This window comes from Amycolatopsis sp. CB00013 (assembly GCF_001905755.1).
Taxonomy (GTDB): Bacteria; Actinomycetota; Actinomycetes; order Mycobacteriales; family Pseudonocardiaceae; genus Amycolatopsis; species Amycolatopsis japonica.
In genome coordinates, this window is record NZ_LIWC01000002.1 from 1,273,627 (window position 1) to 1,330,355 (window position 56,729).

Sequence of the window (56,729 nt, forward strand, 5' to 3'; positions counted from 1 at the left end):
AGTCCACGTTAAGAGGCTGTGGCTTCTCTCACAGGAAGCGGACATACTGTTCCTGACCGGGCGATGCTCGGGATGAGCCTATTTCTCGGCTCTCGGCCCCGGAGGTGATCCTTGACGGTGGATTCCGGTCAGGGAGTGGAACGTATGATCCCGCAAGCCCGCACGGAAAGTATGCAGCCCCGGCTCGAGCCCATGCTCGACCTCGAATGGTCACAGGCGATCGAACTGCCCCGCACGGTGGCGTCCGCGACCCGGCCGTCGGATATCCGCCGCGCCTGGGTGCATCGCGCTCCCGAAGATCTCGTCGTCGCGTTGTACCGCGCGTCGAGCGGAATGCACGGCGAAATTCCCGCGCCTTGGTGGCTTCGGGCCATCGTGGACGGACGGCTCGAATCGCGGGAGCTCGGTTTCCGCATCGAAGATCGCATCGCCGGCCTGCTCGGCAGGCGGCCCGGTTGGGAATTCGTGCCGTGGGCCGCGGACGGTGAATCCGGCTACTGGGAGTTCATGCCTTCCGAACGCGGCGCGTCCGGGCATTCGATCCCGACCACGGTGCTGAACACCAGCGGCCACGACGGCTGGATCGACGTCCTCCCCGCCCATTCCGGTACGACGCCCGCCCCGATCGCGGTCGGCGGATTCGCGGGACTGCGCTCGCGGCTGGGGGAGTTCGAAGCCGTCCGGTAACCGCCGCGTTTAATGGGCTGGTGGAAAACGAGGACCAGCCACGGATGCGCAGCGTGGTCAGCTATGTCAAACGCGGCGGCCGGATGACCGTCGGGCAGCAGCGAGCCTGGAACGAACTCTGGCCGTCGCTCGGCCGCACCGTCGGCGAACTGCCCGAAGGACCGGTGGACTTCGACGACTGGTTCGGCAGGCGGGCCCCGGTGATGGTGGAGATCGGTTCGGGCATGGGCGAGACCACGTCCCAGCTCGCCGCCGCCGCGCCGGAACTCAACTACGTCGCGGTCGAGGTGTACGACCCGGGGCTCGGCCAGCTGATGCTGCGCGCCGAGAAGCTCGGTGTGGAGAACCTGCGGCTGATGCACGGTGACGCCGTCGTGCTGCTGACCTCGCACGTGGAGCCGGGCGCGCTGTCCGGCGTCCGGCTGTTCTTCCCGGACCCGTGGCCGAAGAAGCGGCACCACAAGCGGCGGATCGTGCAGCCCGAGTTCGTCGCGCTGGTGGCCTCGCGGCTCGCGCCGGGCGGGACCTTCCACATGGCGACCGACTGGGAGAACTACGCCGAGCAGATGATGGAGGTCTGCTCGGCCGAGCCGCTCCTGCGCAACCGCCACGCCGGCGAGCCCGGCGGCTGGGCGCCGCGTCCGGACTGGCGGCCGATCACGAAGTTCGAGAACCGCGCCGACGTCGAGGGCCGGATCTCGCACGATCTGATCTTCGAGCGGGTTTAGAGCACACAGAAAGGGCCGGTCAGGACGTCCCCACGTCCCCTGACCGGCCCTTTCTTCACACCCCCGTGCCTTGGAACGCCCCCTGCGCGTCCCCGGTGCCCGTTCGTCCCTCCCCCGACAGAGAGACGACCGGGCACCCGGCCTCGTGGATGTGATCACCCGACTCCACCCACGAGACCTGCCCGCCCAGGCGCCATGACGCCATTCGGGCGAACCTTTTTTCTATTCGTCGGCCAAGGGCTCCGACTGCACCCGCTTGAGCGCCGGGGTCGAGACGGATGCCCCGAGCAACGCCACCCCGATTCCCAGCACCACGGGCGCCAGCAGCCACGGGCTCAGCACGACCGACTCCTTCTCGACCAGGCTGTAGAGCCCCATGCCGACTCCGATCCCGACCACACCCGCGCCGATGGTGGCCACCATCGCGGGCAGAGCCGCTTCCATCCGCAACGCCCTCGCCAGCACCCGGACCGGTGTCCCGGCCGCGATGAGCGCCCCGAAGGTGCGGCGGCGGTCCATCACCGAACCCGCGGTCGCCACGGCCGCGCTGCAGCCGGCGAGCACGCCGGCGGCGATGAGGCCGATGACGGTGACCCGGCGCAGGTCGCCGAGCTCCTGCTGCTGGCCGATCAGGTGCAGGCCGCGGCTGCCGACCTCCTGGCCGGGGGCCGCGCCGACCAGCGCGGTCCGCACGACCTCGGCGTTCTCCGGGGTCGTCGGCACGATCACGTCGAAGCGTTCCGGCGTGACCCCCGCGGGCACCAGGGCCGGGTCGATGACGATCGTGCTGGACGTGTCCTCGTCACCCTGCGGGAAGAGGTGGACGGGGGCCTTCGGATCCAGCTGCGGACCGGCTTTGTCGTACTCCGACAGCACGCGGTACTCCGCCGGGTTGATGGCGTACCTGCTGTAGATCGCCGGACCCGGCCGGCAGGAGCCGCCGATGTTCACCCGCAGGAGTTTCGAGGCGTCCTCACAGGTCATCACGAACGCCCGGCTCAGATTCTGCGAGCGGGTACCCGGTTCGCCGGTGGACAGGTAGACCTGCCCGACCGAGACGGCCTTCTCGGTGATCCCGTAGCGGGTGAGGGACGCGTTGGTCCGGTCGGCGACCTGCCGTGCCTGGGTCGCGTCGGATTGGGCGTAGAGGACGTTGTCCTTGAAGGTCCGGCCGCCACCCGCCATCGACTCGAACGAGGGCAGCAGGGTGAGCGCCATCGAGCCGGTGAAGACGGCGAGCACGACACCCGCGGTGGCGCGGTAGGCGCTCTTCGGGTCGTCGCGGAGCCTGCGCCCGGCCAGCAACGACGCCGGTTTGCGCCAGATCCGGACGAACGTGCCGCCGACCGCCGAGGTGACCCACGGTCCGATGATCGCGGCCGAGCCGACCAGCAGGAACAGTCCGAGCATCACCATCGGCAGGCTGGCGTTGTCCTGGGTGATCGCGAAGAGGAAGAAGGCACCGGCCACGGGGACCGCCAGCAGCCGCCACCAGTGCAGCGGCTTGCGAGCGTGAGCCGAGGCCGCGAACAGCGGCGTCTTCAGCACGCGGCGGATGCCGAGGACCCCGGCGAGGACGACCAGCAGCGGGATCGCGATGGCGACCGCGATGGTCGAGCCGACCGACAGGCTGAAGTCCGACGCGAGCCAGGTCCCGCCCGCCCAGGGGACGAACGTGGAGAGCCCCTGCAGCGCGGGCGCCACGAGGATGCCGAGCAACGCGCCGACGGTCGCGGACAACGCCGTTTCGGCGGCGACGATCTTCGTCACCTGGCCGGGAGTCGCCCCGGCGAGCCGGAGCGCGGCCATCCGCAGCTCACGCCGGGCGGCGGTGAGCCTGGCCGAAGACGCGACGAGCACCAGGCTCGGCACGAGCAGGACGATGACGCCGACCCAGGCGAGCAGTTCGAGCATCGGGTCGGGTTTCGCCTGCTTGTTGGGGAAGCCGTCCGCGGCGAGCGCCGTCTGCGGCATCGTCTCCGGGGTGTGGCCGACGACGGCGACCAGCTGCTCCGGATACATCAGCGATTCGGGGCCGAGGGCGTCGACGAGTTTGCCGAACCGGTCCCCGAGCTGCGCCTGCGGCGCGGACTGGATCAGTTTCCCGAGTTCGGGCGAAACGATCGACTCGCCGGGGCCGGGCAACCTCGGGATGCCCGGCGGCAGGCTGAGCATCGGCGCGGTACCGGTCAGGGCGATGTCGACGCGGATGATCTCGCGGTCGCCCGAGTAGTCCTTGTTCGACGCCATGAGCAGCGGCGCCGGGCGCTGGCTCTCCCCGGATTGGGAGTAGTAGCTGCCGATGTCCTGCCAGATCGCCCGCTGCGAACGGGCCTGCGTGGCACCGGGAAGAGAGGCGAGCAGGAGCACCAGACTGGTCGCGACGGCGACCCCGACCGCGGTGAGGATGGCCGACGTGCGGGTCCGGCGGTCGACCCGGAGCACCCGCATGGCCAGCTGGAAGCTGTTCATTACGCGGCCAACCTCGTCGCGATCAGGCCGTCCCGGATGGAGACGGTGCGCGGCATGGCTTCGGCGAGCTCGCGGTCGTGGGTCACCACGATCACCGCGGCGCCGCTGTCGGCGGCAGCGGCGAGCAGCGCGTCCATCGTGGCGCGGCCGGTGCGGGTGTCGAGCGCGCCGGTCGGCTCGTCGGCGAAGATCACCTTCGGCCGGTGCGTCAGCGCGCGGGCGATCGCGACGCGCTGCGCCTCACCGCCGGAAAGCTCGCCGGGGCGGCGCTTCTCCTTGCCCGCTAGGCCGAGCTTCGCCAGCCATTCGCGGCCGGCTTCGATGGATTCCTTGCGCCCCTTGCCACCCAGCAGCGACGGCAGCGCGACGTTCTCTTCGGCGCTCAGTTCGGCGACGAGCATCCCGGACTGGAACACGAAGCCGAACTCGGTGCGCCGAAGTTCGCTGCGCTTGCGCTCGTTGAGCTGGTCGACGCGCTGGCCCGCCAGGAAGATCTGCCCGGAGTCGGCGCGGAGGATCCCGGCGAGCACGTGCAGCAGGGAGGTCTTGCCCGAGCCGGAGGGCCCGACGATGGCGACCGCGTCACCCGCCTGGATGTCGATGTCGATCCCGGCCAGCGCGTGCTGTGTGCCGTACCGCTTCACCAGCCCGCGGCCCGAAAGCACCGCGCCGTCATCGCGCCTGCCGTGATCGTGCTGCCAGGGCGCTGCTTCGGAATTCACGTTACCTCCCACTCAAAGGCGCCCTGCCATCACGATCACGGGACCTGACGGTCAACAGGGGCGCGACTTCAAAAGATCAAAAGACCTCGGTCACTTCAGCCTCGATCAGCTTTGCGAAACCGCCGTCTGTCCACTTCGGGCAGACGGCCAGTGCTGATCACCCGCGCATCGGCCGATCGGCCGACCCGGCTCGGGCCGGTCGGCCAAGGTGCGGACGGCGGCCGATCCTCTACCGTCACGGTGTGACAGCAGGTCCGGCCCAGAACAAGTTCACCGCGCGGGTGAGTGCGCTCGCGCGACGGATCGGCATGCCCGCCGTCGTCCTGCTGGCCGCGCTCGCGTTCGACCTGGTCTTCGTGACCGACGCGGCCTTCGACGACACGGGCCCCCGCGGCATCGATCTCCTGCTGTTCCCCGGCATTTTCGCGATGGTGTTCTGCGCGCTCTGGGCGCAGAAGAGGGCCGCCGTCGCCGCCGTCGCCGCCTCGGTCGTGCTGGTGGCGTACACGCTGGTCGTCCGGTACTTCAACATCCCGACCTACTCGAGCGTGCTCGCGCATCTGTCCATCACCGAGGTGGTGGCGGGGGTCGAGATCCTGTTCTACGCCGCGCGCCGGACGCGACCGGGTGTCGCCTTCGCCGTGATCTCGGGTCTGGTGCTGGCCACGTTGACCGCGGTGTCCGGGCGGTACTTCTACGGCAGCGATTCGAACGGCACGATGGCGCAGGCGATGCTGTTCGGCGGCATCCTGCTGGGCGGCACGCTGATCTTCGCGATCCCCGGCCGCGACCGCACGGCGCATCCGAAACGCTACGAAAAGCTGCAGAAGCTCAACAAGCTGGTGATGGGGCAATGGCCGCTCATCGGTCTGCTGGGTGTCGCGCTGATCCTGGAGTTCGGCTTCACCTACGAGAGCGGGGCGCACGGTTTCCCGATCCTGGTCTGCTCGATCGTCGCGGCGATCATCGCGGTCGCGGCGCCGCGACGGCCCGCCGACGCGATGGTCGCGCTCACCGCGGTCATGCTGCTTTCCGCTCTGGTGACGCCGTTCCTGCGGCTCCGCTACGACTACGCCACGCCCGGTGGGGTGCCGGGGACGCAGATCGTCGCGGGGATGGGACTGGTCGTCACCCTGGTCCGGGCGGTCGGGCTGAGCAAGGCCGTGTCCCGGATCGCGGGGCTTTCGGCCGTGGTCGCCGTGGCCGCGATCCTCAACACCAAACGGCCGACCCCCAAGCTGATGACCGACCCGGACGAGATCGCCGGCCTCGCCGTCGCGGCGGTGCTGCTGCTCGGTATCTCGGTGGCGGTCGGCCTGGCGTTGCGTTCGCGGGATTCGGAGCGGACGCAGGTCATCCAGTCGGCGATCAGTGACGCGCAGACGTCGGAACGGATGGCGCTGGCGCGGGAACTGCACGATGTCGTCGCCCACCACGTCACCGGGATCGTCGTGCAGGCGCAGGCGGCGAAGATGATGGGCGAGAAGAATCCGCAGGTCGCGGTCGAGGCGATGGGCCGGATCGAGGACGCCGGGGTGGAGGCGCTGGCGGCGATGCGGCGGCTCGTGCGGAGTATGCGCGGCGACGCCCCGGCCGGGAGCAGCGAGTTCAGCGAACAGGCCACCACCGATCTCGCCGCCGACCTGCGGACGCTGATCGAACGGTCGAACCACGGCGTGAAGACGTCGATGAAGCTCGAACTGCCGTCGAACGTGCCGCACGAGGTGGGGCGGTCGGCGTTGCGGCTGGTGCAGGAGTCGCTGACGAACGTCGGCAAGCACGCGTCGGGGGCGAAAGAGGCGCTGGTCATCGCCGAGGTGTCCGGGAACGAACTGCACCTCCAGGTGACCGATGACGGACGCGAACCCCAGCGGCGTCCGGCGGGCGGGTCGGGCGGCTACGGTCTGATCGGCATGCGCGAACGGGTCGCCCTGCTGCACGGCCGGCTTTCCGCCGGGCGGGCGCCGGGCGGCGGATGGCGCGTCGAAGCGTGGCTACCACTTGAAGGAGAAGAGTGATCCGGGTATTGATCGCCGACGACCAGGACATGGTGCGGATCGGCTTCCGGATGATCCTGGACGCGCAGGACGACATCGAGGTGGTCGCCGACGTGGCGGACGGTGTCTCGGCGGTCGCGAAGGCGCGGGAACTGCGGCCGGACGTCTGCCTGCTGGACATCCGCATGCCCGGGATCGACGGGCTCGAGGTCACCAAGCAGCTGGCGGGCCCGGATGTCACCGATCCGCTGAAGGTCGTGGTGGTGACGACGTTCGACCTCGACGAATACGTGCACACCGCGCTGCGGAACGGTGCGAGCGGTTTTCTGTTGAAGGACGCCGGGCCGGCGCTGCTGATCGAAGCCGTGCGCGCGGCCGCGCGCGGGGACGCGCTGGTGTCGCCGCAGATCACCGTCCGGCTGCTGAAGCATTTCGACGGCGGGACGGTGAAACGCGACGTCAGCCCGCCCTCGGAGCCGCTGACCGCGCGGGAGCTGGACGTCGTGAAGGCGGCCGCGAAGGGGCTGACGAATACCGAGATCGGGGCCGAGCTGTTCCTGTCGCTGTCGACGGTGAAGACGCATCTGGCGTCTGTGCAGGGAAAGGTCGGTGCGCGGAACCGGGTGGAGATCGCGGCGTGGGCGTGGCGGAGCGGAGTTGTGGACTGACCGTAAGCTCGGGCCATGCAACGCCGTTTCCACGCTCCCGTCGTTCTCCCCGCCGACCCCGCCTGCTCGTTGCTGCGTGACGCCGTGGTCGACGTGGACGAGGCGGGGCGTATCACCCATGTCGGTCCCGCTTCCGAGGCGCCCGAAACGTCTGCTCCCGTGACCCGGTTGAGCGGCATCCTCCTGCCCGGTCTGGTCAACGCGCACGCGCACAGCCCGATGACGCTGCTGCGCGGGATGGGCGGCGACCTGCCGCTGCTGCCGTGGCTGACCGAGATCATCTGGCCGACCGAAGCGAAGCTGAAGCCGGCCGACATCCGCACCGGGATGCTGCTGGGCTCGGTCGAGATGCTGCGGCACGGTGTCACGACGAGTGCGGAGATGTATTTCGAAGGCGAGCAGCTCGCCGACGCGGTGCTCACCACCGGTGGCCGTGTGGTGCTGGCTCCGCCGATCATGGAACTGCCGGGGATGGATTGGCGCGCGATGCTGAAGAGCATCGAACGCTGGATCGACACCGACGGCCTGCGGTTCGGGCCGGGCGACCGGATCGAGGTCGGCTACGGGCCGCACTCGGCGTACATGCTGAACGAGGAGGCGCTGCGCGCGACCGCGGAATCGGCGGCCGAGCGTGGCGCTCTGGTGCAGATCCACGTGGCCGAGGCGGCGCTCGAAGACGTCAAGCAGCGTGAAGCGCACGGCTCGGTGCCCGCGCTGCTGGAGAAGGTCGGGATGCTGCGGGGCCGGACGCTGGCCGCGCACGCCATCCACCTGTCCGACGAGGACATCGCGCTGTTCGCCGCGCGCGGTGTCGGAATGGCGCACTGCCCGGGCTCGAACGCGAAGCTCGCTTCGGGCATCGCGCGCGTGACGGACCTGCGGAAGGCGGGCGTCGCCGTCGGGCTCGGCACGGACGGCCCGGCGTCGAACGACGACATCGACCTGTGGGAGGAACTGCAGCTCTCCGCGATGTTCGCGCGCCTCGCGACCGGCGACTCGACCGTTCTGACCGCGTCCGACGCGTTCCTGCTCGGCACCCGCGGCGGCGCGGACGCGCTGGGCCGGACCGACATCGGCGCGCTGGAAACCGGCCGGTGGGCGGACATGGTGCACGTCGACCTCGACGACCCGGCCTTCGCGGCCGGCATCGACGTGCCGGACGTGCAGCTGCTCTCGAACCTGGTGTGGGCAGCGGGCTCACGCCGCGTGCGCGACGTCTGGGTCGCCGGTGAGCAGGTCGTCGGCGACGGCGAATCCCTGCGAGTGGACCGCGCCCAGGTACAAGCCGAAGTCGCCGACACCGCCGCACGCCTTCGCTCTTAACTCAGCTACCCAGCCCCCACCCGTCCCAGGGGGCGGCCCCGAAGCCAGTCTATCGGGGGTGGGGGCTGGGGCCTGGGGAAAAGTGCTGTTCAGGGGCTGGTTGTCCACAATGGGGCGGGGCTGTGGATAACTGGGCTGAGGCGCCCGATGTGGCATTGGGGACGTTGAGTGGCCCTGATGCCAAATTGGGGCATTAGGGCGGCTGTGCTGGGGTTCCCAATGTCGCATTTGGGACGCTGAGCGTCTCAAACGGGACATTGGGAACACCTGAGCGAGCGAAGCTGCGTCAGACCAGGCCCCGCGGCCGCAGGGTCACCTCGGTCGGGTGCGCGTCACCAGTCGCGGAGACCGCGGCGACGACGGCGGCCGCGACGGATTCGGGGCGCAGGAAGCGTTCCGGCTCGTACTCGCGGCCCTCGTCGGCGATGATCGCCTGCTGCATTTCGGTGTCCGTGCGGCCGGGGTAGATCGACGTCACCCGAAGCGTGGACTCCTCCTCCCGCAGCGAGTCGGCGAAGGCACGGACGGCGAATTTGCTCGCGGCGTACGGGCCCCAGCCCGGGCGGGCGTTCTGCCCGGCACCCGAGTTGATCACGACGACATGCCCCTTCGAAGCACGCAGCGCGGGCAGCAGCCGCCTGGTCAGCGTGACGACCGCGAGCACGTTGACCTCGAAGTTCGCCCGCCAGTCGGCGTCGGTCGCGGTTTCGACCGTGCCGAGCCGCGCCACGCCCGCCGAGTGCACCAGTACGTCCAGCGCGCCGAATTCGGCCGTCGCGGTTTCCAGTGCCTCGTCGTCGGTCAGGTCGATCGGCCACGGCCGCGCGTCGGGCAGCGTCTCCGCGAGTTCGCCGAGCGCGTCGGCGTCGCGACCGCCGAGCAGCAACCGGTGGGTCGGAGCGAGCGCGCGGGCGGTCGCGGCACCGATGCCGCGGGTGGCACCGGTGACGAGAGCCAGGGGGAGATCAGCCATACCCGCCACGCTAGTACGGCGGTCTCATGTGCTCGAAAGCGGAACTCGCGTGATTAGAAGGCGAACTCGCGTGATTAGAAGGCGAACTCGCGTGATTAGAAGGCGAACTCGCGTGATTAGAAGGCGAACTCGCGTGATTGGAGGGCGAACTCGCGTGATCAGGGGGCGCACACGACGGGAGGGGTCGCGACCCGCGGGAATCGTACGGAGCCGCGCGTGAAGGAACCGGCGAAGTTGTCCGCGAAGCGGGCGGCGGTGAGCGGGTCGCGCACCGAAGCGTCGATCGCGCGAAGGGCAGGGCAGTCGAGTGCGGCTCGGGCGGCGGCGACGTCCTCGGCGCGGGCCGGGCCGCCTTCGGCGATCGGGAGGCGGGCGGAGTTCGCCAGTTCCCAGACCGGCGGCAGCCATTTCTGGTGACCGGGGCGGCCGTTGGGGAGCGACGTCGAATGCGCGGCGAACGGGTTGGCGAGGCCGTAGCCGTCGCGCAGCCGCACATCGAGCGGGATCAGGAGGCCGAGGGCGCCCATGCTGTCCGCCGCGACGGTGACGTACGGCCGGTCCGTCGGGTACGCGTACCAGCGCCTGGTCGCGTAGTCCTGGACCAGCACCGCAGGGCCGACCACACCGTGGACGGCCTCCAGCGCCGACGGCATCAACGGGTGGTCGGCGTAGTCGCCGGCCAGGACCGGGTGTTCGTGCCCGATCGATCGCGACCAGAACGACCGCTCGTCCGTGACGCCGACGGCGCGCGGAGAAGCCGAGGACGCCGGGCGGAGCGACGCGGCGGCCACGAACGCCCAGATCCCGACGACGACCAGGAATGCCACGGTCAGCCTCGTCACCGGCAAGGCCAGCACGGGCAACAGCAGGCAGAACAGCGCCGGGAGCAGCATGCGCCCGTGCATGAAATCCCCGCCGACGCGGATCACGTACCCCGCGAGCAGCACCGCGCCGACGAGCGGGACCGCGGTGAGCACCACGAACGTCTTGTCCACAGTGGACGAAACCGTGGCGGCCGCGACCGCGAGCACCAGCAGCGGGAGCCACAGCCAGTACGGCTGGACGAGATCCACCAGATAAGCCCAGCCGCGGGCCCAGTTCGCCTCCGACGCTTCCTTGACCAGGGCGGTGTTCGGCGTCAGCAGACCGTAGTAGCCCATGCGGAACACCTGATACGCCAACGGGAGCGCGCCCGCCACGGCCAGCAGGCCCAGCGCACGACGACGTCCCGGCCGCAGCAGCACGAGCAGCGCCACCAAGGCGACGACGCTGAACAGCGCGAGATCCGGCCGCACCAGCGGCCCGAGACCGGCGACCAGCGCGACCGGCCAGATGCGCAGATCGTCCACTGTGGACGCACGGCGGACGAGCAGCCACCAGGTGCCACCCAGCCACAGAGTGATCAGGCCGGTCTCCAGCCCGGACGTCGCGAAGTCTCGGAACGGCGGCAGCGCGCAGACCACCAGCGCCCCGGCGGGTGCGAGGCCATGGAACGCCAGCGGCTGGTAGAGCCGCCGGGCGCCGTCCAGGCCGAAAAACAGCCCGACGACGGAGAAGACCAGTCCGGTGACCACGGAGATCCACTCCAGCGGCACGCCCGGAATCAGCCCGAGCACGCTCAGCACCGCCGTCCACAAAGGACTGGTGTTCGTCTCGACGCGTTCGCCGATGTTGAACACCGGCCCGTTGCCCGCGAGGATCTGGCGGACCGTGCGCAGCACGATCAGCCCGTCGTCGCTCATCCAGCGACGGCGCCAGGCCAGGTCGGCGTAGACCATCAGCACCAGGCCGAACCCGAACCACGTCCAGGTCGACGGCCGGCGGAACCAGGCGCGCGAAGGCCAGTCGGGCGTGTTCTCACCCGTGGTCGTGTTCGTCTGCGTCATGGCCCCGCCCGGCTCGGTTGCGTGCGCAGGAGATCAGGTCCGCGGCCCGCGCGTCAAACCGCCCGGGCGGACAGACAGGCCTGTGGCCATTTCCTCCCTTCCATGATCAGCCGCGCGGCGACCTCGAAACCGGCCAGACGCAGCAGGTCGGCGATCCGGCCGGGATCCAGCAGGTAGGCGTCGTAGCTGACGGGGTGGCCGTACGCCGTCTCCGGGCTCAGCCGCTCGTCGCCGACGTGGAATCCCACCAGCAGACGGCCTCCGGGCGCGAGCGTGCGGCGGAACTCCGCGAACGCCTCGGGAAGCACCTCCGGCGGCAGATGGAAGATCGACCACCAGGCGACGAGACCGTCCAACGAGCCGTCGCGGAACTCCAGGGCCGTCATCGAGCCGACGGAAAACCGCTGGTCAGGGAACTGCCGACGAGCCACTTCGATCATTTTCGGCGACAAGTCGACACCCGTGACGTCGAGGCCGAGCGACGCCAGATGGGCGGTGACGTGCCCGGGACCGCAACCGACGTCGGCGACCGGGCCGCGTACCTGTTCGGCGAACGCGGCCAGCATCGCGCGGCTGATCGGCTCCTGGTCGAAGCGCGGGCCGATCAGCGCGGCGTAATCCTCGGCGACGGTGTCGTAGGACTCGCGGGTGGCGTCGAGATGAGTGGTCACGGTGGGCGACGCTAGCGGCACCCACCGACAATTCACGGTTCGAGCAGCCCGGCGTCCCTGGTCAGATCCTCCGGCGCCCCCACCGCGGCCACCGGCGTGCACCCGGTCGCGGGATCCGCCGCCGAATCCGTGCCGTCGTGGTGCGCGGCGCCGGATCGGGTCAGCTGACGCGAGCCGACGTCGAAGCACACCTGGTACGAGCCCGGAGCCAGGCGCTCGAAAGCGTACCGCCCGTCCGGCCCGGTGAAGGCCGAGCCGACCTCCTTGCCCGACGCGTCCTTCAAAGTCACCTTCACGTCCGGGACGCCGAGTTCGTCGCGGCTCTGGAGGCCGTCCTTGTCCTTGTCCAGCCACACGAAGTCGCCCAGCCTGCTCGTCGGCGCGTTCAGTCCCGCCGCGAGCGTCAGGTCGACGCGTTTACGCGGGCCGACGGTGGTGGTCGCGGTGCAGCCGGTCGCCGGGTCGGCGTCCGAATCCTTCGTGTCGTCGCCCGCGTCCTTGGCCGTATACGTGAACGGAAGCCCGCCGATGTCGAAGCAGACCTGGTAGATGCCGTCCTTCAGCTTGGTGAAGCGGTACTTGCCGCCGGCGTCCGTGGTGATCGTCCCGAGGGCCTTGCCCGACGCGTCCTTCAGCGTCACCTTCACGCCCTGGACGCCCGGCTCCCCGGCGTCCTGCAGGCCGTTCCGGTCGACGTCGTCCCAGACGAACTCGCCGATCTCGTCGATCGCGGGCGGCGGGGTGACCTTGATTGTGGTGGTCGCGGTCTTCTTCGGCAGGGTGCCGCTGGAGACGGTCACGGTGCTGACGTGGCCGTTGTCCGCTTCGGTGACGTTCTTGTGGTCGCAGGTGACGGTCGCGGACTTGCCGCTTTCGAGACTCGCGATCGGCGCGGGTTTCACGTCGCAGTACGGGTCGTCGACCTTGATGTCGGTCAGCGTCGTGGTGCCGTCGTTGGTGACCGTGAACCGGTAGTTCGCGGTGGTGCCCGCCTCGATGGTGGCAGTGGCGCCCCAGGCGCCGCTCGCCGGATCCCGCACCTCCGCTTTCGCCGAGAACGAGGCGACCTGCAGGTGGACGCAGTCCCACATGACCCAGTTGCGGTCGGTGGCGGCGAAGAACTTCACGGAGCCGGCCGACGGCGGGGCGGTGGACGGCGGGAAGTCCTGCCGCGCCAGCGCGCCGTCGGTTTCGACGGCGTGCGTGACCTTGAGTTTGTTCTCCAGGACGACCTTGCCGGAACCGTCGTAGAACCGCAGTCCTGTTTCCTGGACGGCGTCCGTGCGCTGGACGTTCGTGCCGGTCCAGTCGGTCAGCGTGTAGACGGCGCCGGGCACGAACTTCAGCGCCGCGTAGGCGGTGCTGACCATCTTGTCCGGGGTCGCGATCAGGGCGTATCTGCCGCCATCGGGCTGGTAGCCGCTCGCCGTCGACAGCCGGGGCTGCTTGCTCCTCGGCGTGCCCGGTGGCACCGGGGCGGCCGGGCTGAACGTGTATCCGGCGGGCGGGCTGCCCTGCTCGACGCTCGGGTTCGGCGCGGCGCCGCCGGTGCAGCCGGACGGGACGGTCGTCGCCTGCGCGTACGAAGGGACGAAGCCGGAGACGAGCGCGCTTGCCGCGATGAACACCAGTGCCCTTTTCACAGGGCTGAAGCTAATGAGCGCGACCGGCTTCCGTCATCACCGAACGGTGTCGTCCGGCGCCCCGATCAGGGAGAACAAGTCTCGCCGAGAGTGATCGGGGCGCCGGAAGGCACTACTTGACGCCGATGCGGCCGACCTGGCCCCAGCGGCCCTTCTTCCACACCGACACGATCGCCGGCCGCGGCTGCGAAGTGCCGCCGTCCGGCCAGTGCGACGTCGGGTTCGCGGAGCTGTCCGCGTCCTCACCCGGGTGCTGCACGGCGACGAGCACCAGGTGGTCGGTCACCACCGGGCCGCAGCATTCCGCGCCGACCGGGACCGACAGGAACTGCTTGACGTGCCCGCGTTCCGGACCGTCGACCGGCACCGAGAACAGCCCGTCGTGGGAGCCGAGCGCGTTGCCGTCGGTGGAGATCCACAGGTTGCCGTGCCGGTCGAACGCGACGTTGTCCGGGCAGGAGATCGGGCTGACCTGCTCCTTCGGGAAACCGCCGAAGTAGGTGTCCGCCGTCTTCGGGTCACCGCAGACCAGCAGGAGCCGCCAGGAGAACTTCGTCGACGCGGCGTCGCCTCGGTCCTCTTCCCATTCGAGGACATGGCCGTTGCGGTTGTTCGGCCGCGGGTTCGGCTCGTCGACGTTCGCCTTGCCGGCGGGGCCACGCTGGCTGTTGTTGGTCAGCGCGGCGTAGATCCGGCCGTTGACCGGGTTCGGCTCGATGTCCTCGGGCCGGTCCATCTTGGTCGGCTGGACCTTGTCCGCAGCCTGCCGGGTGAACACGTAGACCTCTTCGGCGGTGAAACCGTCCACAAAGGACTGGTTCCCCGCGGCCAGCGGGATCCATTCGCCGACGCCGTCGAATTCGCCGTCCGACGGCAGTTTGCCGGTGCCGTCGATCTCGGCGGCCGGGCTGTCGCCGGTGAAGCGGGCGACGTACAGGGTGCCTTCGTCGAGCAGCGCCGAGTTGTGGCGGCGCGCGTGCGCGCTCTTGCCCGGCTTGTACTTGCCCTTGGAGACGAACTTGTAGATGTACTCGAAGCGCTCGTCGTCACCGGAGTAGACGGCGACGCGGCCGTCCTTGGTGATCTTGACGTTCGCGGCCTCGTGCTTGAACCGGCCGAGCGCGGTGTGCTTGATCGGCGTCGAGTTCGGGTCGTTCGGGTCGATCTCGACGACCCAGCCGAAGCGGTTGGCCTCGTTGGGCTCCTGCGCGAGGTCCCAGCGCTTGTCGAACCGCTCCCACTTACGGGTGCTGGCGGCACCGGAGAAGCCGTACCGCTTCAGGCGCGCGGCCGCGACCGGGTCGGTGACGCTCGCCGCGTTGGCGAAGTACTGGTTGACGTTCTCCTCACCGGAAAGCACGGTGCCCCAAGGGGTCACGCCGCCGGCGCAGTTGTTCTGCGTGCCGAAGACCTTGCGGCCGGTCGGGTCCGCGGAGGTCTTGAGGAACTTCGAGCCCGCCGCCGGGCCGCGCACCTCGAAGGCTGTGTTCAGCGTGATGCGGCGGTTGAACGGGCTCGGCACGGTGCGCAGCGCGCCGCCGATCGGGTCGCGGAAGGCCTGGACGACCGAAAGGCCGTGCGCGGCCCACGCGATCTTGACCTGCTCCTCGGTCGGGTTCGCCGGGTCGTACTGGTCGGCCGGGAACATGTGGACCTCGGTGGTGTACTCGTGGTTCACCACCAGCAGGTTGCGGATGCCCAGCGGATCCTGCGGGATCAGGCCGACGAAGTCGTTGTTGTAGCCGAACTGCTTCGCCTGCGCGGCCGCGGTCTGCTTGCGGAAGTCGAACTTCGGGGCGCCGAATTCGACCGCGTCGCCCCAGCGGATGACGACGCGCTGGTCGTAACCCTCGGGGATGGTGATGGCGTCGAGCGTGTTCGGCGGCACCGCTTCGAAGTCGGTGCCGGGCACCGGACGCCCGGGGCGGCCCGGCTTGCCGTGGCCGGCGGCGGAGACGTCAGCCGGGGTCTCGGCGGCGGCCGTACCGGACAGCGCGGCGAAACCACCGGCGGTCGCGGCCAGCACGGCGCTCGCCTTCAGCGCGCCACGACGGGAAAGCATGTTCTTGACGACGTCGCCGAAGTACTCGTTGTCCGACGTGTTCGGCTCGGGGTGGGCGCACGCGTTGCCGCAGCGGTACTCGCAGGTGACCGCGGAGCGGCCACCGGGGTGGGAGGTGATCAACGGCAGGAGCCGCTGAGGCTCGAAGGACACAGGGCCTCCATGGTCGCGGTGGGTACACGTAGTCCAGTCGGGGGAACGCCGTGACGGTAAGCGACCAAAACGATCCGGCCCTGGCCAGAAGATGAACAGCGCGCGAACGAGCGATGGCGCGCTGCCGGACCCGGCAGCGCGCCATCGACCAAAAGTACTGCTAGATCGTTGCTTTTCGACTAGGAGCCGATGTCGGACAGCCCGTGCCTGCCCGGTTTCCAGACCGCCACCACCGAGGGACGGGGCTGGTTTTCGCCGCCGTCCGGCCAATGGGAGGCCGGTTTGTCGGCGTTCGCGCCGTCGACTTCACCCGGATGCTGGACACAGACCGTGACGATCTTCCGCTCGACGATCGGGCCGCAGGTCTCCGCGCCGCGGGGCACGGTGAGGAACAGTTTCAGCTCGCCGCGGTTGCGGCCCTCCAGCGGCACCGAGTAGAGGCCGTCGTTGATGCCGAGGGCACCCGCCGAGTCGGTGGAGATCCAGAGGTTGCCGTGCCGGTCGAAGGCCACGTTGTCCGGGCTGGAGATCGGCGAGACCTGATCCTTGGGGAAGCCGGCGAAATAGGTGTCCGGCGAGGCCGGGTCGCCGCACACCAGGAAAAGCCGCCAGCTGAACGTCAGCGCGAGCGCGTCCCCGCGCCGTTCTTCGAGCTCCAGCACCTGGCCGTGCTTGTTGTTCAGCCGCGGGTTGGGCTCGGTGGCGCCCTCCTTGCCGGGGTTGCCGCGCTCGACGTTGTTGCTGAGCGCGCAATAGATCCGGCCGGTGTACGGATGGGCCTGGATGTCCTCGGGACGGTCCATCTTCGTGGCGCCCACCCGGTCGGCCGCCTCGCGGGTGAAGACGTACACCTCTTCGGCGGTCATTCCGTCCACAAAGGACTTGTTCCCGGACGCCAGCGGGATCCACTCGCCACCGCCGTCGAATTCGCCGTCCGACGGCAGTTTCCCGGTGCCGTCGATCTCGGAGACCGGGCTGTCGCCGGTGAACCGGCCGACGTAGAGCGTGCCGTCGTCGAGCAGGGTCATGTTGTGGCGCCGGGCATGCGCGCTGTCGCCCGGCTTCATGCGCCCCTTGGAGATGAACTTGTAGATGTACTCGAAGCGTTCGTCGTCGCCGGAGTACGCGACCACGCGGCCGTCCTTGGCGACACGGATGTTCGCCGTCTCGTGCTTGAACCGCCCGAGATGCGTGTGCTTGACCGGGGTGCTGTCGGGATCGTTCGGATCCAGCTCGATCACCCAGCCGAAGCGGTGGGCCTCGTTAGGTTCCCTGGCGATGTCCCAGCGCGCGTCGAACCGCTCCCACTTGCGGGTGGTGGCGGTGCCCTTGATGCCGTACCGCGCGTAGCGCTTGCGCTTCACGGGATCGGTCACCGTTTCGGCGTTCCCGAAGTACTGGTTGATGTTCTCCTCGCCGGACAGGATCGTGCCCCACGGCGTGACGCCGCCCGCGCAGTTGTTCATCGTGCCCAGCACCACCGTGCCGGTGGGGTCGGCGGCGGTCTTGAGCAGATCGCTGCCCGCGGCGGGGCCCGTCACCTTGAACGGCGTGTGCAGCGTGATCCGCCGGTTGTAGCGGGACATCTTCGGCCGCAGGTGCCCGGTGTCGCGTCCGCGCGACACCTGGACGACGGTCAGCCCGTGGGCCGCCCACGCGATCTTGACCTGTTCCTCGGTCGGGTTGTCCTTGTCGTAACCGCGGAACATGAACTCTTCCGAGGTGTACTCGTGGTTCGTGACCAGGAGCGACGTGAGGCCCCAGTGGTCGAGCGGCAACAGCGCGGCGAAGTCGCAGTTGTAGCCGAACTGCTTCGCCTGCGCCTCGGCGGTCTGGTGGTCGAAGTCGAACTCCGGCGCGCCGGGCAGCACCGCGTCACCCCAGCGGATCACGATGCCCTGCTCGTAGCCCTCGGGCACCACGACGGCGTCGAGCGTGTTCGGCTGGACCCGCTTGTAGTCGGTGCCGGGTGGCGGTTTCGGACGCCCCTCGGGAGCGGCGGACGCCGGCGCCGCGAGCGCGAGCGGCGTCCCGGCGGCCAGTGCGACGACGGCCGTCGCCTTCAGCGCGCCACGGCGGCTCACCGCGCCGAGCACGTCGGCGAAGGTGGGGTTGTCCGACGTGTTCGGCGCGTCGTGGAAGCACGCGTCGCCACAGCGATAGGTACAAGTCACTGACGCCCGGCTTGGTGAGTGGCCGGCCAGTAACGGAAGGAACTTCACGCGGACCTCCGTATCTGCAGTTCGGGAGGTCGACGCTAGGGCACCGGACCAACGAGAGGAAACCCCTCGTTGGTCCGGTGTTCACCTTTTGTTCCGATTTACATCTCTTCGCCGACGAGGACCGCTTCGGCCGGGATCGTGTGCGGGTCGGCGGTCTTCTCGCGGATCGTCAACAGGGCTCCGGCGAGCACGCACAGGACCGCGGCGATCACGAACGGCGCCTGCTTCGCGCCGAACCACTCGGCCAGGTGACCGACGACGGTCGCGGCGACCGCGCCGCCGAGCCAGCGGCAGAAGTTGTACCCGGCACTCGCGACCGGACGCGGGGCACCGCTGATCGACATGGCCGTGCCGGTGAAGAGCGTGTTGAGCAGGCCGGACACCAGACCAGACAGGATGATGCCGACGACCAGCACCGGCTTGCTCGGGATCGCCATGATCAGCAGCAGCACGGCGTACCCGAAGACGGCGACCACGGTCGCGTGCCGTTCGCCCAGCTTCGCGGCGAGTTTCGGCGCCAGCACCACCCCCGCGACGGCGACCGACAGGCCCCAGCCGCAGAAGATCAGGCCGACGGCGACGGCGCTCCACTCCAGCACGAACGGCGACCAGGCCAGCACCACGAAGAACGCGGCCGTGTAGAGCGCGGAACCGATCGAGGTGCGCAGCAGCCCGCCGTGCTTGAGCGCGCGGAAGGGGTCGAGCAGGCGGATCTTCGGCCGCTTCTCCTTCGCGTCACCGGTCAGGAAGATCGAGCAGAGCACCAGACCGCACAGCATCAGCAGCGAAGTGCCGAGGAACGGGCCGCGCCAGGAGATGCTGCCGAGCAGGGCACCCAGCAGCGGGCCGACCGCGAGGCCGACCCCGAGCGCGGCTTCGTACAGCAGGATCGCGCCCGCCTGGCCGCCGGTCGCGGCGCCGACGATCACCGAAAGCGCGGTCGCGATGAAGAAGGCGTTGCCGAGCCCCCAGATCGCGCGCAGTCCGATGAGCTGTTCGATCGATCCAGACGCGGCGCACAGCGCGGTGGCGACGACGACCAGCGTCAGCCCGACGACCACGGTCCGCTTGGCCCCGAACCGGGCACTCATCGCGCCGGTCACCAGCATGGCGACCGCTTGGACGCCGAGGTAGCTGGAGAACAGCAGCGTCACTTCGGACGGCGTCGCCTTCAGGCCTTCCGCGATCGACAGCAGGATCGGGTCGACCAGCCCGATGCCCATGAACGCGATGACCGCGGCGAACGCGGTGATCCATACCTGTTTGGGTTGTCCTTTGACGGCGTCCAACAGGCTCGAGTGGGGCTCAGCGCTCATCGCGGATCAGTTCCTCCTTCTTGTCTTCGTGCAGCAACCTGGTGAGGGCGGGGAGCGCGGCTTCGATCGCGATGCGGTCGGTCTCGTCGAGTTCGAGGAGCCGCTCGCGGAGGAACTCCTCCCTCGCGACGATCAACCGCCGGTGAAAGCGCTGCCCGACCTCGGTGACCTCGACGAGCACGGCCCGGCCGTCGGCGGGATCGCGACGGCGGCTGACCAGGCCCAGCCGTTCGAGACGGCGGACGACGTCGGTCATCGTCGGCATCCGGACCCGCTCCAGGTCGGCGAGCGTGCTCATCCGGCGCGGCCCGCCGTTGAGCAGCTCCGACAGCACCGAACCCTGCGTGAGGGTGAGCTGCACCTGCGGCGTCTCCCGGCGGACGAGGTAGTACAGCCGGAACACCAGCGGGCGGAGCCGGTGGGCGAGATCGGCGACTTTCGTGGTCACTTAGCCATGCTAACTAAAATTACTGAGCATGGCTAAGTAATCTGCCGCACAGGTTTCCAGCGCCTAGGGTTGAGGGTGTGGAAGCGGTGATCTTCGATCTCGACGGTGTCCTGGTGGATTCGGAAAAGATGTGGGACGAGGTCCGCCGGGCGGTCGTCCACGAGTTCCACGGCACCTGGCGGGAGGAATCGACCAGGGCCATGCAGGGGATGAGCACCCCGGAATGGGCCGCCTACCTGGCGCACGACCTCGGCGTCCAGCTCCGGCCCTCGGACGTCGCGCAGCTGGTGATCGACCGGATGGCGCGGCGGTACGCGGAGAAGCCGCCGATCATCCCGGGCGCGCCGGGCGTCGTCCGCGAAGTCGCGAAGCACTGGCCGGTGGCGATCGCGAGCTCGTCGCCGCCGCTGCTGATCAAGGCATTCCTGGACATCACGCGGTTGCCGGTGCCGACGGCGGTCTCATCTGAGCAGGTCGGCGCGGGGAAGCCGGCGCCCGACGTGTATCTGAAGGCGGCCGAGCTGCTGGGCGCGGAGCCGAAGAACTGCGCGGCCGTGGAGGACACCACGAACGGGCTGCGCGCGGCACTGGCGGCGGGGATGACGGTGTACGCGGTGCCGAATCCGCATTTCCCGCCGGATCCGGCGGTGCTGGAGCAGACGACGGTGGTCCCGGTGATCACGGACCTGCCGTCGGCGCTTCAGGAGGACTGAAGGGGTTTAAGCGGCCCCTCGAATGCTAGGAACGGTCCTTTCCTTGCAAAATTTGCAAGGAAAGGACCGTTCCTAGCGCGACCGGGAGGGTCACGCCTCGCCGGCGATGAACTTCTCCACCTCGTCGCGGGCGGTCGCGTCGTCGTACTGCTCCGGCGGCGACTTCATGAAGTACGAGGAAGCCGAGAGGATCGGGCCGCCGATGCCGCGGTCCTTCGCGATCTTCGCGGCGCGCACGGCGTCGATGATGATGCCCGCCGAGTTCGGCGAGTCCCACACCTCGAGCTTGTACTCCAGGTTCAGCGGCACGTCGCCGAAGGCACGGCCTTCGAGGCGGACGTAGGCCCACTTGCGGTCGTCGAGCCACTGCACGTAGTCGGACGGCCCGATGTGGACGTTGCCCTTGCCGAGCTCGCGGTCGACCTGCGAGGTGACCGACTGGGTCTTCGAGATCTTCTTCGACTCGAGCCGCTCCAGCTCCTTCATGTTCAGGAAGTCCATGTTCCCGCCCACGTTGAGCTGCATCGTCCGGTCGAGCTGGACGCCGCGGTCTTCGAACAGCTTCGCCAGCACGCGGTGCGTGATGGTGGCGCCGACCTGGGACTTGATGTCGTCACCGACGATCGGGACGCCGGCCGCGCGGAACTTCTCCGCCCACTCCGGGTCGGAGGCGATGAACACCGGCAGCGCGTTGACGAACGCCACACCGGCGTCGATGCACGCCTGCGCGTAGAACTTGTCGGCCTCTTCGGAACCCACCGGCAGGTAGGAGACGAGCACGTCGACCTCGGCCTCGCGCAGCGCGGCGACGACGTCGACCGGAGTCTCGTCGGACTCCTCGATGGTCTCGCGGTAGAAGCGGCCGAGACCGTCGTAGGTGTGACCGCGCTGCACGGTGACGCCCAGCGGCGGCACGTCGGCGATCTTGATGGTGTTGTTCTCGCTGGCGAAGATCGCCTCGGACAGGTCACGGCTGACCTTCTTGGCGTCCACGTCGAACGCGGCGACGAACTCGATGTCGCGGACGTGGTACTCGCCGAACACGACGTGCATCAACCCGGGCACGCGGGTGCCGGCATCCGCGTCGCGGTAGTACTGAACGCCCTGGACCAGTGAGGCCGCACAGTTGCCGACGCCCACGATGGCCACCCGAACGCGGCGGTTCTCGCCCATGCCGGTTTCTCCTTCATTAGTCCAACAGTTGTAGGTAATGCGCAGCGAGGACCGCCGGAGCGCCTCAGGTCTCCGGTCCGCGCTGCTCGGCCTGTTCGTGCGCGATCAGCTCGTTGAGCCAGCGCACCTCCCGCTCACTGGACTCCAGCCCGAGCCGGTGCAGCTCACGGGTGTAGCGGTCGATCTTCTCCTCGGCCCGCGCCATTGCCGTCCGAAGTCCTTCTCGGCGTTCCTCGACCCGACGACGACGGCCTTCCAGGATTCGCATCCTGACGTCGGCCGGTGTCCTCGAAAAGAACGCCAGGTGGACGCCGAAGCCTTCGTCGTCCCACGTCTGCGGCCCGGCGTCGCCGAGCAGTTCGGCGAACCGTTCCTTGCCCTCGGCGGTGAGCTTGTACACCCGCTTGCCCCGGCGCGCCCACGCCCGGTCTTCCACCTCTTCGAGCTCCTCGACGAGGTAACCGGCGCGAAGCAACCGGCGCAAGGTCGGGTACAGCGAGCCGTACGAGAACGTCCGGAACATCCCGAGCGTCTCATGCAAACGTTTGCGCAGCACGTAACCGTGCATGGGGGTCTCGTGCAGCAGCCCCAAGATCGCGAGCTCGAGCACACCGCACCCCCTTCCGGGAACAAACCGCGACCGGTCGCGTTGGCCACCGTGACCGGCTCGGTCAACCTACCGGCCCACTATATCGCGCCGATACATCGAAGTGGCGTAGCTAACCCGATCGAGCACCGGCTGATCCGGACGAAATTCACCGGAGAGTTATCGAATCGTCGGCGTGTCCGACCGTGCGCGGACCGTCCCCCCGAGAACGGGGCGTGGACCACACAGGAAGAGCCCGTACTCTGTTGGCGTGCGAAACCAGCGGCAGGTCGTGGACTACGCCTTACAGCGGCGCGCGCTGCTCAAGGGCGTCCACTCCGGACGGGTCGGCACATACGACGTCTGCGACGCGGGCCCGTACCTCCTGCGGGCCGCGAAATTCCACGGCCGACCAGGCGAGCAGGACTGCCCGGTCTGCCACCGGGAGCAACTGACCCTGGTGTCCTGGGTGTACGGCGACGAGCTCAAGCACGCCGCCGGATCGGCCAAGACGCCGGAGGAACTGACGCGGATGGACGGGCTCTTCGCGGAGTTCACCGTCTACGAGGTCGAGGTCTGCCAGAGCTGTCACTGGAACCACTTGGTGCGGTCCTACGTCCTCGGAACAGGAGAACCGGGAACCACCCGGCCACGGACCCGGTCGCAGAGGACAGCGGGTCAGTGACAGGTATCGAAAACGCAGTTGACCACAGAGCGGCGTCCCCCGAAGCGCCGGTCTGGGAGGCCCATTCGTGAACGACGACCGCAATCGCTCCTGGCCTGGCCAGGAGCCTGATGCACCTCGCCGTGCCCAGTGGCCTGGCGAAGCCGACGAACCAGGCTGGCCGAGCGAAGAACCGCCGCGCCGCCCCCAGCGCCGGACACCCCCGAGCGGCACCCCCCGCTCGGCCCCGCCACGGTCCGCGAACGAGCCACAGTGGCCGGGCGGCGACTCCGGCGGCCCGGAGTGGCCCTCCGACAACGAGCCGCGCCGTCCCGCGGCCCCGCGTCGTGCCAACGGCATGCCCCCGCGCAGGCAGGGTCCCCCGCCGCCGGGAGCGCGAGGCCCCGCCGGTGACCAGCGGTCCCGTCAGGGTGCCGCCGGGCACCGCCCGCCGCCGCCCCCGCCCGGCAACCGCCGTCCTCCGGCCCCGGCCGACCAGGCGACCGCGATGGTCCGGCCGGTCGAGCCGGAACCGTACGAGCGCGAGCCCGAGCTCATCACGCATCACGCGCACAACGGCACCGAAGACCCGTACGGCTACGACCCGTACGACGATCGCTATGACGATCGTCACGAAAGCACCGCGCTCGGCGCCGAGGGCGAAGACGCCTATGACGACGAGCCCTCCGAAGACGGAGAAGACGGCAAGAAGAAGGTCCTCACGCCGAAGCAGCGCAAGAAGCGTCGCTGGCGGATCATCCGCCGGGTCCTCTACGCGATGTTCGGCCTCTTCGTCGTGGTGCCCGCGATCGCGTTCGTCATCACCTACTTCCTGGTGGACGTCCCGTCGCAGGAAAGCGTCGCGAGCCTGCAGAGCCAGCCGATCACGCTGATGTACTCCGACGGCAGCCCGATGGGCAAGATCGCGCCCGCCAGCGGCGGAAGCCGGTACCTGCTGCAGCCGGGCGACGTCCCGGAGGTGGTCAAGAAGGCCGTGTACGCGGCCGAGGACTCGTCGTTCGAGACCAACTCCGGTTTCGACGTCGGCGGCATCCTGCGCGCGGTCTACAACAACGTCACCGGCGGCCAGGGCGGCGGTTCGACGATCTCCCAGCAGTACATCAAGAAGGCCACGGCCAACGAGGCGCCGACGCTCACGCGTAAATGGACCGAACTGGCCAAATCCTTCAAGATGAACAACCAGATGTCCAAAGAGGAGATCATCACCGCCTACCTCAACACCATCTACTTCGGTCGCGGCGCGAACGGCATCGAAGCGGCCGCGCAGGCCTACTTCAAGAAGCCGGCCAAGGAACTCGGCGCGTCCGAGGCCGCCCTGCTCGCCGGCCTGATCCAGGGCCCGAGCAAGTCCGAGAACGAGGCCTACGCCACCAGGCGGTGGACCTTCGTGATGGACCAGATGGTGGCGAACAAGTGGCTCGACCCGGGTGCGCGCGCCACCGCGACATTCCCGAAGCCGATCCCGAAGGCGCAGGCGAAGGCCGACGACGCCGGGACGCTGAGCCTGCACATCCGCAACCGCGTGATCGACGAGCTCGAAGCGCGCGGCTACGACCAGGACCGGCTGCACCAGGGCGGCTACAAGATCACCACGACGATCGACCCCAAGGCGCAGAAGATGGCCGAGGAGTCCGTCGCCGAGGGGATGAAGGGCCAGACGGACGAGAACATCCTGAACGCGCTGGTCGCGGTCGATCCCAAGACCGGCGGCGTGGTCGCGTACTGGGGCGGCCCGGACTGGACGAAGAACGCGCAGGGCCAGGACGTCCAGGCGATGGACTGGGCGAACGTGCCGCACAACCCCGGTTCGGCGTTCAAGGCCTTCGACCTGACCGCCTTCCTCAAGATGGGCAAGGGTCTCGGCGAGACCTTCGACGGTTCCAACAACCGGAAGTTCGACGGCCGCACGATCCGGAACGCGGGCGAGAGCTCCAACTGCGGGCCGCAGTGCACGGTCGCCGAGGCGATGAAGGTCTCCGCGAACACCGTGTTCTACGACATGGTCCGCAACGAGACGAAGATCGACCCGGTGGCGAAGGCCGCGAAGGAAGCCGGCGTGATGGTGGAGGCCGACGGCGGCAAGGCGAAGCTGAGCCCCGACATCAACATCGCGCTCGGCGGTGGTGGCACGGTCACCACCGCGGAGGACATGGCGGCCGGCTTCGCCACCTTCGCCGGTGAAGGTGTCCGGCAGAAGCAGCACTTCGTCGCGAAGCTGACCAACTCCCAGGACGAGGTCGAGTTCGACGAGACCGCTCCCAAGGGCGCTCCCGCCTTCAGCGACGACGCCGCCAAGAGCAAGCAGATCGCCGGCAACGTCACCGACGCGCTCGAAGAGGTCATCCCGTACTCGAAGCTCAAGTGCCCGAAGGGGCACGAGTGCGCGGGCAAGACCGGGACGCAGCAGTACGACTTCAAGGACAGCGACCCGGCGAGCTATCGCGATCGCAACGCGCAGACCTGGATGGTCGGCTACACGCCGAGCATCTCGACCGCGGTGTGGGTCGGCGGCGACGGCAACAAGCCGCTGCACGACAAGAACAACAAGCCGGTCTACGGCCGGACCATCGCCGGCCCGATCTGGGAAGACTTCATGTCCCGGTACATGACCGGCAAGCCGTCGGAGAAGTTCGAGAGCGTCAAGCCGATCGGCAAGGACGCGCGGTCCGTGCCGACGACGACGGCGCAGAAACCGCCGGAGACGTCGACGCCGACCGAGACGCCGACGACCACCCCGACGCCGACGACTCCCACCGAGCCGACGGAGACGGAGCCGACGAAACCGACCAAGCCCACGAAGCCGAGCTGGACGAGGCCGGGGCCGGGGACTTCGGATCCGTTGTTCCCGAACGGCGAAGATCCGTGACGATCGGGCTGAGCACGTGACGAAAGGTGTGCCGGGCACTCGCCCGGCACACCTTTTTTCGTGGCATCGGTGAACCTGAACCGATCCGATACGTCTTAAGTAGAAGGAGACCTGCGACCGCAGGACCGCGCTCACCCACGGAAGGTTCGGAGGACGTCCCAGTGAACGACGATCCCCACGGCGGATGGCCAGGTCAGGACCCTGACCCCGCCCGTCGTCCGCAACGCCCGGCCGGACCGCCCCGTCGTCCCGCCGGTCCGCCCCCGGGATACGGACAGCGCCCGGGTCCCGGCCCGCAGGGGCAAGCGCCGTGGCAGCGCCAGGGTCCGTCCCAGCAGCAGCCGCCGCCCCCGCGTCGTCCGCAGCGGCCGCCGGTCGCGCCGCAGCACGAACCGGACCTCATCACGCATCACGAGCACAACGGCACCGCCGACCGCGGCTACGACGAGCCGTACGACGATGAGCAGTACGGCCTGGAGACCGACGAGAACGGGAAGCCGATCCTCACCCCGGCCCAGCGCAAGAAGCGCCGGTGGAGACGCATCCGGCGGGTGCTGCTCGCGCTGTTCTGCCTCTTCGTCGTCATCCCGGCGATCGCGTTCGTGATCACCTACTTCGCCGTCGACGTGCCGTCGCCGCAGTCCGTCGCGGCCACGCAGGGCCAGGCGGTGACGTACTACTACGCCGACAACACCGAGATGGGCAAGGACGTCCCCAAGGGCGGCAACCGGCACATCCTGACGCCGGAGCAGATCCCGGACATCGTCAAGAAGGCCGTCATCGCCACCGAGGACGCCTCCTTCGAGACCAACTCCGGTTTCGACATCGGCGGCATCCTGCGCGCGGTCTACAACCAGGTGACGGCGGGCAAGGGCGGTGGTTCGACCATCTCCCAGCAGTACATCAAGGTCGCCAGCGGGGACGACGAATCGTCGCTCGCCCGTAAATGGACCGAGCTCGCCAAATCCTTCAAGATGAACCAGACGTACGAGAAGAAGGACATCATCTCGGCGTATCTGAACATCATCTACTTCGGGCGCGGCGCGTACGGCATCGAGTCGGCCGCGCAGTCGTTCTTCGGCAAGCCCGCGGGCGAACTCAACGCCTCCGAGGCGGCACTGCTCGCGGGCCTCATCCAGCAGCCGGGCCGCTCGGAGAACCCGAAGGTCGCGAACGAACGCTGGACCGTCGCGCTGAACCGCATGGTGCAGAACGGTTTCCTCTCCGCCGCCGACCGCGCGAACCTGCAGTTCCCGACGCCGATCCCGCAGACCGACAAGGAGCAGGCGGGCGTGGTCAACCCGTTCATCCGCGACAAGGTCAAGGATGAACTCGCCGCGAACGGCATCACCGCCGACGTCTATTACCGGGGTGGCTACAAGGTCTACACGACCATCGACCCGAAGGCGCAGGCCGCGGCCGAGCAGGCGGTGGCCGACGGGATGAAGGGCCAGACCGACGAGAACCTGCTCAACGCGCTCGTCGCGATCGATCCCAAGACCGGCGGCGTGAAGGCGTACTACGGCGGCCCGTCCATCGTGAAGGGCCCCAACGGCCAGGACCAGAAGGGGCGGGACTGGGCGAACACGCCACAGAACCCCGGATCGTCGATGAAGCCGTTCGACCTCACCGCGTACATGCAGCTCGGCAAGGGTGGTATCAACTCGACGTTCGACGGGTCCAACAACCGGCAGTTCGGGAAGCAGACGATCCGGAACGCCGGTCCCGGCAGCACCTGTTCGCAGCAGTGCACGGTGTCCGAGGCGATGCAACGGTCGGCCAACACGGTGTTCTACGACATGGTCGTGAACGTGACCAAACCCGGGCCGGTGGCACAGGCCGCCAAGGACGCCGGGGTGAAACCCGCCCCCGACGGCACCTCGGAACTGTTCGCCGACAACAACATCGCGCTCGGCGGCGGCAAGACGGTCATCACCCCGGAGGACATGGCCGCCGCGTACGCCACCTTCGCGGGCGACGGCCAGCGCCGGGACAAGCACTTCATCGTCAAGGTGACCAACTCGCAGGACGAGGCCGCGTACTCGGCTCCGGAAGAGGCGAAGCCTGCGTTCGCCGACGACTCCGACAAGAGCAAGCAGATCGCCGGCAACGTCACCGAGTCGCTCAAGGGTGTCATCCCGTTCTCGAAGCTCAAGTGCCCCAACAACCACGAGTGCGCCGGCAAGACCGGGACCCAGCAGCACACCTACCGGCAGGGCGAGCCCGCGTCGGCCAAGGACGCCAACTCGCAGACCTGGATGGTCGGCTACACGCCGTCGATCTCGGCCGCGGTGTGGGTCGGTGGCGACGGTGACAAGGCGCTGAAGGGCAAGAACGGCAAGTCGATCTTCGGTTCGACGATCGCCGGGCCGATCTGGCAGAAGTTCCTTTCCCTGTACCTGAACGGGAAACCGGGGGAGCGCTTCGACAAGGTCAAGATCATCGGCGGGGACGACAGCAACACCGTCCCGTCGACGCAGACCCCGCCGGACGACGACGAGGGTTCGACCGAGACCGGCACGCCGTCGACGGGTCCCTCGACCGGATCTTCGTCTTCGCGGAACGAAGAGGATCCGCCTTCGAGCTCGAAGAACCCGCCTTCGTCCAGTGAGAACAACGAAGAGGGCGGCAACGGAGGCCCTCCAGGCCGGGGCGGCAGAGGCGATACCGAATAGCTAGAGGGTGACGACGCGCCGTTCGGCACCCGCGAGGTGAGCGGCTTCGATGACCCGGAGCGTCTCGACGGCGGAGGCGGGATCGACCGGGAAGCCGCCCTTGCCGAGCAGCGCGTCGCGCACCTGCGCGTAGAAGTCCTCGTAGCGGCCGACCTCGGTGGGCACGGTCTCGACGTCGTCGTTCACGCCGAGCACGCCGGCGTCCGACTCCGGTTCGACGCCCCAGCCGGGGTCGCCGGGCCGCAGGCCGTCCTTGATCTGCGGCTCCTGGACGTCGAGGCCGTACTTGGTGAAGGTCGCCTTGTCGCCGAGCACGCGGAATCGCGGGTTCCGGGTGCCCGCGAGCGCGGACGCCCACAGATGCGAACGCACGCCATTGGTGTGCCGAAGCGCGACGAAGGCGTCGTCGTCGACCGACACCCCGGCGCGGCGCCTGTCGACCTCCGCGTAGACCTCGGAGACCGGGCCGAACAGCTGCAGCGCCTGGTCGACGATATGCGCGCCGAGGTCGTAGAGGAGCCCGCCCGCCTCGGCGGGGTCGCCGAACTCGCGCCAGTTGTCCCGCGGCTTCGGCACCCAGCGGTCGTAGCGTGACTCGAAGCGGAAGACGTCACCGAGACGGCCGGTTTCGAGGACCTTCCGGACGGTGAGGAAGTCCGAGTCGAACCGGCGGTTCTGGAACACCGTCAGCCCGACGCCCTTGGCCTTGGCGGCTTCGACGACCTTCGCCGCTTCGGCCGCCGTCGGCGCGAAGGGCTTGTCGACGACGACAGGCAAACCCGCCTCGATCGCCTGGAGCGCGAGTGGGACGTGCGTGCGGTTCGGCGTGCTGACGACGACCAAGTCCAGCTCGCGGGCCTTCGCGAACAACGCGTCCGCGTCCGGCAGCACGTCGGCGGCCGGGTGGTCGGCGCGTGCCTGCGCGACCCGGTCCGGGTTCGAGGTGACGATGGCGGCCGGGGTCAGCCCCGGCGTCGCGTCGACCAGCGGCGCGTGGAAGACGCGTCCGCCGGTGCCGTATCCGAAGATCCCCACTCGCAAATCAGCCATGACCCCATTAAACAACAGTGTTGCGTAATCAGCCAGTCATGGCAGGATGCGCGCTATGCCGGAGACCGGGGTCAATCTGCGCGGCCTGCGCCAGCACAATCGGACACTGCTGCTCACGCACATCCTGCGCGCGGGCGGCCTCAGCCGCGTCGAACTCGCCGAGCGCACCCGGCTCACCCAGCAAGCCGTCTCGAAGATCGTCCCCGAACTGCTCGAAGCCGGCCTGCTGGACGAAGAACGCCAGCCCGCGGCGGGTGTCGGCAAGCCACGCACCCTGCTGCGCGTCCGCGCGAACGCCCGGCACGCGCTCGGCGCCCAGCTCGACCGGGACTCCTTCCGGGTGGTCATGACCGACCTGACCGGGAAGATCATCGCGTCGCGCGGCGGGCCGCTGGCCCCCGGATTCACCCCCGATCAGGCCGTTGCCGCCCTCGGCGAAGCGACCGAAGCGCTAAGCGACGGCGTCGAGGGTGTCCTCGGCCTCGGCGTCGGCAGCGTCGGCCCGCTCGATCACCACGAAGGAGTGGTCCGGGACGCCACGAACATGCCCGGCTGGCACCACGTGCCCCTGCGCGACCTGCTCGCGAAACACACCGGGCTGCCCGTGCGGCTCGACAAGAACACCAACGCCGCCGCCTTCGCACAACACTGGCCGGAGGGCGACCAGGCCGCGACCGCCGTCGTGCTCGTCGGCACCGGGATCGGCGTCGGCCTGCTGATCGACGGCAGGCTGTACCGCGGGCCGCGGACCAACGCCGGCGAGTTCGGGCATACGACGCTCGCCTTCGACGGACCGCGCTGCGCGTGCGGCCGCCGTGGCTGCGTGGAGGTGCTGCACAACGCGGCGGCGACCACGGAAGAGGCGGCAGGCCTGCTGGCGATCGGGCTCGCCGACCTCGTCCAGGTGCTCGACCTCGAACGTGTCGTGCTGACCGGACGTTCGGTCCGCGCGGCGCCCGAGGTGTACCGCGACACCGTCGCGGCGCGACTGCGGGAGCTCCTGCCTTTGCCGCACTGGCAACGGATCCAGGTCGACCTCGACGAGATGGGCGACGACGTCGTGGCGTTCGGCGCGGCGGCGGAGGTGCTGGCCGGGTTCTACGAGAGCGGCGACATCACCTAGGAACCGGCTTGTAACGGACGAAGCTCCCGTGACGACCTTGCATCGACATTCGGAGCAAAGGGAGTCAGTTGCGCGCCAGGGCGATCATCGCGACCATCACCGTGACCTGCGGGGTTCTGCTGTCCGGATGCGGCACCGCCGTGTCCCCGCCCGATCCCAAGGCCGAATGGACGGGCGCGATGAAGGGCGCGGGTTTCGTACCGAACTCGCCGCACACTTACGACGAGATGTTCGAGGCGGCGAAGAATTTCTGCAGCGCGGGATCCGCGCTCGCGATCAGCGGACTCGCCCGCACCGTTCTGACACCTGAAATGGCCGACCGGACAGCGATGCCGGCTCGTGGCAAGGACCCCGATACCGCGGCCAAGGCCTACGGGGACGCCACCTGGAAGTGGGCCTGCGGACACCAGTAGATCGCCGACCGGGTTCTCCGAGAGCGGCGACATCACCGGGTGGTCACCCGGATAGGCGCTAACATCCGCCACGTGTCCGACCAGACGACCCAGCCCGAGGCTCCGCTCTCCCTCACCCCCGGCGAGCGGGTCATCCCGAGCTGGAACGAACCGCTCGTGGCCGCGGCCACCCGCCCGATCGGCGGCCCGCTCGGCGAGCACGCGGCCGTGGGGCGGCACTGGTTCTGGTCGCCGCAGCGGGTCGGGCTGCTGCTGGCCTGCCTCGCGCTGGTGCTCTCGTGGTTCGGCAAGGCGTCGTGCATCCAGCAGTACACCGACGACTCCGGCGCCCATCAGCTCGACTGGCGGGCGGGCCGCCCGTTCGTCGCGATGTGCTACTCGGACATCATCCCGCTCTACAGCTCCGAGCGGCTGAACAACTCCGACACCTTCCCGTACGTGACTTCGTGGACCGAAAACGCGGGAACGGCGAAGGAGACCACGCGGTACATGGAGTACCCGGTGGCGACCGGGCTGTTCCAGTGGATCAACGCGAAGCTCACCGAAGCCTGGCTCTCGGTCGCGGAAGCGGGCTGGCTGCCCGGCGCGCTCCCGGTGGCCGTCTACTTCAACATCTCGGCTCTGTGGCTCGCGCTGGCCTGGCTGGTCACGGTGTGGGCGACCGGCCGATCGCTGAAACGCCGCCCGTGGGACGCCGCGCTGGTCGCGATCTCGCCGCTGGTGCTGGTGCACGTCTTCACCAACTTCGACGCCATCGCGACCGCGTTCACCGCGACCGCACTGCTCGCGTGGGCACGGCGACGGCCCGAGATCGCCGGATTCCTGCTCGGGCTCGGCGCGGCGGCGAAGCTGTATCCGCTGCTGCTGCTCATCCCGCTGCTCTTCCTGTGCCTGCGCGCGGGCAAGGTCAAACAGTGGGCGCTCGCCGCCGGGCTCGCCGTGGCGACGTTCGTCGTGGTCAACGTCCCGTTCGCGCTCGCCGCGCCGACCGGCTGGTGGGAGTTCTTCCGGCTCAACACGGCACGCCCGATGGACCCGGACTCGCTCTACAACGTGATCTCCCATCTTTCCGGCTGGGCCGGTTTCGACGGGAAACTCGCCACGGGCGAGACACCGGTCGTGCTCAACGCCGTCGTCGCGGTGCTGTTCCTCGCCGCCTGCGTCGGCATCGGCTACGTCACGCTGAAGGCGCCGCGCCGTCCGAGGCTCGGTCAGCTCGCGTTCCTCGTGGTGGCTGCGTTCCTGCTCACCAACAAGGTGTGGAGCCCGCAGTACTCGCTCTGGCTGGTCCCGCTGGCGGTGCTCGCGATCCCGCGCTGGCGGCTGCTGCTCGGCTGGATGATCCTCGACGCGCTGGTCTGGGCGCCGCGGATGATGTACTACCTCGGCGTCGACAACAAAGGCCTGCCCCAGGACTGGTTCCTGGGCGCCGTCGTGGTCCGCGACCTGGCGGTGGTCGGCCTTTGCGCGCTGGTGATCCGCGACATCCACCAGCCACGCAAAGACCCGGTCCGCGCCGCCGGGGACGACGATCCGATCGGCGGATTCCTCGACGGCGCCCCCGACCTACGCGCGGTCAAGCACGCTTCAGCACCTCAGGTCCAGGACGTTCGAGCCTGATGTGCTTGCCGAAATCCTCGGCGCCGAAGTCTTCGATCCGCACGACGACGGCTTCGGGCGAGGTTTCGACCAGCCTGCAGGTGAACCAGTCTTCGCCGTGCCTGACCGACCAGCGCTCGGCGAGAATGGCCAGGCCTTCCGCCTCCAGCAACGCGACGGAGTCGTCGAAGGCGGCGGGCCCGCCGAGCGGGTAGCCGAAAACGGTCAGTGCCTGCCAACGGGTTTCCGGCGCGGGGACGACGTAGCCGACGTGCTCGCCGTCCTCCGCCCGGTACACGGTCCGATTCTTCATGCGGCCAAGACTCGACCCTCCCGTGGCGAGAGGGTCAAGCCGATTCAGCGCACGAGGTAGCCGCCCGTGCTCGTTGCGAAGAACGGGATCGGGGCCGTGCAGCGCACGACGTCCTGATCGAAGCCGCCGACGGCCCAGCTCCAGCCGATCCGGTCGTGCCCGCCCGGCACGTCCCGTACCGAGAAACCGACCCGGCGCCCGACCAGGTTCACCGGGAGCGCGGGGATGTCGGCGCGTTCGATCACGCCGGTCAGGATCGCGAGGTCGCCGTCACGCGAGACGCAGTCGACCTTGCCTTCGAAATCGGCGAACGGCTTTCCGTCCTTGGTCAGATGATTCACGTGGAACCGGCCGGAGGACTTCCCAGGATCACCGAAGGCCGCGAAGTCGAACCGGACCGGATCGCCTTCGTAGCCCGGAAACGTCAGCGGACCGCCCGCCGACCCGAGGACGACCGAGCCGGACGGCGGGGCCTGCGCCGCCGTCGCCTGGGTCGCCCCCAGCGTTCCCGCGGCGACGGCGAGCACTGCGACGGCGGCGATCTTGGCCTTGAGCATCATGGCTTTCCCTCCAGTACCGGGTGTTTCCCGGCTGGATTCGAGCCTTCCTTCGCCCGCGCGGGCGGGCCTCCCGCTGGAGAGGGAACGATCTCCCGCGCGAGTAGCCCCTCGGTCCGGGTGGTCGTGAGTGGCGTTTCGGGTTCTAACCCGAAACGCCACTCACGACCAACGTGACGCTAGGCGGACGCGACGCGCTCCCGGACGAAGGCGATGTCCGCGGCCTGCCCGTCGGCCGGGGTCTCGACGACCACGGGCGCACCCGCTTCGGCCGCGACGGCGGCCAGAACCTCGGGATCGATCGTGCCGTCGCCGCCGACGACGTTGGCGTGCCGGTCCCGCGTGGAACCGAACTCGTCGCGCGAGTTGTTGAGGTGCACCAGGTCGATCCGGCCGGTGATGGCCTTGACCTTCTTGACCGCCTCGGTCAGATCCCAGCCCGCCGCGTACGCGTGGCAGGTGTCGAAACAGAAACCCGCGCCGAATTCGCCGACCTTGTCCCAGAGCCGGGCGATCGTGTCGAGGTCGCGGGTCATCGCGTTGTCGCCGCCCGCGGTGTTCTCGATCAGGATCGGCACGGCGAAACCGCCCTTTTCCTGTTCCCGCTCGAAAAGCTTGCGCCAGTTGACGAGGCCCTCTTCGACGTCCGCGCCCGCACCGACGTGGCCGCCGTGCACGACGAGCCCTTTCGCGCCGATTTCGGCGGCGCCGTTCGCGTGCTGGGTGACGTTCTTCCGCGACGGGATGCGGATGCGGTTGTTCAACGACGCCACGTTGATCAGATACGGCGAGTGGATGAACACCTCGACCGGCGATTCCTTGATCGCTTCGCCGTGCGGGTGGGGTTTGGGAGCCTTCCAGCCCTGCGGGTCGGAAAGGAAGAACTGAAGGACCTCGGCCTCGCGTTCGGCGACCGCGGAGAGGGGATCGTCGTCGCGGACATGGGCACCGATTTTCATGCCAGCACGCTATACCTGCCGAATTCTCCCCTGCGCGCCCCAGTCCGTCACGCTCGTGGGGTAGCGTGAGCGCGTTCCGTTAAACCGCGTGGGTCTTTGAGGGGCGGAGGACGAACTCGATGGGGAAGACTGCCGGGCGGATCACGGCTTGGGGATTCGCGCTTTCGGTCACGGCCGGACTCGCGTTCCCGATGACCGCGACGGCCGCCGAGGAACCGAGCCCGACCCTTTCCGGTGATTGCGGATCGACGCTGCAGAACGGAAAGTCCGGCAACGGCCTCACCGCCGACGTGGGCGCGCCGCTCGGGTCGTCCGAGGTGCTGACGGTCGGTCTCGATTCGAAGGCCAAGACCGCCGAGGGCCGGAAGCCCCTGCTCTCCTTGCCGGTCGGGGATCTCGTCAAGACGACCGGTCTCACCGACAACGCGGCAGGCGACCTCGTCGCGCAGGGTGTCTGCACCCCGGCGCAGGGCGCGGTGAACGCGGTCGGGAACCTGACCCAGGGTGTCGCCGACGAGCTGCCGGTTCCCGAAGTCCCCAAGCCGCCCAAGCCTGAGCCACCCAAGCCGGAGCCCCCGAAGCCGGGTCCGGGTCAGCCCGGCGGTCCGGGCAGCGAACTCCCGGTCGAGACCGCCCCGGGTTCCTCCACCGGTATCGGCGGCGACTCGATCGCCGGCCTGATCAGCAACGCGGCGCTGCTCCCCGGCAGCTTCGTCCAGGCGCCGGTGATCACCGAGATCATCCCCGGCGAGGTGCCGCCGCCCACCGTCGACGAGAAGGACACCGGCAACGCGCAGGCCGTCCAGGCGCCGGTCGCCCCGGCCAAGCTGCCGCTGCTGCTCGCGGTGCTGGCGCTGGCCGTCGTCGCCGCGGCGCTCGTCCGCGCCTGGCTGCGGGGTAAGCCCGCCTGATCTTTCACCGTCAGTGACGCCCGCTTCCACTCGAATGCCTGACCTCTTCGAGTGAGCGGGCGTTACTTGTCTCCATTAGCGTCGTTGTCACGGGTAGGTGACCCCGACGACGGAGGAGTCGAAGGCATGCGCGAACGGACACGGAGGGCGACCGCCCTGGGTGCGTCGGCCTTCATTCTCGCGGGCTCGGCCGCCCTCGCCATGCCCGGCCAGGCCGCCGCCGCGGAGACCAAGACCGCCACCTGCGGCGGCTCGGTGACCGCGAAGACCGGCGACACGATCCTCGGCAAGACCCCGTTGCTCGGCATCCCGCTCAACCTCGGCCAGGCCGGGTCGGTCTCCGGGGTGCTCACGGGCACGATCAACGCGCTGCTCGGCACGGTCTGCAAGGTGACGGTGACCGTGGTGAACACCGTCGTCGCGCCGGTCCCGGTCGTCGGCGCACCCGCCGCGGAAGCGCTGAACGGCGCGGTCGCCGGCACCACACAGGCCTTGACCGGCGGCGGCCAGCCCGCCCCCGGAACCCAGCCCCAGCCAGGAAAACCCGCTCCCGGCACGCCCGGCAGCGGCGGACCGCAGACCGGCGGGCCGGGTGCTCCCGCGCAGGGTGGCGCCCCGGCGGGCGGCATCCCGGCGGCGAACAGCCCGCTCCTGCCCGGCACCTTCACCCCGAATTTCGGCGGCCTGCCCTGGGGTATCAGCACGGGCTACGCCCCGATGCGCGACTACAGCTCCATCCCGATGGCGACGGCCGGTCTCTTCAGCCCATCGCCCGGCCTCCGGTACGGCGGCCAGATCCCGGGTTACGCGCCGCAGTTCGGCATCGCGACCGAGAACCAGGCCGGCAACCCGGACGTCCAGAATGCGGGACAGGCCGAAGCGCTACCGAGTGTGAGCGACGGATTCACTCAGGACGGGAAACTGCCGCTGCTGATCGCCGTTTTGGCACTCTCCGGAGTCAGTGCGGGCCTCGTGCGCACCTGGGTCCTCCGCCGAATGGCCGCTACAAGTTAGTCCTACCGCCTAGTATCTTTCTGGTCACTCCCTCGTTATCCCCGTTGCAGTGATTCCTCATGCACTGCTTCACGCCCCCACCGACCCGGAGGATCGCGCCCGTGCGGAAGACCACCATCTGGCAGACCACCCGCAAGGCGCTCACCGTCACCGCACTCGCGACCATGGTCACCGGTGGCGCGCTCCTGACGGCGGGTACCGCCTCGGCGGCGGGCACCACGCTGGCGAACGCGTGCAGCGGCACGGTGAACGGCGGGATGGGCGACACCGTCGCGATCACCGGCACCTCGGTCAAGGAACTGGTGCGGGCGGGCGCGCGGGAAGCGGGCACGCTGGCGCTGTACGACGTCGCCGCGAACGACATCGCGAAGGTCAACACCATCAGCGTCGGCGCTGTCCCGAACGCCGCGGGCGGTTCGGTCGACGGCAAGGCGATCGGCGCGGCCGTGCGGCAGGCGGTCAAGGACACCAAGTCCTGGGGCCTCGGGCTGAACCCCGAGAAGACGCTGAACTCCATCGAGCACAAGGTCGCCGGCAGCTGCGGCCTGACCACGGTCGCCACGAACTACGTCGCGCCCACCCTGCCGACGCCGGGCACCACCGGCCCGCAGCAGGGCGGCAACGGCGGCGGCACCAACGGCCTCCCGACGTCGCCGAGCCTGCTGCCCGGCGGCAGCAACGGCACCGGCTACGCCCCGCCGCGCGACTACGGCAACCTGCCGGTCGCGCAGCCGGGTGTCGCGGTGGCGCCGGGCGTGCGCTACCCGGCCAACAGCCCGCTCCCGGGCGAGGGTGCCCCGCAGTACGGCACCGACGGCCAGGCCGGTCCGGGTCCGGACGTCCGCAACGCGGGCAACGCCGAAGCGCTCGCGACCGACGGCATGCCGGGCGGCGACGTCCAGCTGCCGATGCTGCTCGCGGTGCTCGTGCTGGCCGGCGTGACCGCCGCGCTGGTCCGCACCTGGGTCCTGCGCCGCGTCTCCTGACCGCCAGGTACGCTTACCTGGACAAACCCTCCTGCCACGGACAGTCCGTGGCCGCGAGCCCATAGGAGGTGAGTGGTTGTGTCACGCCATTACGAGGTAATGGTCATCCTGGACCCCACGCTCGACGAGCGTACGGTGGCCCCGACCCTGGACAACTTCCTCAACGTGATCCGCACTTCGGGCGGAAGCGTCGAGAAGGTCGACGTCTGGGGCCGTCGCCGGCTGTCCTACGAGATCAAGAAGCACGCCGAGGGCATCTACGCGCTCCTCGACCTGAACTCGACTTCGGAAGCGGTCAAGGAGCTGGACCGTCAGCTCTCGCTGCAGGAGACCGTGCTCCGCACCAAGGTCATGCGCCGCGAGATCAAGCGCGCCGCGACCGCCGCCGCCAAGGCCTGAGCCGAAGGACTTTCCGATGGCTGGAGACACCGTCATCACGGTGATCGGCAACCTCACGTCCGACCCGGAGCTTCGCTTCACCCCTTCCGGTGCGGCGGTCGCGAACTTCACCGTCGCGTCCACCCCGCGCACGCTGGACCGTCAGTCCGGTGAGTGGAAGGACGGCGAGGCCCTGTTCCTGCGCTGCAACATCTGGCGTCAGGCGGCCGAGAACGTCGCCGAGTCGCTGACGCGTGGCGCGCGAGTCGTCGTGCAGGGGCGCCTCAAGCAGCGGTCTTTCGAGACCAAGGAAGGTGAGAAGCGCACCGTCGTCGAGCTCGAGGTCGATGAGATCGGCCCGTCGCTGCGCTACGCCACCGCCAAGGTGAACAAGGTCAGCCGTGGCACCGGTGGCGGTGGCGGCGGCTTCGGTGGTGGCGGTGGCGGCCAGTCCGGCCCGCCCGCCGACGACCCGTGGGGTTCCGCCCCGCCCGCCGGTGGCGGCGGTGGCGGCGGTTTCTCCGACGAGCCGCCCTTCTGATCAGGCGATCCACCGCGGGCGCGAGCTCCGCGAGACGCCTCGAGACAACCACTACGTAGAAATTCAGGAGTAATACCGTGGCCAAGCCACCCATCCGCAAGCCCAAGAAGAAGGTCTGCGTGTTCTGCAAGGCCGAGAAGAAGGGCCGCCCGGAGAACATCGACTACAAGGACACCAACCTGCTTCGGAAGTACATCTCCGACCGCGGGAAGATCCGTGCCCGTCGGGTGACCGGCAACTGCAGCCAGCACCAGCGTGACATCGCCATCGCGGTCAAGAACTCCCGCGAAATGGCGCTGCTGCCCTACACCTCGACCGCGCGCTAAGGAGGCACGTCAATGGCGAAGATCATTCTCACCACCGACGTCGCCAACCTCGGTGGGCCCGGCGACATCGTCGAGGTCAAGGACGGCTACGCACGCAACTACCTGCTCCCCCGCGGCTACGCCATCGTGGCCACCAAGGGCGCGGAGAAGAACGTGCGCACGATCAAGCGGGCGCAGGAGAGCCGTCGCATCCGCGACCTCGACCACGCCAAGGAGATCAAGGCGACCCTGGAGGGCCTCGGCGCCATCCAGCTGAGCGGCAAGGCGGCCGAGGGCTCGAAGAAGCTCTTCGGTTCGATCACCACCGCCGAGATCGTGGACGCGATCAAGGCCGCGGGTGGCCCGCTGCTCGACAAGCGCGTCATCGAGCTGAAGGACCACATCAAGACCGTGGGCAAGCACTCGGTCGGCGCCCGTCTGCACCCCGACGTCCGCGTCGACGTGCGGCTCGAGGTCAAGGCCAAGTAATACCGCTTCGGCACAGGGCGGGACGTCTCCATTCCGGAGGTGTCCCGCCCTTTGTTTTACGGGGAACCCCACCCCTTCGGGCCACGTCTTAAGCTTGACTGGGGATCAAGGCATTATCGAGACTCGACGTCGAGGCACGGGGAGATCTGGACGCATGGCTTACGACAGCAACGCCGAGCAGAACCGGCAAGAGAAGGTCACGGTGTCCGCGCCCGCCAATCCGGACACGACGAAGTCGGGCGGGGGTGGCGGCGGGTTCACCTTCGACAAGGACAAGATCGACGGCATCATCAAGAAGTGGACGGATCTGCAGGCCGAGCTCAAGCGGGACTACGCCGACGCGAACCTGATGGCGAACGTGAAGGCGCCCGGCAAGGAGTTCGCGAGCGGCGACTGGGAGAAGCTGGCCAACCCGTCGGGCAAGGCGTTCCTGGAGCAGAACCAGAAGATGCAGGACTACGTCAAGAACTACATCGACCAGCTGACCGCCGCCAAGCAGAAGATCGCCACGAACGAGGCCGAAACGCAGGCTTCGCTCAACAAGCACAAGGCCGTGTGATGCGACGTTCCCTCGTTCTCCTCCTGGCCGCGGGCGCGCTGGTCGCCGGCTGTTCGGGCACCAAGAACGGCACCGCCTCTTCGGAGCCGTCCTACACGACCGGGGCCGGTGCCTCCAGCGCGTCGAGCGGCTCGTCCGGCTCCGCGCCCAAGGTGTCGAACCCGTTGAAGACCTCGTCGATCGAGAGCGACGCCTGTTCGGCGCTTTCCGCGGCGAAGCGGACCGAGCTCGGTCTCGGCGAAGGCGAGCGGCGGACCACGAGCGTCGGGCCCGGCTGCTCGATCTTCGCCGCCGACGACAAGCTGAACCAGATCGAGATCAGCCCGGTGCTCGCGAACAAGAACGGCCTGAGCGACGTCTACGACACGAAGGCCAACAACGAGTACTTCGAGCCGACCGAGGTCGCGGGCTACCCGGCGGTGTACGCCGCGTCGCTCGACCACCGCAAGAACGGCAAATGCGGTCTGTTCGTCGGCGTGACCGACCAGCTGTCCGTGAACATCCTGGTGCAGTACGACAACGGGCCCGGCGCGAGTGATCCGTGCCCGGTCGCGCTCAAAGTGGGGGAAGCGATGATCGAGACGTTGAAGGAGGGCTGACGCGTGTTCCTGCTGCCGATCATCGCCGGGTATTCGGCCTACAATCTGGCGACCACGAAATCCGGCGACTTCGAAGCGTCCGGCGGCGATCGCAAGATCGACTGCTACAACATCTGGGAGAAGATCGTCACCGGTCCGGGTACCGGGTCGATCCAGGAGGGCCAGGCCGCCGCGACCCGGCTCAAGGCCGGCTACCAGGACAGGCTGACCACCATCGACAACCTGTCGAAGGAGATGGACGCCGCCTGGACCGGTAAGAGCGCCGAAGCCGCGCAGCAGTCGGGTGCGCATCCGCTGCGGACGTGGATGGAGGACTCCGGCAAGAAGCTGGTGGACTCCGACAAGTACCTCGGTGAGCAGAACACCGCCTTCACCACGGTGAAGGCGAAGGTGCAGCAGGTCCCGAAGGACCCGCCGAAGAACAACCTGCTCAACTCCATCACCCCGTGGACCACCGACACCGACCGCGCGATCCGGGACTACAACCAAAAGGGTCAAGCGAACGTCGACGCGTTCAACGAGTACTTCAAGGCCAGTTCCGAGAACGGCAAGAAGCTGCCCACCTACAACAAGATGGAGGGGCAGAACACCAACGTCGACGTCAACGGCGGCGGCAAGGACAAGAACGGCAAGGACAAGGACGGCAGCGGCCAGGGCGACCGCAACGGGAACAACGGCATGCCGGGCATCTCGACGCCGCCCGGTTCGATGCCGCCCGGCGGGATGCCGAGCGTCCCGAGCCCGAACATCCCCGGTTCGAACATGCCGGGCATCGGCACGCCGGGATCGAACCTTCCGGGCAGCAATCTGCCCGGGTCGAACCTGCCGGGTTCGAACCTGCCCGGCGGCCAGTACAACCCGAACATCCCCGGCAGCAACTACAAGCCGCCGTCCTGGGACGACGGGACGAACGCGTCCGGCTACACCCCGCCGAAGATCCCCGGCGCCGGTGGCTTCGGCCCGGGTGGTGGCGGCGGAGGCGCCGGTGGCGGCTTCGGCGGCACCGACATCCCCGGTGCGGGCGGCTTCGGCCCGGACGGTGGCTTCGGTCCTGGTGGCGGCTTCGGCCCCGGCGGCGGAAGTGGCGCGGCCTTGCCCGGCAACGCGGGTGCCATGGGTGGCGCCGGCATGGGCGGCGGCGCCGGTGGCTCCGGTTCCGGAGCGGGCCGCGGTGCCGGCGGCATGATGGGCGGCATGGGCGGTATGGGAGCCGGTGGCGCCAAGGGGAAGGGCGGCGAAGACGAGGAGCGCAGCTCCAAGTTCCTCGTCGGCGACGACCCCAACGAGATCTTCGGAACCGACGAACTCACCGCACCGCCGGTGATCGGCGAGTAGTCATCACGAGCGGGCCGGGCGCGTGCCAAGATTGGGGCCGCGCCCGGCTTGTCTTGTTCCGGGCTGGACGAACAGAACGACTAGGGGGCAGTTCCGGTGCTGGACAAACAGGTCACGATCACGACCGGCACCCTCATCACGCTGATCCACCGCCGAGGCGGCGAACCGCACACGATCCTGTCGGAAACCCCCACTTGGTACGACGAGGACGCGCAGCGGGCCGAGGACGAGCGGACCAACGAGGAACTGGCGAGCCAGGGTCTCTTCGGCGCGCGAGGACTGCACCCCGGTTTCAAGGCGACGCTCGAAGCGATCGCCAGGCCGACGCTGGAGTACTACGGCTGGGTCGACGGCGGGTTCGAGGGGAAGGCGCTGAGCTTCAGTCTGCTCGCGGGGAGCGCGGGCGGCGAGGGTTTCGTGCTCGCCCGGCACAGCGAGCACGACGGCGTCGCGCTGGCCTCCGTGCGGCCCGAAGAGCTGCTCACCGAGTTCCTCGACCAGATCCCGAAGCTCGCGCCGGGACGCGGCCGTCCGATCGCCGTCCCGAAGAGTCAGGTCGAGGCTCCGCGCTCGTCGTCGACGGCGCAGGACGAGGGCTTCGAGGTGCTTCGCAGCGGGCGGCAGAGCACCGGGAGCCAGGAGGCCGACGAGCTTCGCCGCATCCTCGCGTTACGCCGTTTGGGGAGTGGAAGCCTCTACGTCGCGGCCCGCGGCCGGAGTGGCGCGCGGCAGCGGATCGAACGCCCGGTGAACTACATCGATACGACCGAGGGCCGGTGGCTGACCGAAGAGGTACCGGGGAGTGGCGAGCCGAGGATCGCCTTCACACCCGCCGACCAGCAGGTTCTCGGAGAACGACTACGGAGCGCACAGGGCAGGTTGTTCGCGTCCTGAATTCCGGCCCGTTCAGCCCGGCGGGTCAGCCCTCTACCCTCCGTAGCATTCATCCACAGGGCACCCCTGTGCGCCCGCGTGCGACACGCCGAACGACGACTTTTGCCCGACACGCCGTCGCGAGGTGAATAAAGTTCTCCACAGACTCTCCACAGGGCCTGACCAGCACTTTTGTCAGACCATCCCGGCGTTGCCCACAAGTTGTACACAGGGTTTGGGCCACCTGTGAAGGGATGCCCGCAGTCATCCCCAGGTTATCCACAGGGCGGTCCCCAGGCGAAATTGCGCTCGTCCTTTCGGGGGGCTTAGCGTGCCCGCCGGGCCGGTACACACCGTGGTGGTCGTCCGGCCGAAAAGGGGAAGACAGGGGAGAGTCCGGAGCCGCGGGAGGGGCGGACGGGCGTGGGCGGACCGACCGGGGAAATTCTGGCATAATCGAACGCGTGTTCGATGTCTTGAGGAGGTGGCAGCAGCGGTGGCGCTGACCGACGACCGCAATCCGATGTACGCGGAGTCCGACCCGGGTCCCAGCGACCCCGGTCCGCGTGGCGGTGAATACGACCGCCAGCCTCCGCAGGACATCGCGGCCGAGCAATCCGTGCTCGGCGGCATGCTGCTGTCGAAGGACGCCGTCGCCGACGTCATCGAAGCCCTCGGCCCCGACGACTTCTACCGTCCCGCGCATCAAGCGATCTACGACGTCATCCTCGATCTCTACGGCCGAGGCGAACCCGCCGACCCGATCACCGTCTCCGCCGAGCTGGAACGCCGCGGCGAGCTGGGCCGGGTCGGTGGCGCCCCGTATCTGCACACCCTGATCGCGACGGTGCCGACGGCGGCGAACGCCGGGTACTACGCCGAGATCGTCTCCGAGAAGGCGGTGCTGCGGCGCCTGGTCGAGGCGGGCACGCGGATCGTGCAGTACGGCTACGGCGCGGCCGCGGCCGACGGCGCGAACATCGACGAGGTCGTCGACCGCGCGCAGGCCGCGATCTACGACGTCACCGAGCGGCGCACCAGCGAGGACTACGTCGCGCTGGAAGAGCTGCTCCAGCCGACCATGGACGAGATCGACGCGATCGCGTCGCGCGGCGGGCAGTCGCAGGGCATCCCGACCGGGTTCGCCGACTTCGACGATCTGACCAACGGCCTGCACCCCGGCCAGATGATCATCGTCGCGGCGCGGCCCGGTGTCGGGAAATCGACGCTGGGACTCGATTTCGCGCGTTCGGCGTCCATCAAACACGGTCTGACCAGCGTCATCTTCTCGCTGGAAATGAGCAGGACCGAGATCGTCATGCGCATGCTCTCGGCCGAGGCTCGGATCCGCCTGGCGGATATGCGCGGTGGCAAGATGTCCGACGACGACTGGACGCGGCTCGCGCGCCGGATGAGCGAGGTCTCCGAAGCGCCGCTGTTCGTCGACGACTCGCCGAACATGACGATGATGGAGATCCGCGCGAAGGCCCGGCGGCTCAAGCAGCGCAACGACCTCAAACTCGTCGTCCTCGACTATCTCCAGCTGATGACCTCGGGCAAGCGCGTCGAGTCGCGGCAGCAGGAGGTCTCGGAGTTCTCGCGGCAGATGAAGCTGCTGGCGAAGGAGATCGAGGTCCCGGTGATCGCGATCAGCCAGCTGAACCGTGGTCCCGAGCAGCGGACCGACAAACGCCCGATGCTGTCCGACCTCCGTGAGTCCGGCTCGCTGGAGCAGGACGCCGACCTCGTCATCCTGGTCAACCGCCCCGACGCCTGGGAGCGGGACGACCCGCGGGCGGGTGAGGCGGACCTGATCATCGCGAAGCACCGTGCCGGGCCGACGGCGACGATCACCGTGGCGCACCAGCTGCACTACAGCCGCTTCGTCGACCTGTCACACGACTAAAGCAAGAACTCGAAGACGTCCTTGGTGAACCGCCGATCGCTCATCACGGTGTGGTGCCGTCGGCCCGGGTAGACCTTGAGATCGCCGCGGCGGGTCTTGTCGGCCACCCGCTCGGCGAGTTCGAGCGGGTAGAGGGCGTCCCGCGAGCCGGCGATCACCAAGGTGGGCGCGGTGATCTCGCCGAGCCGGTCTTCGATGTCGAAGGCGTCTTCGGCCCGAAGCATGGCCACCATGCCGTTCGGGTCCGCCGGACGGCCGGAGGTCAGTGCCAGCAGGCCGGCCAGCAGTGCCCGCCCCGGCCGGGATTCCGCGACCGTGGGCGCCAACGCCATGGCCGCGGCCCGGTGCCGTCCGGCGGCCAGGAGATCCGCGTACTCGCGCTGGACGCGGCGGCCGGTCGAGCCGAGCCGGGTGCCCGCGGCGCCGACCACCAGGTTTCGCACCAGGCCCGGGTGGTCGGCGGCGAACTGCAGCGCCAGGCAACCGGCGGTGGACACGCCGAGCACGTCGACCGGGCCGTCGAACCGTTCGCGCAGCTCTTCGGCGTGGTGGGCGGCGAGGTCGGCCATGGTGACGCCGGGTTCGAGCCCCGGCCGCCGTCCGACCGTCAGCACGGTGAACCGCGCGGCCAGCGGTTTGAGGGAACGCACCTCCGCCCAGCGGGCGACGCCGGTGGGGTTGGCCGAGTCGGGCAGCACCGTCCGGAAGACCACGAGCGGGCTTCCCGTGCCGAACTCGAAATACGGGGCCCCACCGGCCAGTACACCTTCGCGCATGGTCACTCCTTGATCAGTCCCGCCGCGACGATGTCGATGAGCCGGTCGAGTACGGCGGGGTAGCGGTGCTCGCCGATGTCCTGCCGGTGCATGGGCAGCAGCAGGACGGCCTGGAGCACGCCGGTCAGCTCGTCGTCGTCGGCGTCGACGAGCTGTCCCTTGGCTCGGGCCGCCGCCAGGAATCCGGGCAACGGCAGCACCTCCTCGGCTCTGGCCATCTCTTCGGGCCCCATCCGCCGGGCCACCGCCCGCATCTCCTCGGGATGCGTGATCAGCCGGTGGTAGAGCGGGTTCTCCGCCAAGATCCGTACCGTGGCGCGCAGGAAACCGGCAAGGGCGGCGCGGGCGTTTTCGGTCTCGTTCACCACTGTCGCCAGCTGTTCGTGCAGCTCAGGGGCTTGCCGCAGCATAAGCTCCAGGTACAGCGCCTCCTTCGAATCGAAGAAGGCGTAGAAGCTGCTTTTGGCGATCCCGGCGGGGGCCACGAGGTCGTCCAGAGAGGTTTTGCGCAGGCCCTGCGCGGCGAACAGGGCACGTCCGGCGTCCAGGAGCCGCTCGGTGATCCTGGCGCGGTCCTCGGCGCTGAACGGGCTCGGCATCTCGGCTCCCGGCTGGCTATGAACGAAATGAGTTTTCGTTCATAGCCACCTTAGCCTCACCCGGGCTGGAAGAACTCGAGCATTTTCCGGGAAGCGTCCGGAGCCGCGAGGAGTTCGTGGACCCGCTCGGACATCCGGGCGGCGGCAGTGGCGCGTTCGAACATCTCGTGTTCGTACTCCTTGACGGCGGCGGGGAAGTCGTCCGGCCGCGCGGCCAGCGCGAGCCCGAGCAGGGCACCGTCGAGCAGGGCCATGTTGGCGCCTTCGCCCACCGGCGGCATCAGGTGCGCGGCATCGCCGAGCAGGGTGACGTCCGGCGCCGACGGCCAGGTCAGGCCGACGGGGAGGCTGCTGATCGACCGCGGCACGATCACGTCGTCGCAGGCCGCGATCAGCGCGGTGAACCGCGCGTCCCAGCCGTCGAGCCGTCCGATCAGCCACGTCCGGGCGGCGGCCGGATCGTCGAGCGGTATCCCGTTGGTGGCGAACCAGTCCTCGGTGGTGCCGTAAAAGCTGAGACCGACGCGAACCGTGCCGTCGCCGTTGCGCTGCGCCGCGAGGGATTTCCCGTCGCCGAGCACCCAGTACGTGCCGCGTCCGACCATCGCCGCGAGTTCGGGATGGGTGTGGTCGATGTCGGGGATGCGGAGTTCGACCAGGTTGTGGCCGAGATGCGTCGGCCGGGCGTCGGTGAGCAAGGCGCGGACGCGGGAGTTGGCGCCGTCGGCACCGACCAGGAGGTCGTACGTCGCGCTGCGCCCATTCGCGAAGCGCACGACGCCGTCTTCGGCGGATTCGAACGCGTGCCCCCAGCGCACCGTGTGCTCGGGGAGCGAGTCCAGCAACAGGTCGCGCAGATCGGCCCGGTCGACCTCGGGCCGTGCGAAGGGCGCGTCGTCCGGTGTGTCCTCCTGCAGCAGCAGGGTGCCGTCCGGTTCCAAGAGCCGCATGTCCTGGCCCTCGCCGCGGGCGATCGCGGCGAACCGGTCGATCAGGCCGGCTTCGCGCAGCGCCCGCTGCCCGGTGTCGTCGTGGATGTCGAGCATGCCGCCCTGGCCGCGGGCGTGGCGTGACGACTCCCGTTCGTACACGACGGCTTCGATGCCGTGGACGTGCAGGACCCGGGCGAGAGCCAAGCCGCCGAGGCCCGCTCCGACGATGGCGATGGTCATGATTCGCACCTCTCGATACAGCGTATTGGTCGATACGCTGTATCGAGCGATGCGTTGTATTGTCACCGCCATGGTGGTGTGGGAGCGGCCCGAGCCGCCGGACCGGCCCGCGCTGGCCCCGCTGAGCCGGGAGCTGATCGTGCGAGCGGCGATCCGGCTCGCCGACGCGGACGGCCTGGACGCGGTATCCCTGCGCAAGATCGCGACCGCGCTGGACGTCGGCCCGATGCGGCTGTACGGCTACATCGAGAGCAAAGAAGAGCTGCTCGACCTGATGGTCGACGCCGCCCACGCCGAGATCCGGCCCACCGGGGACGGCTGGCGGGAGGTACTGCGGTCGCTCGCCGACGCCATGCGCCGCGCGGTCCACCGGCACGAATGGCTCGCCGACCTCCTGGGCGGCAGGCCCCAGCTGGGGCCGCACGCGCTGGCCACCGCCGAGGCCGTGATGGCGGCGCTGGGCGACGTCGGAGTGGACTCCGCGATGCCGGTGGTCTCGGCGGTCAACGCGTACACGATCGGCGCGGTCCGCCGGGAGATCGCCGAACGCCGCGCCGAACGTGCCACCGGGATGGACGAGCAGCGGTGGCAGGCCACGCTCGGGCCCTACCTGACGAGGGCGTTCGCCAGCGGCGATCTCCCCGCGCTGGCCACGGTCGTCCGCGACGCCGTCCACCTGGACGCCGACGAAACCTTCCGGATGGGCCTCGATTTCCTCCTGGACGGCATCGAAGCCCGCCTCTCAGGCTGACGCGCGTTCGAGGGCCGCCCTGGCCGCCGGCTCCCAGGTCGGCTTGCCCCCGGGACGACCGAGCCTGCCGTTACGCCCGATGCCGATCAGGTGCAACGCGCGCAGAACCGCCCAGCCGCGGGCCCGCGCGACGGTGGCCTCGTCCGCGACCGCGTAGGCCTCGAAGAACCGGTTCGCCGTGCCCTCGGGCAGCAGGAGCCAGGCCGCCGAAAGGTCGGTCGCGGGATCGCCCGAGCACAGGTCACCGAAATCGATCACCCCGGCGAGTGTTCCATCCCGCACGATCACGTTCGCGGCATGGAGGTCGCCGTGCAGCCAGATCGGTGCCCCGTCCCACGCGGGCGCCGCGAGGGCCTTCTCCCAGATCTCCCGCGCGGGTCCGGTGTTCGCGTCGCCCTCGATGAACTCCAGCCCCTGGTCGAAACCGTCGCGCATTTCGGCGAGCGGGATGCCACGCGTCGGGCTGACCGGGGCATCCGCGGGCGCCTCCTGATGCAGCGCCGCGAGGAAGTCCGCGAGTGTCTCGGCGGCATCCGGACGGGTGATCGGCGCGCGATCCGAAGGCTCGCCCTCGACCCAGCGCGTGATCGTCCAGGTGTGCTCGAACAGGGCCGAAGGCTCACCGATCCGCACCGGCACCGGAGTGGGCAGTGGCAAGCGCTCGGCCAGCACGGGAAGCCATTTCTGCTCGCCGCGCAACAACTCCGGCGCGCGTTCGGTGCGTGGCAGGCGCACGGCCAGGTCCGGTCCGAGACGCCACTGCTGGTTGTCCCAGCCGCCTTCGACGTCGCGGAGTTCGAGTTCCGCGAGATCCGGATGCTGTTCCCGCAGCAGAGCCCGCACCAGTTCCTGCTCGAACCTGAATTCGTCCATGATCGAGACTCCCATGTCAGCGCCGTGACCGTCCCGTGTCAGCGCGGCCCGCGAATGTGGTCGCCATGACCAAGACACTGAAGACCTTCCGCCGCATCGGTCTCACCGCCCTGGCCGCCGCTCTGCTGGCGGGCGTGACCGCCCCCGCCGCCTCCGCCGGGCAGGATCGCCCGGAGCTGCAGAAGGCGGCCCAGGAATTCGTCGACGCGGGCTTCGGCGGGATGCAGCTGCGTGTCCGTGACGAGCGGGGCGAATGGACCGGCAGCGCCGGGGTGCGCGAACTGGGCGGCACCGCGAAGCCGCCGACGAACGGCCACTTCCGCCTCGGCAGCACGACGAAGAACTTCACCGCGACCCTGGTGCTGCAGTTCGTGGCCGAGGGCCGGATCGGCCTCGACACCCCGGTCGCCGGTCTCCTTCCCCAGCTCGGGCTGGACCCGCGGATCACCGTGCGGATGCTGCTGCAGCACACCAGCGGGCTGTTCAACCACACCGGCCAGTACAACCCGGACGGCACGGTCACGCCGGGGATCCCGTGGGCGGGCCAGGAATGGGTGGACAAGCGGTTCCACACCTACCAGCCGGAGGAACTGGTGCGGCTGGCCGTGTCCAAGCCCGCGGTCTTCGCGCCGGGGGCGGGCTGGAGCTACTCCAACACCAACTACGTGGTGGCCAGGCTGCTGGTCGAGAAGCTCAGCGGCCGTCCCTTCGCCGACGAGCTGGACCGGCGGATCCTGCGGCCGCTCAAGCTGCGTGACACCTTGTCGCCGGGAGCGTGGGCCGGGATGCCCAAGCCGTACGCCCACGCCTACTACCGCTACGAAAACGCCGGCCAGTGGAAGACGATCGACGTCACCCACCAGAACCCGACCTGGATCTCCAGCGCCGGCGACATGATCTCGACGACCAAGGATCTCCAGACCTACTACTCCGCGCTGCAGAGCGGAAAGCTCCTGCCTGCCTGGCTGCTGGCCGAGATGCGCGTGACGCATCCGGGCAGCGAAAGCCTCTACGGCTTCTACGGTCTCGGGCAGTTCTCGCAGGACTTGGGCCCGGGCTGTGTCGGCGTCGTCCTCAACCACAACGGTGGCCTCAACGGCTACGGATCGCTGATGTACAGCACGCCGGACGGCAGCAAGACGCTGACCGCGTCGGTCACCGGCGGGGACGCCGCGAACGACCCGACGCAGGCGTTTCCGGCGGCGCTGAACAAGCTCGTCCGGACGGTGTTCTGCGGTAAGTGACCGGTCAGCGCGCCCGCTCGGCCAGCCGGGCCGCCAGCGCGCCGACCAGATCTCGGAGCTCGGCCGGCCGTTCGATGTCGAACGGCCGGTCGAGTGCGGCGAGCAGCGGCGGGATCCAGTCCAGCCGGTGCGCCCGGATGCGGACACGCACCCGGGCGCCGTCGGTTTGGAGAGTGGCCACGGACGGCGGGAAAACGGCGCGGATCTCCTCGGGCGTCGCCTCGATCCACACGGAGACGTTGTGCCGGTACGGCGTCTCGGCCAGCGCGGTCAGCACCCGCTCGGCCGGATCGAAACCGTCCGGCGCCTCGAAGGTCCCGGCCCGCGTCTCGGCCGACTGGATCCGGTCGACGCGGAAGGTGCGCACCTCCCCGCTGGCCGAGTCGAAGCCCGTCAGGTACCACCGTCCGGAGTGCGCCACGACGCCGTAGGGATGGACGACGCGTTCGCTCGCACCGCCGTGACCGGCGAGATACGCGAGCGCGACCGGACGCCGGTCCCGCGCCGCCTCCGCGACGGTGAGCAGGACTTCGGCCTCGGCCGACAGGGCTTTCCGGGCGGGGGCGGTGAAGTCGGCGGTCTCCAGCAGCGCGTCCAACCGGCGGCCCAGCGCTTCGGGAAGCACCCGCCGGACCTTCGCGACCGCGCTCTCGACGGCCGCGACCGACGTGGTGATCAGCCCCGCCCGCCGTCCCGCGACCAGGCCGAGCAGGACGGCCAGCGCCTCTTCGTCGGTGAGCATCAGCGGCGGCATCCGGTAGCCGGGGGCCAGCCGGTAACCGCCGTACCGGCCGCGCACCGAGCGCACCGGGATGTCCAGGTCGACGAGGTGTTCGGCGTAGCGGCGGACAGTGCGTTCGTCCACGTCGAGCCGGTCGGCGAGCTCGGCGACGGTGCGCGTCCCACCGCTCTGGAGGATCTCCAGCAGCGCGAGAACTCGGGCGATGGGCCTGGTCACAAGCCGGAGAATACCGGGCGGATTCTGCCCGGTATTGCTCCTAGCGTGGCCGATGTCCCGCTTTCCGGCACCCGAAAGGATCCATCGTGCAGTTCGTTTCCGTCCGTGTGATCACCCACGACGTCGCCCGTCTCGCCGGTTTCTACGAGAAGGCGACCGGCCTCGACGCGCGATGGCGCTCCGAACAGTTCGCCGAACTCGTCGGCCCGTCGTGCACCTTGGCGATCGGCAGCGCCGAGACGATGCAGCTGTTCGGCGCGGGCGCCGCCGTGCCCGAATCGAACCGGACCGCGATCCTCGAATTCCGCGTCGAGGACGTCGACCGCGAGTACGAGCGGCTGGCGGACCTGGCCGAGATCGTGCAGGAGCCGACCACGATGCCGTGGGGGAACCGGTCGCTGCTGTTCCGCGACCCCGACGGCAACCTGGTCAACTACTTCACGCCGAGCGCCCCGTAGTTCCGGACGAACGCCGTCAGCAGCCGCGCGAATTCGCGACGGTCGCCGTCCGGCCAGTCCGCCATCGCCTCGGCGAACACCGAGCGGCGGAATTCGTGCATCCGCGTCACTTCGGCGCGACCGGTTTCGGTGAGCACGAGGACGGCGCGGCGGCCGTCGCGCTGATCGGCTTCGCGCCGGAGGAAACCGCCCTCGACCGCGCGGGCGACCAGGCGGCTCGCCCGCGGCTGGTCGATGGTCAACGCCGCCGCGAGGCTGGTGACGGTGCCAGGTTCGCCGCTCTCCTCGGCCGCTTCGACGGCGTCCAGGAGCCCCTGTATCGCCTGGTCCGGCATCGTTTCGGCGCGGTCGCGGGCGAGTTTCGACAGCGATCGCCTCGCTTGGCTTCGCCGGATGGCGATCATCGCGCGTTCCACGTCGGCCACGGCGTCCGTCATTGCCCGTCCTCACCAAATGCATGTACTTTTACATGTAGTTGTCGCCTGCTTGAGGAGTATCCATGAAACCCATCGGCTTCTGGTTCGCCCATCTTCACCAGGCTCTCGAATCTTCACTGGACCACCTCCTCGCCGCCGAATCGCTGACCCGCCGCCACTGGCAGGTCCTGAACACGGGAGCGTCACCCGAAGAGGCACTGAAGCCGTTCGGAGATCTCCGGGAGACCATCGCCGACCTGCGCCTTCGCGGCTGGATGGACGAGGACGGCCTGACCGAAGCAGGCCGGGCGGCCCACCTCCGACTGAAGACCAAGGTCGGCGAGTTTCGAGCACGCGCGACCGAAGGCATCAGCGACGACGAGTACCGGACGACGGTCGGCGTACTGGAGCGCATGGCCGCGAACCTCGCCCGGGAATAAGGCGGAGGCGGGCGGCGTCGTCTATCCTGGTAGTTGAAAGTTCAAACACCTGGAGCTGACATGACGCCGGTGCTCTACCTCAGCCACGGCGCGCCGCCGCTCGCCGACGACGCCACCTGGACCCGCCAGCTCGCCGGCTGGTCGGCGGACCTCGAGAAGCCGAAGGCGATCCTCGTCGTCTCGGCGCACTGGGAAGAGGCGCCGCTGACCCTAGGCGCCACCACCACGGTGCCGCTGGTCTACGACTTCTGGGGCTTCCCGGACCGCTACTACCAGGTGGAATACGCCGCGCCCGGCGCTCCCGCGCTGGCGGACAAGGTGCGCAAACTCCTGCGCTCGTCCCAGACGCCGGTCCACGACGCGCCCGACCGCGGCCTCGACCACGGCGCGTACGTCCCGCTCGTGGAGATGTACCCGGACGCCGACATCCCGGTGCTTCAGGTGTCGATGCCGTCGCTGGACCCGCGTGAGCTGTTCGACCTCGGCCGGAAGCTCGCGCCGCTGCGCGACGAAGGCGTGCTGATCATCGGCAGCGGTTTCTTCACCCACAACCTGAGCGCGATGCGCGAGACCGACGGCACCGACGGGACGCCGCCGTCGTGGTCGAGCGAATTCGACCACTGGGGTGCGGAAACCCTGCGCGAAGGCGACCTCGACGCGTTGCTGGACTTCCAGCACAAGGCCCCCGCCGCGGCCATCGCGCACCCCAGGATCGAGCACTTCGCCCCGCTGTTCGTGTCGCTCGGCGCGAGCTCGTCGGAGGGCAAGGGCGAGACCGTGATCGACGGCTACTGGCACGGCCTCGCCAAGCGTTCCCTCCAGTTCGGCTAGCGGGACCGCAGGACGCCGGCCCCCGCCACCAAACCGAGCGCCAGCAACGTGACCACCGCGAAGGAGATCGTCAACGACGTCAGGTCGGCGATCCCGCCGATGAGCGACGGCGCGACGAGACCCGACGAATAGGTGATGGTCGCGACGCCCGCGATCGACTGGCTCGGCGTCGGCCCGCTGCGTCCGGCCGCCGCGAAGGCGAGCGGTACGACGACGGAGACGCCGAGCCCGATCAGGGCGAAACCGGCCATCGCCATCACCGGATGGACGGCGAAGACGACCAGCAACCCACCGGCGGTCGCGAACACCCCGCCCGCGCGGACGGTCTTGACCGAGCCGAAGCGCCGCACCAGCGCGTCGCCCGAGAGCCGCGCGACCGCCATCGTGCAGGTGAACGCGGTGGTCGACGCGGCCGCGATGCCCGGCGAAGTGCCGAGGACGTCACGCAGGTAGACGGCGGACCAGTCGAGGCTCGCCCCCTCCGCGAAGACGGCGCAGAACGCGACGGCGCCGATGATCACGGCCGACTTCGGCGGCAACGCGAACCTCGGCGGAGGGTGCTCGTCGGGCGCGCTCCGCACGTCGAAAACGCCCTGACAGAGGAGTGCGCCGGCGACGGTGAGCACCGCCGACGCGATCACGAAGTGGATCCGGGCGTCCAATCCGGCGTGCGCGGCGAGTGTGCCCGCGGCCGAGCCGACGAGCGCGCCCGTGGTCCACATGCCGTGCAGTCCCGACATGACCGACTTGCCCATCTTCTCCTCGACGTCGACGCCGAGGGCGTTCATCAGCACGTCCGAGGTGCCGGCCGCGGTGCCCATGACGAACAGCGCTAGGCACAGGGTGAAGAGGTTTCCCGCCAGGGACGGGAGGATCAGCGCCAGCGTCCAGTACGCGAGCAGCAGCCGAAGCCCCAGCCTGCCGCCGAGCCGGTGCCCGATCCGCGCGGCGAGCGGCATGGTGAGCGAGGCACCGATCGCGGGGAAGGCGAGCGCGAGGCCGAGCTGGCCCGCGCTGATCCCCGCGTGTTCCTGGATCCACGGGATCCGGGTGGCGAAACTGCCGGTCACCGCGCCGTGCACGGCGAAGACGGCGGCGATGGCGACCCGCGCCTGCCGCACCCGCCGCGTCGGCCCGCCGACGGTTTCCACTGTGTTGGTCACTGGGCCCCCAAGGTCCATGAGACGACTCGACGGCCGTCAGCGTAAACTATCAGGAAGGGAACCTGATAATTAATTCTGGGAGGATCTGCCGGTGAGTGTCATCCGGACGCCGTCCGCCTCCCCGAGCACGGCGCGTGCCATCAACGACCGCCTCGCCCTCGACCTGCTCCACCGCGAGGGTTCGCTGACGGCCGCCCAGCTCAAGACGTTGACCGGGCTTTCCCGGCCGACGGTGGCGGACCTCGTCGAGCGGCTGCAGGACGCGGGCCTGATCGAAATCGTCGGCGAGGCGGGCGCGGACCGCCGCGGCCCGAACGCGAAGCTGTACGGCATCGTCGCCGAACGCGCGTACCTCGCGGGGCTCGACGTCCGCACCCACGGCCTCGCCGTTTCGGTCGCGGACCTGCTGGGCCGGACCCGGGCGGAGGCGTCGCTGCCGTTCGACCTGGACGTCGACACCGACGAGGCCGTCGAGCGGGCGATCGCCCTGCTGAAGACCACGACCGCCGAGGCGGGCGCGACCGCGCTGCACACGATCGCCGTCGGCGCCCCCGGTCTGGTCGACCCGGCGACCGGCGGGCTGCGGCACGCGGGGGGATTGCCCGCGTGGCACGGGAAACTCGTCGACGAACTCCGGCGGCGGCTGGGTGTCCCGGTGTTGCTGGAGAACGAGGTCAACCTCGCGGCCGCCGCCGAACAGCGGCTCGGCGCCGCCCGCGACCGGGACACGTTCGTCCTGCTGTGGCTGGGGTTCGGGGTCGGCGCGGCCGTCGTCCTCGACGGTTCGCTGCGGCGGGGCGCGTCGGGCGGCGCGGGGGAGATCGGGTTCCTGCCGATGCTGGGGCCAGGGCGGCTCCCGACCGCGACCGACTGCGACGGCGGCTTCCACACGCTGGCGGGCAGCGCCGCGCTGTGCGAACTGGCCCGCGAGCACGGCATCCCGGCGTCATCGGCCGACGACGCCGCCGCGGCCGAAGCGGCCATCGGGTACGCGATCGACTCGAACGCCGAGGAGTTCCTGGAGATCGTCGCGGAGCGGATCGCGATCGGCGCCGCCGCGGTCACCGCGGTGCTCGACCCGGGCTGTCTCGTCCTCGGCGGGGAGATCGGGCGGGCAGGCGGCGACGCGCTGGCGGCACGGGTGAGCCGACGCCTCTCGGAGATCTCGCCGCTGCGGACCGAGGTGCGGCCGGGGACCGTCGGCGGCGGCGCGGTGCTGGAGGGCGCGGTGCTGACCGCGATGGGCGCCGCGCAGGACGCGCTCTTCACCCCGAGGGGCTGAAACGGCGATCTCGCGTGATCAGACGGACGACACGCGTGATTGGAGAGCGAACACGCGTGATCGGGGGCGGAACACACAAAAGGAAGCGGGCCCGGGAGTGTCTCCCGGGCCCGCTTCGGTTCATTCAGTGGCGCTAGCCGACTGGCAGGTTCACATGGTGTGGAACTTCTTGCCGGTCAGGGTGCCGATGAAGCGCTGGAACATGCTCAGCGGCGACGAGTCGACGCCCGCCAGAGCCGGGACCTGCGCGGTCGGCATCGCCGGGGTGCTGTTCACCGCGGGCAGGGTGCCCGTGGTGGGCAGCTGCACCGGCAGCGCGCCCGCGGTCGGCAGGGCGCCGGCCGTGGGGAGCTGCACCGGCAGGTTGCCGGCGGTGGGCAGGGTGCCCGCGGTCGGGAGCTGCACCGGCAGGTTGCCCGCGGCGGGCAGCCCGTTGCTCAGCGCCGGGAGGGTCGGCAGCTGCGCGACCTTGGGGGCGTCCGCACGAGCGGCGTCACCGGGCAGACCCGGGGTCTTCGGCAGGGCCGGGACACCGGGCAGGGCCGGGGTGCCGGGCAGCTCGGGCAGGTCCGACTTCGGCAGCTGCGTCGGGATGGCACCCAGCTGCTTCAGCGCGGTCAGGCCGGCCACCTGCACCGGGAGGGTCGCCACCTGGGGACCGTCGGCGCGGGCGCCACCGATCTCCGGGGTGGTCGGCAGGGCGCCGGCACCGTTCAGCGACGGCACCGAACCGAACGGCAGCGCGGGCAGCGCGTCGATCGGCATCTCCGAACCGACCGAGTCGGTGAAGGCGCGGGTGTACTCCTCCTCGTTGATCACGGTGGAGTCGGTCGAGTTCTCGTCCGCGATCGCCAGGACCGGGATTTCGAGCTCGTTCAGCGGGATCACGAACACCAGCGGGTGGTGGAAGTTGAAGCCCGAGAGGGCCTCTCCGCTGCCGTCGGTGATGCTGTCGCCACCGGCCTGGCCGGTGATCATGCTCTCCGCGTCGGTCTCGGACACGCCACCGGCGGCCGCGATCGCGTCACCGAACACCTCGGGGTCGGCCGCGGCCGGGATGTCGAGGATGTTGCCCGAGAGGGATCCGTCGAGACCCGAGGTCTCCACGTCCCCACCCGAAAGGGCGTCGACGGTGTTGGAGCCTTCGGCGTCGGCCAGGCCGGCCGCCGCGACCGCGTCGTGGGTGA

54 protein-coding genes (1 of these 54 running past the window's edge) are annotated in these 56,729 nt (G+C 69.4%); 30 read left to right on the forward strand and 24 right to left on the reverse strand.

Annotated features, from left to right (window positions below; genetic code table 11):
• Positions 1 to 144 precede the first annotated feature (144 nt).
• Together AMK34_RS16210 and trmB are read left to right on the forward strand one after the other, a co-directional pair.
• Complete coding sequence (locus AMK34_RS16210; RefSeq protein ID WP_038521851.1) at positions 145 to 687, forward strand: hypothetical protein; 543 nt, start codon at positions 145 to 147, stop codon at positions 685 to 687.
• A gap of 44 nt (positions 688 to 731) precedes the next feature.
• Positions 732 to 1,415, forward strand: a complete 684-nt coding sequence (gene trmB / locus AMK34_RS16215; RefSeq protein ID WP_241832806.1) for a tRNA (guanosine(46)-N7)-methyltransferase TrmB — start codon at positions 732 to 734, stop codon at positions 1,413 to 1,415.
• A gap of 222 nt (positions 1,416 to 1,637) precedes the next feature.
• On the opposite strand, the gene AMK34_RS16220 is transcribed toward trmB, so the two are convergent.
• Positions 1,638 to 3,887, reverse strand: coding sequence for an FtsX-like permease family protein (locus AMK34_RS16220; RefSeq protein WP_073845882.1), 2,250 nt, complete (start codon positions 3,885 to 3,887; stop codon positions 1,638 to 1,640).
• On the reverse strand, positions 3,887 to 4,552 hold the full coding sequence (locus AMK34_RS16225) for an ABC transporter ATP-binding protein (RefSeq protein WP_038521860.1): 666 nt from the start codon (positions 4,550 to 4,552) through the stop codon (positions 3,887 to 3,889). Before AMK34_RS16225 ends, AMK34_RS16220 begins: the two co-directional genes overlap by 1 nt.
• Before the next feature lie 299 nt (positions 4,553 to 4,851).
• Between AMK34_RS16225 and AMK34_RS16230 the strand changes: the two genes are divergently transcribed.
• The 3 genes from AMK34_RS16230 to AMK34_RS16240 are packed head-to-tail and all read left to right on the forward strand — an operon-like array spanning position 4,852 to position 8,597.
• A complete protein-coding gene (locus AMK34_RS16230; RefSeq protein ID WP_073845883.1) occupies positions 4,852 to 6,627 on the forward strand; it encodes a sensor histidine kinase in 1,776 nt (591 codons plus the stop codon).
• Positions 6,624 to 7,274, forward strand: coding sequence for a response regulator (locus tag AMK34_RS16235; RefSeq protein WP_038521866.1), 651 nt, complete (start codon positions 6,624 to 6,626; stop codon positions 7,272 to 7,274). The genes AMK34_RS16230 and AMK34_RS16235 overlap by 4 nt, the downstream gene beginning before the upstream one ends.
• Positions 7,275 to 7,289: 15 nt before the next feature.
• Positions 7,290 to 8,597 carry an amidohydrolase family protein gene (locus AMK34_RS16240; protein ID WP_073845884.1) on the forward strand — a complete coding sequence of 436 codons (1,308 nt, stop codon included), beginning with the start codon at positions 7,290 to 7,292 and terminating at the stop codon, positions 8,595 to 8,597.
• Positions 8,598 to 8,883: 286 nt separating this feature from the next.
• Here the strand turns inward: AMK34_RS16240 and AMK34_RS16245 are convergent, their stop codons facing one another.
• The 8 genes from AMK34_RS16245 to AMK34_RS16280 form a co-directional block, all read right to left on the reverse strand.
• The gene (locus tag AMK34_RS16245; protein ID WP_073845885.1) at positions 8,884 to 9,570 is read right to left on the reverse strand and encodes an SDR family oxidoreductase; all 687 of its coding nucleotides are present in this window, start codon (positions 9,568 to 9,570) and stop codon (positions 8,884 to 8,886) included.
• 158 nt (positions 9,571 to 9,728) lie between these two features.
• Entirely contained in the window at positions 9,729 to 11,456 is a 1,728-nt protein-coding gene (locus AMK34_RS16250) for a hypothetical protein (RefSeq protein WP_073845886.1), read from the reverse strand.
• A 53-nt stretch (positions 11,457 to 11,509) separates the two neighbouring features.
• Positions 11,510 to 12,127: a class I SAM-dependent DNA methyltransferase gene (locus AMK34_RS16255; protein ID WP_073845887.1), complete on the reverse strand. Its 618-nt coding sequence runs from the start codon at positions 12,125 to 12,127 to the stop codon at positions 11,510 to 11,512.
• 32 nt (positions 12,128 to 12,159) lie between these two features.
• On the reverse strand, positions 12,160 to 13,770 hold the full coding sequence (locus AMK34_RS16260; protein WP_241832778.1) for a DUF7850 domain-containing protein: 1,611 nt from the start codon (positions 13,768 to 13,770) through the stop codon (positions 12,160 to 12,162).
• 112 nt (positions 13,771 to 13,882) lie between these two features.
• Positions 13,883 to 15,985, reverse strand: coding sequence for a PhoX family protein (locus tag AMK34_RS16265; protein WP_038521879.1), 2,103 nt, complete (start codon positions 15,983 to 15,985; stop codon positions 13,883 to 13,885).
• A 179-nt stretch (positions 15,986 to 16,164) separates the two neighbouring features.
• Entirely contained in the window at positions 16,165 to 18,207 is a 2,043-nt protein-coding gene (locus AMK34_RS16270) for a PhoX family protein (protein WP_073845889.1), read from the reverse strand.
• 98 nt (positions 18,208 to 18,305) lie between these two features.
• Positions 18,306 to 19,523, reverse strand: a complete 1,218-nt coding sequence (locus tag AMK34_RS16275; RefSeq protein ID WP_038521885.1) for an MFS transporter — start codon at positions 19,521 to 19,523, stop codon at positions 18,306 to 18,308.
• Entirely contained in the window at positions 19,513 to 19,971 is a 459-nt protein-coding gene (locus AMK34_RS16280) for a MarR family winged helix-turn-helix transcriptional regulator (protein ID WP_038521887.1), read from the reverse strand. Before AMK34_RS16280 ends, AMK34_RS16275 begins: the two co-directional genes overlap by 11 nt.
• A 77-nt stretch (positions 19,972 to 20,048) precedes the next feature.
• Here AMK34_RS16280 and AMK34_RS16285 point away from each other — a divergent pair, with 77 nt between their 5' ends.
• Entirely contained in the window at positions 20,049 to 20,684 is a 636-nt protein-coding gene (locus AMK34_RS16285) for an HAD family hydrolase (RefSeq protein WP_073845890.1), read from the forward strand.
• A 90-nt stretch (positions 20,685 to 20,774) separates the two neighbouring features.
• Here the strand turns inward: AMK34_RS16285 and AMK34_RS16290 are convergent, their stop codons facing one another.
• A complete protein-coding gene (locus tag AMK34_RS16290) occupies positions 20,775 to 21,857 on the reverse strand; it encodes an inositol-3-phosphate synthase (RefSeq protein ID WP_034314293.1) in 1,083 nt (360 codons plus the stop codon).
• Positions 21,858 to 21,921: 64 nt separating this feature from the next.
• On the reverse strand, positions 21,922 to 22,467 hold the full coding sequence (locus tag AMK34_RS16295) for a PadR family transcriptional regulator (RefSeq protein ID WP_005168208.1): 546 nt from the start codon (positions 22,465 to 22,467) through the stop codon (positions 21,922 to 21,924).
• A 247-nt stretch (positions 22,468 to 22,714) separates the two neighbouring features.
• Here AMK34_RS16295 and AMK34_RS16300 point away from each other — a divergent pair, with 247 nt between their 5' ends.
• The 3 genes from AMK34_RS16300 to AMK34_RS16310 all read left to right on the forward strand — a co-directional run bounded on the left by AMK34_RS16300 (position 22,715) and on the right by AMK34_RS16310 (position 28,669).
• Positions 22,715 to 23,128: a DUF5318 domain-containing protein gene (locus tag AMK34_RS16300; protein WP_037334179.1), complete on the forward strand. Its 414-nt coding sequence runs from the start codon at positions 22,715 to 22,717 to the stop codon at positions 23,126 to 23,128.
• Positions 23,129 to 23,615: 487 nt separating this feature from the next.
• Positions 23,616 to 25,994, forward strand: a complete 2,379-nt coding sequence (locus tag AMK34_RS16305; RefSeq protein WP_083649877.1) for a transglycosylase domain-containing protein — start codon at positions 23,616 to 23,618, stop codon at positions 25,992 to 25,994.
• 161 nt (positions 25,995 to 26,155) lie between these two features.
• Positions 26,156 to 28,669: a transglycosylase domain-containing protein gene (locus AMK34_RS16310; RefSeq protein ID WP_073845892.1), complete on the forward strand. Its 2,514-nt coding sequence runs from the start codon at positions 26,156 to 26,158 to the stop codon at positions 28,667 to 28,669.
• Here the strand turns inward: AMK34_RS16310 and AMK34_RS16315 are convergent, their stop codons facing one another.
• Positions 28,670 to 29,719, reverse strand: coding sequence for a Gfo/Idh/MocA family oxidoreductase (locus AMK34_RS16315; RefSeq protein ID WP_143202461.1), 1,050 nt, complete (start codon positions 29,717 to 29,719; stop codon positions 28,670 to 28,672). It lies immediately after the preceding gene.
• A gap of 55 nt (positions 29,720 to 29,774) precedes the next feature.
• Here AMK34_RS16315 and AMK34_RS16320 point away from each other — a divergent pair, with 55 nt between their 5' ends.
• From AMK34_RS16320 to AMK34_RS16330, 3 genes are all read left to right on the forward strand, one after another.
• Complete coding sequence (locus AMK34_RS16320) at positions 29,775 to 30,842, forward strand: ROK family transcriptional regulator (RefSeq protein WP_073845894.1); 1,068 nt, start codon at positions 29,775 to 29,777, stop codon at positions 30,840 to 30,842.
• A gap of 68 nt (positions 30,843 to 30,910) precedes the next feature.
• Complete coding sequence (locus tag AMK34_RS16325; RefSeq protein ID WP_038521907.1) at positions 30,911 to 31,255, forward strand: hypothetical protein; 345 nt, start codon at positions 30,911 to 30,913, stop codon at positions 31,253 to 31,255.
• Between the two features lie 72 nt (positions 31,256 to 31,327).
• Positions 31,328 to 32,875 carry a glycosyltransferase family 87 protein gene (locus tag AMK34_RS16330; protein WP_073845895.1) on the forward strand — a complete coding sequence of 516 codons (1,548 nt, stop codon included), beginning with the start codon at positions 31,328 to 31,330 and terminating at the stop codon, positions 32,873 to 32,875.
• On the opposite strand, the gene AMK34_RS16335 is transcribed toward AMK34_RS16330, so the two are convergent.
• From AMK34_RS16335 to AMK34_RS16345, 3 genes are all read right to left on the reverse strand, one after another.
• Entirely contained in the window at positions 32,832 to 33,167 is a 336-nt protein-coding gene (locus tag AMK34_RS16335) for a hypothetical protein (RefSeq protein WP_037334159.1), read from the reverse strand. The two genes, AMK34_RS16330 and AMK34_RS16335, sit on opposite strands and share 44 nt — an antisense overlap.
• A gap of 44 nt (positions 33,168 to 33,211) precedes the next feature.
• A complete protein-coding gene (locus AMK34_RS16340; protein ID WP_073845896.1) occupies positions 33,212 to 33,727 on the reverse strand; it encodes a hypothetical protein in 516 nt (171 codons plus the stop codon).
• A gap of 176 nt (positions 33,728 to 33,903) precedes the next feature.
• Positions 33,904 to 34,683: a deoxyribonuclease IV gene (locus AMK34_RS16345; RefSeq protein WP_038521916.1), complete on the reverse strand. Its 780-nt coding sequence runs from the start codon at positions 34,681 to 34,683 to the stop codon at positions 33,904 to 33,906.
• Positions 34,684 to 34,802: 119 nt separating this feature from the next.
• Between AMK34_RS16345 and AMK34_RS16350 the strand changes: the two genes are divergently transcribed.
• From AMK34_RS16350 to dnaB, 12 genes are all read left to right on the forward strand, one after another.
• Complete coding sequence (locus AMK34_RS16350) at positions 34,803 to 35,594, forward strand: hypothetical protein (protein ID WP_073845897.1); 792 nt, start codon at positions 34,803 to 34,805, stop codon at positions 35,592 to 35,594.
• A 126-nt stretch (positions 35,595 to 35,720) separates the two neighbouring features.
• Positions 35,721 to 36,608 carry a hypothetical protein gene (locus AMK34_RS16355; protein ID WP_073845898.1) on the forward strand — a complete coding sequence of 296 codons (888 nt, stop codon included), beginning with the start codon at positions 35,721 to 35,723 and terminating at the stop codon, positions 36,606 to 36,608.
• 101 nt (positions 36,609 to 36,709) lie between these two features.
• Positions 36,710 to 37,594, forward strand: coding sequence for a hypothetical protein (locus AMK34_RS16360; RefSeq protein ID WP_073845899.1), 885 nt, complete (start codon positions 36,710 to 36,712; stop codon positions 37,592 to 37,594).
• Positions 37,595 to 37,672: 78 nt separating this feature from the next.
• On the forward strand, positions 37,673 to 37,993 hold the full coding sequence (gene rpsF, locus AMK34_RS16365) for a 30S ribosomal protein S6 (protein WP_016338288.1): 321 nt from the start codon (positions 37,673 to 37,675) through the stop codon (positions 37,991 to 37,993).
• Positions 37,994 to 38,009: 16 nt separating this feature from the next.
• Entirely contained in the window at positions 38,010 to 38,513 is a 504-nt protein-coding gene (locus AMK34_RS16370) for a single-stranded DNA-binding protein (RefSeq protein ID WP_073845900.1), read from the forward strand.
• A gap of 77 nt (positions 38,514 to 38,590) precedes the next feature.
• Complete coding sequence (gene rpsR / locus AMK34_RS16375; protein ID WP_005168122.1) at positions 38,591 to 38,839, forward strand: 30S ribosomal protein S18; 249 nt, start codon at positions 38,591 to 38,593, stop codon at positions 38,837 to 38,839.
• A 12-nt stretch (positions 38,840 to 38,851) separates the two neighbouring features.
• On the forward strand, positions 38,852 to 39,307 hold the full coding sequence (gene rplI / locus AMK34_RS16380) for a 50S ribosomal protein L9 (RefSeq protein ID WP_005168124.1): 456 nt from the start codon (positions 38,852 to 38,854) through the stop codon (positions 39,305 to 39,307).
• Positions 39,308 to 39,461: 154 nt separating this feature from the next.
• Entirely contained in the window at positions 39,462 to 39,866 is a 405-nt protein-coding gene (locus tag AMK34_RS16385; RefSeq protein WP_038521928.1) for a hypothetical protein, read from the forward strand.
• Entirely contained in the window at positions 39,866 to 40,465 is a 600-nt protein-coding gene (locus AMK34_RS16390; RefSeq protein WP_073845901.1) for a DUF3558 domain-containing protein, read from the forward strand. Before AMK34_RS16385 ends, AMK34_RS16390 begins: the two co-directional genes overlap by 1 nt.
• Before the next feature lie 3 nt (positions 40,466 to 40,468).
• Positions 40,469 to 41,800: a PPE domain-containing protein gene (locus AMK34_RS16395; protein WP_038521931.1), complete on the forward strand. Its 1,332-nt coding sequence runs from the start codon at positions 40,469 to 40,471 to the stop codon at positions 41,798 to 41,800.
• 96 nt (positions 41,801 to 41,896) lie between these two features.
• On the forward strand, positions 41,897 to 42,694 hold the full coding sequence (locus tag AMK34_RS16400) for an ESX secretion-associated protein EspG (RefSeq protein WP_038521933.1): 798 nt from the start codon (positions 41,897 to 41,899) through the stop codon (positions 42,692 to 42,694).
• A gap of 475 nt (positions 42,695 to 43,169) precedes the next feature.
• On the forward strand, positions 43,170 to 44,579 hold the full coding sequence (dnaB, locus tag AMK34_RS16405) for a replicative DNA helicase (protein ID WP_016338295.1): 1,410 nt from the start codon (positions 43,170 to 43,172) through the stop codon (positions 44,577 to 44,579).
• Here the strand turns inward: dnaB and AMK34_RS16410 are convergent.
• From AMK34_RS16410 to AMK34_RS16420, 3 genes are read right to left on the reverse strand one after another with little or no spacing between them, the layout of a single operon-like run.
• Positions 44,576 to 45,355, reverse strand: a complete 780-nt coding sequence (locus AMK34_RS16410) for an alpha/beta fold hydrolase (protein WP_038521936.1) — start codon at positions 45,353 to 45,355, stop codon at positions 44,576 to 44,578. The genes dnaB and AMK34_RS16410 overlap by 4 nt on opposite strands.
• A 2-nt stretch (positions 45,356 to 45,357) precedes the next feature.
• Positions 45,358 to 45,954, reverse strand: coding sequence for a TetR/AcrR family transcriptional regulator (locus AMK34_RS16415; protein WP_073845902.1), 597 nt, complete (start codon positions 45,952 to 45,954; stop codon positions 45,358 to 45,360).
• Between the two features lie 56 nt (positions 45,955 to 46,010).
• The gene (locus AMK34_RS16420) at positions 46,011 to 47,126 is read right to left on the reverse strand and encodes an FAD-dependent oxidoreductase (RefSeq protein ID WP_073845903.1); all 1,116 of its coding nucleotides are present in this window, start codon (positions 47,124 to 47,126) and stop codon (positions 46,011 to 46,013) included.
• A gap of 70 nt (positions 47,127 to 47,196) precedes the next feature.
• Between AMK34_RS16420 and AMK34_RS16425 the strand changes: the two genes are divergently transcribed.
• A complete protein-coding gene (locus AMK34_RS16425; RefSeq protein WP_073845904.1) occupies positions 47,197 to 47,877 on the forward strand; it encodes a TetR/AcrR family transcriptional regulator in 681 nt (226 codons plus the stop codon).
• Here the strand turns inward: AMK34_RS16425 and AMK34_RS16430 are convergent.
• Complete coding sequence (locus tag AMK34_RS16430; protein WP_073846319.1) at positions 47,869 to 48,750, reverse strand: aminoglycoside phosphotransferase family protein; 882 nt, start codon at positions 48,748 to 48,750, stop codon at positions 47,869 to 47,871. The two genes, AMK34_RS16425 and AMK34_RS16430, sit on opposite strands and share 9 nt — an antisense overlap.
• Positions 48,751 to 48,815: 65 nt before the next feature.
• Here AMK34_RS16430 and AMK34_RS16435 point away from each other — a divergent pair, with 65 nt between their 5' ends.
• Positions 48,816 to 49,994 carry a serine hydrolase domain-containing protein gene (locus AMK34_RS16435; protein ID WP_073845905.1) on the forward strand — a complete coding sequence of 393 codons (1,179 nt, stop codon included), beginning with the start codon at positions 48,816 to 48,818 and terminating at the stop codon, positions 49,992 to 49,994.
• A 4-nt stretch (positions 49,995 to 49,998) separates the two neighbouring features.
• On the opposite strand, the gene AMK34_RS16440 is transcribed toward AMK34_RS16435, so the two are convergent.
• The gene (locus tag AMK34_RS16440) at positions 49,999 to 50,952 is read right to left on the reverse strand and encodes a helix-turn-helix transcriptional regulator (protein WP_083649878.1); all 954 of its coding nucleotides are present in this window, start codon (positions 50,950 to 50,952) and stop codon (positions 49,999 to 50,001) included.
• Positions 50,953 to 51,038: 86 nt separating this feature from the next.
• On the opposite strand from AMK34_RS16440, the gene AMK34_RS16445 reads away from it, so the two are divergent.
• On the forward strand, positions 51,039 to 51,410 hold the full coding sequence (locus AMK34_RS16445; protein ID WP_073845906.1) for a VOC family protein: 372 nt from the start codon (positions 51,039 to 51,041) through the stop codon (positions 51,408 to 51,410).
• Here AMK34_RS16445 and AMK34_RS16450 read toward each other — a convergent pair.
• Complete coding sequence (locus AMK34_RS16450; RefSeq protein WP_037334104.1) at positions 51,386 to 51,847, reverse strand: MarR family winged helix-turn-helix transcriptional regulator; 462 nt, start codon at positions 51,845 to 51,847, stop codon at positions 51,386 to 51,388. The two genes, AMK34_RS16445 and AMK34_RS16450, sit on opposite strands and share 25 nt — an antisense overlap.
• Positions 51,848 to 51,909: 62 nt before the next feature.
• Between AMK34_RS16450 and AMK34_RS16455 the strand changes: the two genes are divergently transcribed.
• On the forward strand, positions 51,910 to 52,266 hold the full coding sequence (locus AMK34_RS16455) for a hypothetical protein (RefSeq protein ID WP_073845907.1): 357 nt from the start codon (positions 51,910 to 51,912) through the stop codon (positions 52,264 to 52,266).
• Between the two features lie 60 nt (positions 52,267 to 52,326).
• A complete protein-coding gene (locus tag AMK34_RS16460; RefSeq protein ID WP_038521960.1) occupies positions 52,327 to 53,097 on the forward strand; it encodes a dioxygenase family protein in 771 nt (256 codons plus the stop codon).
• On the opposite strand, the gene AMK34_RS16465 is transcribed toward AMK34_RS16460, so the two are convergent.
• The gene (locus AMK34_RS16465) at positions 53,094 to 54,260 is read right to left on the reverse strand and encodes an MFS transporter (protein WP_037334098.1); all 1,167 of its coding nucleotides are present in this window, start codon (positions 54,258 to 54,260) and stop codon (positions 53,094 to 53,096) included. The genes AMK34_RS16460 and AMK34_RS16465 overlap by 4 nt on opposite strands.
• 91 nt (positions 54,261 to 54,351) lie before the next feature.
• Here AMK34_RS16465 and AMK34_RS16470 point away from each other — a divergent pair, with 91 nt between their 5' ends.
• The gene (locus tag AMK34_RS16470) at positions 54,352 to 55,542 is read left to right on the forward strand and encodes an ROK family transcriptional regulator (RefSeq protein ID WP_073845908.1); all 1,191 of its coding nucleotides are present in this window, start codon (positions 54,352 to 54,354) and stop codon (positions 55,540 to 55,542) included.
• A gap of 150 nt (positions 55,543 to 55,692) precedes the next feature.
• Here AMK34_RS16470 and AMK34_RS16475 read toward each other — a convergent pair whose 3' ends face one another.
• Positions 55,693 to 56,729, reverse strand: partial view of a beta strand repeat-containing protein gene (locus AMK34_RS16475; RefSeq protein ID WP_083649917.1) — the final stretch only. The gene runs 2,212 nt beyond the window's last position; 1,037 of the gene's 3,249 nt are visible here — the last part of the coding sequence; its start codon lies beyond the right edge, outside the window — the gene reads right to left on this strand; its stop codon occupies positions 55,693 to 55,695.

Bases quoted from the DNA above. Each gene is read 5' to 3' on its own strand.
- AMK34_RS16210 (WP_038521851.1), top strand. From the start codon at position 145: ATGATCCCGCAAGCCCGCACGGAAAGTATGCAGCCCCGGCTCGAGCCC.
- trmB (WP_241832806.1), top strand. From the start codon at position 732: ATGCGCAGCGTGGTCAGCTATGTCAAACGCGGCGGCCGGATGACCGTC.
- AMK34_RS16220 (WP_073845882.1), bottom strand. From the start codon at position 3,887: ATGAACAGCTTCCAGCTGGCCATGCGGGTGCTCCGGGTCGACCGCCGG.
- AMK34_RS16240 (WP_073845884.1), top strand. From the start codon at position 7,290: ATGCAACGCCGTTTCCACGCTCCCGTCGTTCTCCCCGCCGACCCCGCC.
- AMK34_RS16245 (WP_073845885.1), bottom strand. From the start codon at position 9,570: ATGGCTGATCTCCCCCTGGCTCTCGTCACCGGTGCCACCCGCGGCATC.
- AMK34_RS16250 (WP_073845886.1), bottom strand. From the start codon at position 11,456: ATGACGCAGACGAACACGACCACGGGTGAGAACACGCCCGACTGGCCT.
- AMK34_RS16275 (WP_038521885.1), bottom strand. From the start codon at position 19,523: ATGAGCGCTGAGCCCCACTCGAGCCTGTTGGACGCCGTCAAAGGACAA.
- AMK34_RS16290 (WP_034314293.1), bottom strand. From the start codon at position 21,857: ATGGGCGAGAACCGCCGCGTTCGGGTGGCCATCGTGGGCGTCGGCAAC.
- AMK34_RS16305 (WP_083649877.1), top strand. From the start codon at position 23,616: ATGGTCCGGCCGGTCGAGCCGGAACCGTACGAGCGCGAGCCCGAGCTC.
- AMK34_RS16315 (WP_143202461.1), bottom strand. From the start codon at position 29,719: ATGGCTGATTTGCGAGTGGGGATCTTCGGATACGGCACCGGCGGACGC.
- AMK34_RS16320 (WP_073845894.1), top strand. From the start codon at position 29,775: ATGCCGGAGACCGGGGTCAATCTGCGCGGCCTGCGCCAGCACAATCGG.
- AMK34_RS16335 (WP_037334159.1), bottom strand. From the start codon at position 33,167: ATGAAGAATCGGACCGTGTACCGGGCGGAGGACGGCGAGCACGTCGGC.
- AMK34_RS16340 (WP_073845896.1), bottom strand. From the start codon at position 33,727: ATGATGCTCAAGGCCAAGATCGCCGCCGTCGCAGTGCTCGCCGTCGCC.
- AMK34_RS16345 (WP_038521916.1), bottom strand. From the start codon at position 34,683: ATGAAAATCGGTGCCCATGTCCGCGACGACGATCCCCTCTCCGCGGTC.
- AMK34_RS16350 (WP_073845897.1), top strand. From the start codon at position 34,803: ATGGGGAAGACTGCCGGGCGGATCACGGCTTGGGGATTCGCGCTTTCG.
- AMK34_RS16355 (WP_073845898.1), top strand. From the start codon at position 35,721: ATGCGCGAACGGACACGGAGGGCGACCGCCCTGGGTGCGTCGGCCTTC.
- AMK34_RS16370 (WP_073845900.1), top strand. From the start codon at position 38,010: ATGGCTGGAGACACCGTCATCACGGTGATCGGCAACCTCACGTCCGAC.
- rplI (WP_005168124.1), top strand. From the start codon at position 38,852: ATGGCGAAGATCATTCTCACCACCGACGTCGCCAACCTCGGTGGGCCC.
- AMK34_RS16385 (WP_038521928.1), top strand. From the start codon at position 39,462: ATGGCTTACGACAGCAACGCCGAGCAGAACCGGCAAGAGAAGGTCACG.
- AMK34_RS16390 (WP_073845901.1), top strand. From the start codon at position 39,866: ATGCGACGTTCCCTCGTTCTCCTCCTGGCCGCGGGCGCGCTGGTCGCC.
- AMK34_RS16410 (WP_038521936.1), bottom strand. From the start codon at position 45,355: ATGCGCGAAGGTGTACTGGCCGGTGGGGCCCCGTATTTCGAGTTCGGC.
- AMK34_RS16415 (WP_073845902.1), bottom strand. From the start codon at position 45,954: ATGCCGAGCCCGTTCAGCGCCGAGGACCGCGCCAGGATCACCGAGCGG.
- AMK34_RS16420 (WP_073845903.1), bottom strand. From the start codon at position 47,126: ATGACCATCGCCATCGTCGGAGCGGGCCTCGGCGGCTTGGCTCTCGCC.
- AMK34_RS16425 (WP_073845904.1), top strand. From the start codon at position 47,197: ATGGTGGTGTGGGAGCGGCCCGAGCCGCCGGACCGGCCCGCGCTGGCC.
- AMK34_RS16430 (WP_073846319.1), bottom strand. From the start codon at position 48,750: ATGGACGAATTCAGGTTCGAGCAGGAACTGGTGCGGGCTCTGCTGCGG.
- AMK34_RS16435 (WP_073845905.1), top strand. From the start codon at position 48,816: ATGACCAAGACACTGAAGACCTTCCGCCGCATCGGTCTCACCGCCCTG.
- AMK34_RS16450 (WP_037334104.1), bottom strand. From the start codon at position 51,847: ATGACGGACGCCGTGGCCGACGTGGAACGCGCGATGATCGCCATCCGG.
- AMK34_RS16455 (WP_073845907.1), top strand. From the start codon at position 51,910: ATGAAACCCATCGGCTTCTGGTTCGCCCATCTTCACCAGGCTCTCGAA.
- AMK34_RS16460 (WP_038521960.1), top strand. From the start codon at position 52,327: ATGACGCCGGTGCTCTACCTCAGCCACGGCGCGCCGCCGCTCGCCGAC.